General features: G+C 61.4%; 34 protein-coding genes and 3 pseudogenes. 8 read left to right on the top strand and 29 right to left on the bottom strand.

Translation table 11 applies throughout. The annotated features are described in order from the left end of the window. The 22 genes from VGH68_RS12055 to VGH68_RS11950 form a co-directional block, all read right to left on the bottom strand. The coding region (locus VGH68_RS12055) for a type VI secretion system Vgr family protein (RefSeq protein ID WP_331603849.1) at positions 1-2,339 on the bottom strand (2,339 nt) is incomplete at its 3' end. An 8-nt stretch (positions 2,340-2,347) separates the two neighbouring features. Further along, positions 2,348-6,505 (bottom strand): type VI secretion system membrane subunit TssM, encoded by a 4,158-nt coding sequence (tssM, locus tag VGH68_RS12050; RefSeq protein WP_331603848.1) that lies wholly within the window; start codon positions 6,503-6,505, stop codon positions 2,348-2,350. 13 nt (positions 6,506-6,518) lie between these two features. Continuing rightward, positions 6,519-7,874, bottom strand: a complete 1,356-nt coding sequence (gene tssL, locus VGH68_RS12045) for a type VI secretion system protein TssL, long form (RefSeq protein WP_331603847.1) — start codon at positions 7,872-7,874, stop codon at positions 6,519-6,521. Next, the gene (gene tssK, locus VGH68_RS12040; protein WP_331603846.1) at positions 7,871-9,220 is read right to left on the bottom strand and encodes a type VI secretion system baseplate subunit TssK; all 1,350 of its coding nucleotides are present in this window, start codon (positions 9,218-9,220) and stop codon (positions 7,871-7,873) included. The genes tssL and tssK overlap by 4 nt, the downstream gene beginning before the upstream one ends. After that, positions 9,217-9,771: a type VI secretion system lipoprotein TssJ gene (gene tssJ / locus VGH68_RS12035; protein WP_331603845.1), complete on the bottom strand. Its 555-nt coding sequence runs from the start codon at positions 9,769-9,771 to the stop codon at positions 9,217-9,219. The genes tssK and tssJ overlap by 4 nt, the downstream gene beginning before the upstream one ends. 138 nt (positions 9,772-9,909) lie before the next feature. Then, positions 9,910-10,392 carry a type VI secretion system tube protein Hcp gene (locus VGH68_RS12030; protein WP_331603844.1) on the bottom strand — a complete coding sequence of 161 codons (483 nt, stop codon included), beginning with the start codon at positions 10,390-10,392 and terminating at the stop codon, positions 9,910-9,912. A 127-nt stretch (positions 10,393-10,519) separates the two neighbouring features. Then, on the bottom strand, positions 10,520-12,022 hold the full coding sequence (tssC, locus tag VGH68_RS12025) for a type VI secretion system contractile sheath large subunit (protein WP_331603852.1): 1,503 nt from the start codon (positions 12,020-12,022) through the stop codon (positions 10,520-10,522). A 44-nt stretch (positions 12,023-12,066) separates the two neighbouring features. After that, complete coding sequence (gene tssB, locus VGH68_RS12020; protein WP_331603843.1) at positions 12,067-12,618, bottom strand: type VI secretion system contractile sheath small subunit; 552 nt, start codon at positions 12,616-12,618, stop codon at positions 12,067-12,069. 207 nt (positions 12,619-12,825) lie between these two features. Continuing rightward, on the bottom strand, positions 12,826-14,490 hold the full coding sequence (locus VGH68_RS12015; protein WP_331603842.1) for an OmpA family protein: 1,665 nt from the start codon (positions 14,488-14,490) through the stop codon (positions 12,826-12,828). Between the two features lie 72 nt (positions 14,491-14,562). Beyond that, complete coding sequence (locus VGH68_RS12010; protein WP_331603851.1) at positions 14,563-15,180, bottom strand: DotU family type IV/VI secretion system protein; 618 nt, start codon at positions 15,178-15,180, stop codon at positions 14,563-14,565. Positions 15,181-15,210: 30 nt separating this feature from the next. After that, the gene (locus tag VGH68_RS12005; RefSeq protein ID WP_331603841.1) at positions 15,211-15,771 is read right to left on the bottom strand and encodes a fimbrial protein; all 561 of its coding nucleotides are present in this window, start codon (positions 15,769-15,771) and stop codon (positions 15,211-15,213) included. A gap of 74 nt (positions 15,772-15,845) precedes the next feature. Beyond that, positions 15,846-18,698: a fimbria/pilus outer membrane usher protein gene (locus tag VGH68_RS12000; protein WP_414696932.1), complete on the bottom strand. Its 2,853-nt coding sequence runs from the start codon at positions 18,696-18,698 to the stop codon at positions 15,846-15,848. A gap of 12 nt (positions 18,699-18,710) precedes the next feature. Beyond that, positions 18,711-19,484 (bottom strand): fimbria/pilus periplasmic chaperone, encoded by a 774-nt coding sequence (locus VGH68_RS11995; RefSeq protein WP_331603839.1) that lies wholly within the window; start codon positions 19,482-19,484, stop codon positions 18,711-18,713. 88 nt (positions 19,485-19,572) lie between these two features. Then, the gene (locus VGH68_RS11990; protein ID WP_331603838.1) at positions 19,573-20,112 is read right to left on the bottom strand and encodes a fimbrial protein; all 540 of its coding nucleotides are present in this window, start codon (positions 20,110-20,112) and stop codon (positions 19,573-19,575) included. Positions 20,113-20,314: 202 nt separating this feature from the next. After that, on the bottom strand, positions 20,315-20,962 hold the full coding sequence (locus tag VGH68_RS11985) for a response regulator transcription factor (RefSeq protein WP_331603837.1): 648 nt from the start codon (positions 20,960-20,962) through the stop codon (positions 20,315-20,317). A gap of 736 nt (positions 20,963-21,698) precedes the next feature. Beyond that, the gene (locus tag VGH68_RS11980; RefSeq protein WP_331603836.1) at positions 21,699-21,920 is read right to left on the bottom strand and encodes a hypothetical protein; all 222 of its coding nucleotides are present in this window, start codon (positions 21,918-21,920) and stop codon (positions 21,699-21,701) included. 284 nt (positions 21,921-22,204) lie between these two features. Then, positions 22,205-22,651 (bottom strand): Fur family transcriptional regulator, encoded by a 447-nt coding sequence (locus VGH68_RS11975; RefSeq protein ID WP_331603835.1) that lies wholly within the window; start codon positions 22,649-22,651, stop codon positions 22,205-22,207. 341 nt (positions 22,652-22,992) lie between these two features. Further along, positions 22,993-24,429 (bottom strand): basic amino acid/polyamine antiporter, encoded by a 1,437-nt coding sequence (locus VGH68_RS11970; RefSeq protein WP_331603834.1) that lies wholly within the window; start codon positions 24,427-24,429, stop codon positions 22,993-22,995. Positions 24,430-24,447: 18 nt separating this feature from the next. Further along, positions 24,448-25,908, bottom strand: coding sequence for an efflux transporter outer membrane subunit (locus VGH68_RS11965; RefSeq protein ID WP_331603833.1), 1,461 nt, complete (start codon positions 25,906-25,908; stop codon positions 24,448-24,450). Further along, positions 25,905-28,088 (bottom strand): efflux RND transporter permease subunit, encoded by a 2,184-nt coding sequence (locus tag VGH68_RS11960; protein ID WP_331603850.1) that lies wholly within the window; start codon positions 28,086-28,088, stop codon positions 25,905-25,907. The genes VGH68_RS11965 and VGH68_RS11960 overlap by 4 nt, the downstream gene beginning before the upstream one ends. Further along, on the bottom strand, positions 28,048-28,965 hold the full coding sequence (locus tag VGH68_RS11955; protein ID WP_331603832.1) for an efflux RND transporter permease subunit: 918 nt from the start codon (positions 28,963-28,965) through the stop codon (positions 28,048-28,050). The genes VGH68_RS11960 and VGH68_RS11955 overlap by 41 nt, the downstream gene beginning before the upstream one ends. Then, positions 28,962-29,933: an efflux RND transporter periplasmic adaptor subunit gene (locus tag VGH68_RS11950; protein WP_331603831.1), complete on the bottom strand. Its 972-nt coding sequence runs from the start codon at positions 29,931-29,933 to the stop codon at positions 28,962-28,964. The genes VGH68_RS11955 and VGH68_RS11950 overlap by 4 nt, the downstream gene beginning before the upstream one ends. Before the next feature lie 388 nt (positions 29,934-30,321). On the opposite strand from VGH68_RS11950, the gene VGH68_RS11945 reads away from it, so the two are divergent. Then, positions 30,322-30,753 (top strand): hypothetical protein, encoded by a 432-nt coding sequence (locus VGH68_RS11945; protein WP_331603830.1) that lies wholly within the window; start codon positions 30,322-30,324, stop codon positions 30,751-30,753. A gap of 628 nt (positions 30,754-31,381) precedes the next feature. Here the strand turns inward: VGH68_RS11945 and VGH68_RS11940 are convergent. The 4 genes from VGH68_RS11940 to VGH68_RS11925 all read right to left on the bottom strand — a co-directional run bounded on the left by VGH68_RS11940 (position 31,382) and on the right by VGH68_RS11925 (position 36,497). After that, positions 31,382-31,552: a hypothetical protein gene (locus VGH68_RS11940; protein WP_331603829.1), complete on the bottom strand. Its 171-nt coding sequence runs from the start codon at positions 31,550-31,552 to the stop codon at positions 31,382-31,384. An 838-nt stretch (positions 31,553-32,390) separates the two neighbouring features. After that, positions 32,391-32,831, bottom strand: a complete 441-nt coding sequence (locus tag VGH68_RS11935) for a hypothetical protein (RefSeq protein ID WP_331603828.1) — start codon at positions 32,829-32,831, stop codon at positions 32,391-32,393. A gap of 1,483 nt (positions 32,832-34,314) precedes the next feature. Then, complete coding sequence (locus VGH68_RS11930; protein WP_331603827.1) at positions 34,315-35,289, bottom strand: ParB/RepB/Spo0J family partition protein; 975 nt, start codon at positions 35,287-35,289, stop codon at positions 34,315-34,317. Beyond that, entirely contained in the window at positions 35,286-36,497 is a 1,212-nt protein-coding gene (locus VGH68_RS11925) for a ParA family protein (protein ID WP_331603826.1), read from the bottom strand. Before VGH68_RS11925 ends, VGH68_RS11930 begins: the two co-directional genes overlap by 4 nt. Before the next feature lie 1,036 nt (positions 36,498-37,533). Between VGH68_RS11925 and VGH68_RS11920 the strand changes: the two genes are divergently transcribed. Beyond that, positions 37,534-38,937 carry a replication initiation protein gene (locus VGH68_RS11920; protein WP_331603825.1) on the top strand — a complete coding sequence of 468 codons (1,404 nt, stop codon included), beginning with the start codon at positions 37,534-37,536 and terminating at the stop codon, positions 38,935-38,937. Between the two features lie 125 nt (positions 38,938-39,062). Here the strand turns inward: VGH68_RS11920 and VGH68_RS11915 are convergent, their stop codons facing one another. Next, positions 39,063-40,550 carry a GntP family permease gene (locus VGH68_RS11915; protein ID WP_331603824.1) on the bottom strand — a complete coding sequence of 496 codons (1,488 nt, stop codon included), beginning with the start codon at positions 40,548-40,550 and terminating at the stop codon, positions 39,063-39,065. A gap of 2 nt (positions 40,551-40,552) precedes the next feature. Continuing rightward, on the bottom strand, positions 40,553-41,596 hold the full coding sequence (locus VGH68_RS11910) for a patatin-like phospholipase family protein (RefSeq protein WP_331603823.1): 1,044 nt from the start codon (positions 41,594-41,596) through the stop codon (positions 40,553-40,555). Positions 41,597-42,020: 424 nt separating this feature from the next. Between VGH68_RS11910 and VGH68_RS11905 the strand changes: the two genes are divergently transcribed. The 6 genes and pseudogenes from VGH68_RS11905 to VGH68_RS11880 all read left to right on the top strand — a co-directional run bounded on the left by VGH68_RS11905 (position 42,021) and on the right by VGH68_RS11880 (position 47,821). Continuing rightward, positions 42,021-42,392, top strand: coding sequence for a GFA family protein (locus VGH68_RS11905; RefSeq protein WP_331603822.1), 372 nt, complete (start codon positions 42,021-42,023; stop codon positions 42,390-42,392). Then, positions 42,389-42,511, top strand: a complete 123-nt coding sequence (locus tag VGH68_RS11900; RefSeq protein WP_331603821.1) for a hypothetical protein — start codon at positions 42,389-42,391, stop codon at positions 42,509-42,511. Before VGH68_RS11905 ends, VGH68_RS11900 begins: the two co-directional genes overlap by 4 nt. 7 nt (positions 42,512-42,518) lie before the next feature. Next, positions 42,519-43,259 (top strand): response regulator, encoded by a 741-nt coding sequence (locus tag VGH68_RS11895; RefSeq protein ID WP_331603820.1) that lies wholly within the window; start codon positions 42,519-42,521, stop codon positions 43,257-43,259. Continuing rightward, a complete protein-coding gene (locus VGH68_RS11890; protein ID WP_331603819.1) occupies positions 43,256-44,581 on the top strand; it encodes a HAMP domain-containing sensor histidine kinase in 1,326 nt (441 codons plus the stop codon). The genes VGH68_RS11895 and VGH68_RS11890 overlap by 4 nt, the downstream gene beginning before the upstream one ends. Positions 44,582-45,091: 510 nt before the next feature. Next, a pseudogene (locus tag VGH68_RS11885) lies at positions 45,092-46,513 on the top strand (basic amino acid/polyamine antiporter). Between the two features lie 118 nt (positions 46,514-46,631). Continuing rightward, positions 46,632-47,821 (top strand): annotated as a pseudogene (locus tag VGH68_RS11880) (arginine deiminase). A 149-nt stretch (positions 47,822-47,970) separates the two neighbouring features. Here the strand turns inward: VGH68_RS11880 and VGH68_RS11875 are convergent. Next, a pseudogene (locus VGH68_RS11875) lies at positions 47,971-48,307 on the bottom strand (MFS transporter); the annotation flags it as partial.

Genomic DNA, 48,307 nt, shown 5'->3' with positions numbered 1-48,307 from the left:
CATGGCGTCGGCCCGGTCCTGGGCGGCCGTGTCGGCGGCGTCGCGGTCGACCGTGTCCATGTGGGTGCCGGTCTCGGTGCCGGTGCCGGTGCCGGTGTCGGTGCCGGTCTCGGTGCCGGTGTCGGTGCCGGTGCCGGTGTCGGTGTCGGTGTCGGCGGGGTCGACGCATCCGGGCCGCCCGGCAACGGCAAACACGGTATGCCCGGTAGCCCCGGCAACTCTCCATCCGCCGCGCCGAGCACGACGACCGGAACCGGTACCGTCGTGCTATTCCCGGGTTCGAGATCTCCCGGATTAAGTTCCAGCGGCATGCCCTGCACGACGACGCGCTCGTCACCCTGGATGCGAATGCATTTGCCGATCAGCTTGATCTCGCCGTCCTTGTTCATCGTCAACGACGATTTGCCGCAAACGATGGACAGCACGCCCCCCGCGGACAGCGAATAAGCGCCCCCCACCGCGTGCGACGACGCGCCGCCGACCGTGACTGAACGGGCTCCGCCCACCGTCAACGCGGATGCACCGCCAACCGCCGTAGCCTCCGCTCCCCCGATAGAAAGCGTCTGCGCGAGGCCTACCGAATAAAACGCGGCCTTCTTCACATGCACGGAGTACTTGCCCCCTACCGCGACGCTGTGCGCCGCCGCCACGCCAACCGTATAGTCGGCGCCGACGACATGAGACTCATTGGATTTCGTCAGCCGGCTCATTTCCCGCTCCGCCTGAATCGAGAATTCCTCGGCACCCGTCTTGTCCTCGAAACGAATGCTGTTGAAATTCTGCAAGCCCCCTTCTATCGACCGGCTCATGAAGCCGCTTTGCGTCGCGTTGCCGGGCAATTCATACGGCGGACGCGTGAGTGTGTTGTACAGGCTGCCGGTAATCAGTGGACGATCCGGATCGCCATTCCAGAAATCAACGATCACCTCCTGTCCGATGCGCGGAATGTAGAGGCCGCCGAAGCCCGCCCCGGCCCATGCCTGGCTCACGCGGACCCAGCACGAATCCGTTTCGGCGTCGCGGCCGTAGCGGTCCCACGCAAAGCGGACCTTCACGCGGCCGAATTCATCGGTCCATAGTTCGTTGCCCGGCGGCCCCACGACGATCGCCGACTGTGGGCCACTCACTCGCGGCTTGCGCGTTTTCCGCGGCAGTCTGAACATTTCGCTCGTCGGCTGCACGTTGAATTTATTGGTGCAGGTGTATTCGTAATGGCTGCCCGATTCGTCGGGGTTGCCGGTCAGTTCAAGTTGCGTGTCGATGACCAGGTATTCACAATTCGCCGCCGTATGGTCGTAATGAGCCAGCTCGAACGTCTGGCCGCACGCGAGCCCGCGCACGTTGCCCGCGCCACTCGCACGCCTGCCGGGCGCGCGCAGCGCTTCCATACGGGTGCGAGCCAACAGGTCACCGTGGCTGCCGTCGGTGTAGTCGCCGGGCCACTCGTAGCGCTCGAGCGTATTCCAGTCGGTATCGCGCGGCTGCTGGTTGATCGCGCGCAGATCGGCGCGCGATCGCGTGAAGTCGAAGTCGCTCGCCACATAGTGGCCGGTGCACAGTGCTTCTGTCGTCGAGAACTCGCTGATGTACTCGGTATCGGTTTTGCCGCCCTGCGGCTGGAAAACCAGCGTCTGGTAAGACGGATTCGCCGACTTGCGGTGCGCACCGATGTGATCGCACAGCACAAGCCGGTGCTTGCCATCTGAATGCTCGAAGAACCAGTAGATGCCCCACTCTTCCATCAGACGCTGGATAAAATGGAAATCGGCTTCGCCGTACTGCACCTGGAACGCGCGCGGCTCGTTGCGCGGGCTTTCGCCGTTCAACTCATAGCGGCTAACGTCAAGCCGCTTTTCGACCGGGTACGGATAGTCCTTCAGCACCTCGTCGATGATTTCGATGACGGTCTTGTCCTGAAACGTCTTGAAGTCGGTCGTCAGTGTGGCGAGCCATAGCCACGGTTTCAGCACGACGCGATAGACGTTGTACCGGCCTTCGCGGCACACGTACGCCGCCTCGGCGACGATTCCGGTGATCTCACGCTGGGCCGCGTCCGCGTCGGCCGCCAGTTCACCAGGGCGATCGAGCTCCATCGTCACGGTCATTTCCTTGCCGAGCAGCGCCGCCAGGTCGATATTGGCGCTGACCGCAAGCGGCACCGTGTAATCGTCGGGCGTGCGCAACCGCAGTTCGTAGCTAAACAGCTCGCCCAGACACTCGTTGCCGTTCAACGACATGAACTCGAGCGCAGGCTGCCCGAGTAGCCGCGGCATGGCCGCACTGGACACCGTAACGGCCCGAGCCTGAACGGCGCTATTGCTTAACGTGCTATTTGACATTCACCCCTCTAGACTCTATTCATCGAAAGCGACCCGGCGCGGGATTGCGCACCGGTACGTCGAAACTGCAACCGGCCACCGCCGGCGGAGAAACCCGCCGATGCCGCAGTCTGGCCCGCGCTGTCTTTACTACTACCGCTGCCAGGGCAGCGAAAGCCGCTGAGCAGGCCCGTCAACTGTGCCCCCGACTGGCCGCCCGCTGTCAGTTCGAGCACGGCGCGGCGGCCGTCGAAATCGAACTCCACCGCGGTGCGGGTGGACGACGAAGTCGACGTCGCGCGGCCACGGTCGATCAGGCGGAACAATGCCCACGGTCCTTCGGCCATGATGGTCGACGTGTCCGGACGGATGCGGGGATTCGCGGTGATACCGACCATCGAACCGCCACGCGGGCCGGGCCAGCCGACCGGGAATGTCGTGACCGGGCCATGGGCATACCGGTGGCTCTGGCCGTCGATATCGATTACTAGATCGGTGATTTCCGGATCCAGCGACACAACCTTCACGCCCATCTTCCAGGCCATCCGGTTCGCGCCCGGATCGCGGAAAAACACCTCGCGAATCTCGGCCGCCCGCTCGAACGGCTCGAGGCCCGGGCCCCGCATTGGCGGCATACCGAGATTGACCGGCTTGTAGCGCCATGGCCGACTGCTGGTGTCGACGTGACTCGCGAGCGTCTTCTGGAAGAAGTCGTCGAGTAGCCCACCTGCCGCGAACACCCGGTTGAAGTCGTCGACGTCGACTTCCTGGACGCTGGCGGCAAACGGATACCTGCCCTCGATCGCGCGACGGCACTGCGCGCCGACGCTCGACTCGACCTGCAGCGCCAGCAACGATCCGACGCCGCGGTCCAGCTTGTTCATCGACTGCGAAGCGATACCGGTCAGGACCGCGCGAAATGGCGCGGGTAGCTTCTCTGCCTCCAGTTGCAGCGTGGAGCCGAGGTCGCCGACGGCCGGCATGCTGTTGGTCGCGAGCACGTTGCCGGCCATCACGAGGTGCGTGTACTGCTCGTTGATCAGGCCGATGATCGCGTCGAGCCGCAGCGCAGTGCCGCTATGCATCGGCATTTGCGCCGACGCTGGCGCCGACGCTCCCCCGTTGCCGGTGCCGGCGTGGCCGGTCACGACTTCGCGCAGCGCGGCGAAGCGGTTGTCGACCAACTCCCGTTCCATGCGCTGCCGCGCGATCTGACCCAGCGTCGCCGTCGCAGCCACAGCGCTTGCCGCGCGCGCTGCACGCGAGCGGCGCATGACGGCATTGGCCGCGCTATCGGCGAGCGACGGCTCGTCCGCGCTGTCGGTCACCGATAGCGACGTCTCGTGCACCGCCGTGCGCGCCAGCCGCGCGAGCGGCGAATCCGGCGCGGCGAGCGTCCGCAGCGTCTGCAGATCGAGCGCCAGCGTGCCGTCGCCGCCGGCAACCGGCCTGACGTCGTCGAGAAACTGCTGCCAGTAGTTGCCGTAATCGGTCAGATACTGGCGCCGGATTTCGTCGGCGACGCGGTCCTGGCGAGCACCTGACATGTCGGCGGCCGCGTCGCCAGTGCTATCACGCGCTGAATCGGCGCGCGCGCGTCCACCTGCCCACCGTCGCCACCGCGCCGATGCGTCGGCCATGCCCATCACCCACGCATCCTGTTTTTGCGCCTGCTCGAGAAACTCGGTCAGGCGCGGGTTAAAAACGGCGTGATAACCGTCATAGGTATAGAGACCCGGTATGCCGCGCTCGAGTGCCGACCCCTGTGCCAGCGAGAACACCGCACTCGCCTGCGGACCCGCTGCGCTGATCAACGTGACGCTCTCGGGAGCTTCAGGCGCCATCGCGTTCATCGCCCGCTCATAGAGCCGCCCGGATGCCGGGTTACGACCGAGAAAGTCGCGCGCACGTGTGACGAGTGGCGCGCTAAGCGGCTGCGCGGGGACCGCGGGCACGCCGTCGACGAACAACGCGTCGAGATGGCGCGCCATCACGCTGCGCTCGCCGATCGATGCGACGCTGTTCGCTCGCTCCCAGTCGCCGAGCACCCATGCCTTGATCGCCTTTGCGTCGTAATGCGCGCGGTCGAAGAGCATCAGATACACCGACAGTGTGCGATAAACAGCATCAGCGTCTTGCGCGCCGATCTGCGTGTCGAGCACCGTTTGGAGCCGGCCGGCGATTCGTGGCAGCAGCATCTGATGCAACAGATTACTGTGGGTCCCGCTGGCCGCCCCACGCACGGCGGTCACCGTATACAGCCCGTAGCGCCATGCGATACCGGGGCTGCCGAGGTCCAGGTCATGGAAGCTCGGCAACTCGTGCGACGCGGATAGAATCTGCCCGGTCGCGCCTTGCTGTGGCACCTTACGCTGCGCAGCCAAACGCGTGGCGAGCGTATCGGTCTTGTGATCGATCGCGGCGAGGTAGTTGCGGTTGTTGTCGAAGCTCACGACGAGCGCGCCGATAAGCCAGACCGCAACGACGACGGACAGCAAATGGCCGACGACGCGCAGCGCACGAAAGCGCATCTCCCAGTATCGGTTCGGCCGCACGAGATGCCCTTCGGCGAGAATCACGCGCTGAAACAGATTGCGCAGAAAATAGCCACGATAGGCGCTGGGCGGGGCCTCACCTGGCGAGGACATAGACGACGCCAGGGGCACCCACCCGGCCGCCCTGGCTCCGCCGCCGGCGATGCCCGCCAACCCGCGACTCAGCCGCTGCAGCAGTGTCGTGCTGTCGGCCGGCACAATTTCGTGAGTCTGCGCGGCGCTCGTGAAATACACGCCGCGCAACGTGCTATTGAGCTGCGTGTCGTCGTATTTCGAATCGAGAAACACGAGGGCGAGAAGTTCGGTCAGCTCCGCGCACAGCGAACGGAACTCGGACGGCAACGCATACAGTTTTCTGCGCCGGTCGACTTCATACACTTCCGAAAGACGTGTATTGATGCCGTCTTCCAGTCCCTGTTCCAGCTCGCGCAACTCGGCCGCACAGCTCAAACGCAGTGCGTCGCGATGCTGGTCGTCACCGTCGTGCCGATACGGCAGCGTGAAGCCGAAAATCTGCGCGCGGCTCTCCGCCGTGAGCGACTGGAAATACTCGGCGAAGCCTGGCAGCAAATCGAGCTTGGTGACGAGTACGTAGACCGGAAAGCGGATACCTAGCTGCTGACGCAATTCGCCGAGCCGCGCGCGCAACGATGCGGCAAGCGTGTTGCGCTCTGACGCCGAACATGTCAACAGTTCCCCGACGGAGACGGCCAGCAGTGCGCCATTGATCGGCGCACGCGGGCGCCGCTTGCGCAGCAGCGCGAGGAAGCCGTGCCATTCGGCTGCGTTCGCGGACTTCTGGTCGCGCGGTTCGGCGTCTTCCGCGTTGCTGCCGTCCGGCGCGACCGGCGAAGCCGCGTCGTGCACCGTATAGCGACCGGCGGTATCGATCAGGACCGCTTCGTTCGTGAACCACCAATCGCAGTTTGGCGTTTCGACGCGGGTTTTCAACGACGCCCCGGCCATCTGATCGGCGTCGGGGAAATCGAGCCCTGAATTGAGAATCAGCGTGGTTTTGCCGGCGCCGGACGAGCCGATCACCATGTACCACGGCAACTCGTACAGATAGCGCTGGTTTTCGAGCAGACGGCGCAGTCCGCTCGGACCGCCGCGCAGGCGCTTGAGCTTGTCGATCGCTTTCGTGACCACCGAGTTGAGCGCGCCGATCTCCTTGCGCGCGAGCGGAGCCGTGTCCGCTTTGCGTGCGAACGGATTCAGGATGCGCTGCAGGAGTGCCTTGTCGTCTTCGACCGCCTTCAACAGGCGGTAGATTGCATAAATCGTGTAGCACGCCAGCAGCACGGAGATCAGCAGCGCGCGGGACCACCGCGTATCGAGCGGATGCGTATCGCCGAATGCAAATCCCGGTCCGAAGTGCCAGATCCACAGCGCGACACAAAGCAGCCCTACGCCGATCACGCCGGCCGGCAATCGCAGCAGCCAGAACAGCAGCACCACCAGCAGCAGAATGATCGTCAGCGTGCGCGACAGCACCGTCTCGAGCGGCCGATAGTCGCCGAATGCGATAAAAGGACCGATAAACCAGACGACTGCGGCAATCACAAGGATCGCCGCGAAGATCAGCGTCTGGCGCGTAAAAAGATGCTTTCGAAAGCGGTTCAGATAGGACATTCAGGCTTTCCCGTTATGGCGCGACGAGGACTTCCACGCGTCGATTGCGGGAACGACCTTCCGCCGTGGTGTTGTCCGCGAGAGGTTGTGTATCGCCCTTGCCGATTGCAACGATGCGAGCGGCAGGCATGCCGTGCGCCTTGAGCACGTCGGCGACAAACGCCGCGCGCTTCTCTGACAACGCCTGGTTGTCCGGAAACTCGACGGTATGAATCGGCTGGTTGTCGGTGTGCCCGGTCACGGTGACATGGCCGCCGACACGCACGACCTCGCGCGCCACCCTTGCCAACACGGGGTCGAGTTGCGGTCGCATGCGGCTTTGTCCCGCAACGAACATATCGTCCCCGCGGAAAACGACTCGACTGCTGCGCTGATCTTCGTCGACTGTCAGCTGGCCGCGCGCAATCTCATTTTTGAGCAGCGCCGACAGACGCAGTCGCTCACGCGCGACGGGCACCTCCGCCCTGATCTCCACCGGATGCCCGATTGCGACAATCTTCGCCTCGAGCGCATGGCTTTCGGACAACAGCCGGTACTTGTACCAGGCAAAAATCGAGAACACGCACAGCAGGGCAACGCTTGCAGTCGCCCACACCGGCACGCTTTTCAGGAGCGGCATCTTGCCGGGCTCCTCACCGCGCCAGTGAGGCGACAGTTCAAGACGCATCGTGTCGCGCGCGCCGCTGATCAGCGTCAGCAAGCGCTGGCGGATCTGTTCGAGATGGCGCGAACCATCGACGACCACGCTATAGCGCCCCTCGAAACCAAGGCCGAGAACGCGGTATGTCACTTCGAGTACGTCGATGTATTCCTGAGGATCGGTCGCCATACGCCCAATCAGCAAGAAGAACTTCTCACCGCCGTCGACTTCGCCTTCGAACGTGATCAGCAGGCTGCGCGTGGCCCACGCGCCACCGCCGCCCCAGCGCGTGCGGTTCGCGGCTTCGTCGAGCGCGGTGCATAGCGCGTAGCGAACCGCCGCCACGTGCTTCCATGGCAGATGAGCCTTATCGCAGACTTTCTGGAACGCGGCGACTTCGCGTACGAGCAGCGAGCGCAGGGCCGCCATCGCGGCCGGCGAATCAAGCTCGGCCGGCATGTCCGCCAGCATCCGGAGCAGCGGCTGCGCAGCTTCGCGTAATGGGTTCTGCGCCGCCCGCGTACGTTCGACACGCGTTTGCAGATCTTCCGGCGGATCGAACGCGGCCGGATCAAACGCGGCCGGTTCGACGACCGGCTGCTGGCCGGCAGTGGCTGCCGCCGATGGGCCGACCGACGGCAAGGCCGATGGCAGATCCTTCCCCGAAGCGGCGTTGTCCGCGGTCGTCAGAAAGTCGAACGCGTCGTCTGCGTATGCGCCTGTACTCATTTGTGACGCACGCCCCACAGTTCAAGCTTGAGTTCCGGAAAATGGCCGCCAATATGCATCGCGAGACCACCATGACGCGCGATCTGCTCCCAGAAAGGCCCGGTGCGTGAAAGCTCGAAATAGATGAAACCGGAGTTGAATGGAATCTGGCGCGGCGGCACCGGCAGCGGCACGATCGTCAGCCCGGGCAATAACGAGCGAACCAGCTCCTGCAAACGCTGCGGATGGCTGATCTTCGTCTGCGCGAGGAACTGCTGCTGCAGCAACTCCGGCTGCATCTGCGCGCCCACCGCGAGCACGACACTCGAATAGCCGGCCAGCTCGGTCGGCAGGACCGCGGCGGTGCGAATACCGTGCGCCTGTTCCGTTAGCGCAATCGGCTGCGCGCCGCGAATCAGCACCTGGTTCAGCAGATGGTGAACCTCGTCGACGAGCGGTTTGATGCTGTGGTACAGCTGTGCGTGGTCATAACCGGGTGCGGGGGCCGGCCGCCGTGTTTGCGGACGTACGAACGTGGACAGCTCACCGGCAAAGAGGGCGAGCTCCCGATACAGATTAACGGGTGCCGTTTCCTCCAGCTGGCAGATGTGCTCAAGCAGTGGCTCATAGCGGTTGAGCACCTGGAGAAGCAGATAGTCGGCCACTTCCGCGGCCGCGCCCGCGCGGCCGTCGGCGCCGGAAAGACGGGCGGCCAGCGCGTCAGCGCGCAACCTGGCGAGACCGTGCAGCTGCATCGTCCATTCGCGCAGAAGCGGATTCGCACCGCAGCCGGTGACCGGAGGAATGTGCTCGGAATTGTGCAGCGACACGGCGCCATCGGCATGCAAAGTCTTCACGCGCGTCAGCGCAATGCCAATCCACGACTGCGTCAGCTCCTTCTCCGGCAATAGCCGCAGACGCAGGTTCGCCAGTTGCACCGGCTTCGGACCCTGGCCGATCGCGTTGCTGTCACGCAGCTCCATGTCGTACGCGAGGTAACGCGACAGCGATCCGCTCTGCTCGGTAAAGGCGGTTTCCTCGGTATTGGGCAGACGCAGCGGGACTGCCAGGTAAATTACCTGGTCCCGATGCTCCGCGCCGATCGTCAGCGGCGGCGGCGGCGGCGTCAGACCCGGCACGTCGAACGGCGTGCCGTCGGGAAACACGCCGAGCCCGCTCTTGAACACGAGCTTGCCGAACGCGAGCGATTCCTGGTCGATTTCATACCGGCCGAAGCCCCAAAAAAACGGGCTTAGCGGCGCACTGCGCCGGTGCGCGAGCGACTCGAGGTATCGCTCCTGCTGCTGAAACAGCTGTGGACGCAGGAACAGACCTTCGCTCCACACAACCTTGTTATACCAACTCATCGAAATTGATCTGTCTTTGAAACCGAAACAGCGCGCTGGTGAAGCTGGATCATCAGTTTCTGTTCCTTGTCTGGAATAGCCACCCGATACCACGCGGCGTCGGGTGCAACCGGCAACCGGTACACCGCACGCCACACGGATTTGGCAAGCTCCCGGTAGCCGGCGAGCACGCCAATCACAGTGGTAGCAGGGTTAGATTTGCGCATCAGGTCGCGCTGTTCACCGGGGCGCAGAATGAATTCGTCGACAACCAGCGCGTCGTCGCCAAGGACTTTCCTGTCCTCGCCGTGCAGCGTGAAGAAGTCGGCGCTCTCGAATGCCGTCGCGGACTTCAACTCATAGACCCGGACCTGGATCGGCGCTGCGTTGCCCCACTCGTTCGGATTGACGTTGTCGCTTGCGGCTATCCGCAACCGCAGGTTCGTCTGTTCCTTGAACACAGGAGCAGGAGTGCTGCTGCACGCTGTCAACCCTATGCTTACTCCGCTCAGTGCCAGCCAGCTCGTAATGCGCAGCCACGTTGTGAAGCGGGAAAATAAGTTTGGAACCATCTAGCGGAGTCGAGGTGATCTTACGCGTCGCTCTGAACGAATTAACCAGGGCGACGGCATACAGCCCGACGCCCTGGCGAACGCTGGTCTCCCCGCCAAGCGTTTCAGCGAGGATCCCAATTCAGCAACGCATATGAATTAGGCGCTGTTCTTCTTGATATCGAACGTTGCCGTGATCGCACCGCCGCTCCCGCCTTGTGCGTTCTGAACCACGTACTCCTGCTTCAGGCGGGCAAACGACAGACGCACCTTTTCGCTGGGACGCGACTCGCTATTGCTCACTCCCGACGGCTCCACCGCGGTGACCAGCACATCGTTCATCGTGAGCTTGATGTACTCGAGCGGATTACCCCCCGCCTTACGCACAACGAGCTTCGCTTCGTCGATATGCTTGCCGGTCAGGCAGTACTGCGTCAGGTTGGGGGTCGCACGATCGATGTAGTGTACGAACGAAAGGTCATCGACCGTTGCACGACCTGCACCACCGCCGGAGCCGACGTGCATGTTGGATTGCTGGGTCACGCTCCACGACCAGCTCAGGACGTCGATTTCGTCCTTATGGGTCGCGTCCGTCGACTCACCATCGATCCCGTTGATTTTGAGAAAGATGTCTTGCGCCATGAAACTACTCCTTGCGACTTGTAGCTATTAAAGATGTTCAATCAAGTCAGGCATATTTAATGAGCGCCTGCCTCTCGCTCAGTTACCGGCTGTCACCGGATATCACGGAATAAGCGGTAGGCTGCGCTCAAGCGGCCTCTTTCACGATCGGCAGCTTCGCGACAAGGCGCAGCGACACCGTCAGACCTTCGAGCTGGAAGTGCGGGCGCAGGAAGAATTTCGCCTGGTAGTAGCCGGGATTGCCTTCGACGTCTTCGACCACCACTTCCGCAGCGGCCAGTGGTCGACGTGCCTTGGTTTCCTGCGACGAATTCGCCGGATCGATATCGACATAGTTCATGACCCACTCGTTGAGCCACTGCTGCATCTCGTCGCGTTCCTTGAAGGAGCCGATCTTGTCGCGCACGATGCATTTCAGGTAGTGCGCAAAGCGCGAGCAGGCGAAAAGATACGGAAGGCGCGCGGACAGGTTCGCATTCGCGGTTGCATCCGGATCGTGATACTCGACCGGCTTCTGCAGCGACTGCGCGCCAATAAACGCCGCGTAATCGGTGTTCTTGCGATGGATCAGCGGCATGAAGCCGTTTTTCGACAGTTCCGCTTCGCGACGGTCGGAAATGGCAATTTCGGTTGGGCACTTCATGTCGACGCCACCGTCGTCGGTCGGGAAGGAGTGGCATGGCAGGTTTTCGACCACGCCACCGCTTTCGACGCCACGAATCAGCGTGCACCACCCGTACTTCCTGAACGAACGGTTGATGTTCACTGCCATCGCGTAGGCCGCGTTCGACCACACGTACTTTCGATGATCGGAACCGTCGGTTGCTTCCTCGAAATTGAATTCGTCGACTGGATTCGTCGTGACGCCGTACGGCAGACGCGACAGGAAACGCGGCATCGCGAGACCGATGTAGCGCGAGTCTTCCGAGTTGCGCAGCGAGTTCCACGGCGCGTACTCAAGGTTCTGCGTAAAGATCTTCGTCAGGTCACGCGGATTCGCGAGTTCCTGCCACGAGTCCATTTGCAACACCGACGGCGCCGCGCCACTAATGAACGGCGCATGCGATGCCGCCGCCACCTTTGCGATTGACGAGAGCAAATCCACATCGCGCGGCGTATGGTCGAAGTAGTAGTCGGCCACGAGACACCCGTAGGGCTCGCCGCCAAGCTGGCCGTATTCCTCTTCGTAAACCTGCTTGAAGAACGGGCTCTGGTCCCACGCGATGCCCTTGTAGCGCTTCATCGTACGACGCAGGTCTTCCTTCGAGACGTCCATGAAGCGGATCTTCAGCTGGTCGTCGGTTTCTGTGTTCGTAACGAGATGATGCAGGCCGCGCCATGCGCTTTCCAGTTGCTGGAATTCGTCGTGATGCAGGATAAGATTGATTTGCTCGGAAAGCTTACGATCGATCTCACCGATGATCGATTCGATGTTCTTGTATGCGTCGTCGGAGACGGTTGCAGCGGTGAGCAGCGCCTGCTGCGCGAGCGTTTGCACCGCGTTTTCAACTGCTTCGCGCGCGCGCTCTGTTTTCGGCTTGAATTCGCGTGACAGCAGCGCGTTGAAATCGGATTGACTGGTGACGCTCGAGGTTGCCTCGGCTTGAATCTTCGATTGGCGTTGGGCCATCATTTCCCCACTGGTTCAGGCTCTGCTTTCTGGGAAAGCACAAATCACTCGTTGACTGCCGGCTCGTCGGCGGATGCCGCTTGCGGGTTCTGCAACCTCGCCGGTTTCGGCGTCTTCGCAAGCGCCTCGAGCAGCGCCGGGTCCTTCAGAACCTTGCTGACGAGGTTCTCGGCGCCGCTTTTACCGTCCATGTAAGTTTGCAGATTAGCGAGCTGCGTGCGTGCCTCGAGCAACTGCGCGAGCGCATCGACTTTCTTCGCGACGGCGGCAGGCGAAAAGTCGTCCATGCTTTCGAACGTCATGTCGACCATTAACTCGCCTTCATTCGTCAGCGTGTTGGGAACCGCGAAAGCAACCCGCGGCTTCATGGCCTTCATTCGTTCGTCGAAGTTATCGATGTCGATACTGAAGAATTTTCGATCGCCAACGGCAGGCAGCGGCTCGAGCGGCTTGCCCGACAGGTCGGCCAACACGCCCATCACAAACGGCAGTTCGACCTTCTTTTCCGAACCGTAGATTTCGACGTCATATTCGATCTGAACCCGGGGCGCACGATTACGTGCGATGAACTTTTGAGAACTGTTGGAAACCGGCATATTGCTCTGACTTTATTCACTAAAGAAAAAGGACAAGCGGCGATTCAGCAAGCTTCGAAGAAGCACAACCGCAAAGCAAAGATATTAAGTAGAAGAGTCGCCGAAGGACATGGGCAGTTGCCCAAAAATGGATCGTCTCGTCCTTATTGATTGAATCGGCTGACGTGTGAGACGAGGAAAGTGCGGGCTAACTGGCGCCGAGCGGCTTCAATCCGCTCGCGAGTCGGGCACCAAGGTGATTTCAACACGACGGTTCGCTTCTCGGCCGATGCTATCTTGGTTACTGGCGACTGGGCGTGTATCGCCGTAACCCTGAATCGCGAAGCGTGTGACAGGCAACGAGGCAGTGTCGACAAACCAGTCTCTAATAGCGCGCGCTCGCGCCTCGGAAAGCGCCAGGTTCGCGGCGCTCGTGCCGACATCATCCGTATGGCCCGCGATCATAATTCGCTTGCCCGGGTTCGCGAGAATCAGATCGAGAGCGGCCTTGAGTTTCGGCTCGGCACCTGACTTCAGTGCGGTCTTGCCGCTATCGAACAGCGCCAGGTTGTCGATCGTCACGCCTCTCGGTGGGCCGGATTTCGAGCCGATATACTCTGGCGCGGCTTGCAATGCTTTTTCCTGATGCCGTGCCGCGTCGAGCCCGGTGGCCACGCCGGCGCTCGCGTGGCGGCGCAACTCGGCGTGCTGGCCAGGCAACACTTCCGGTTGCTCGCGCTGCCTATCCGCCTGCGCCGCGGGCGGGGGCAAGAAGGCATCGGCCTCGCCAGCGACGCCCACGGCCGGCCGGCTCTGCATCCAGACCGACGCGCCGATCCACGCCACCAGCAAAGCGGCCAGTGCAGCGGTTGCGGGCGACCCTAACCAACGCGGCCTATGCCGGCCGCTCATTGTGGCCCGACGCACACACGCTTGCGCCGTGATGCTGGGCAGCGGCAGCGGCAGCGGTTGTCTGTCCGGGGGTATCGGACACGGCTGCAGGCCGGTCTTGCTGGTCAGCCAACGCGTCCACGCGCCGGCATGCACTGGCGAATACCCGAGGTCGGACAGCAACAACCCGCGCAAGGACAATGGCGCGGTGTTCGCGAGCGATGAAAGAATCGACAACAGCGCGGCATCTTCGAGCCAGTCGAACACCGCGTGCCCGAGCGCGGCGTGTGTCGCCAGCGAAGGTCGTGCCATCGCAAGCCATGCCCGGTCCAGTTGGTGCCGGATCACGCTGACAGCGTGCCGCGCGTGTTGAATTGGCGCGCTGGTCGACGATATGTCCATGACGTCGCCGAACCATATGCGATGCGCTGCACCGTCATCCTTCGCTCCGAGACACCCGTAGATCGCGATATAGCAAGGCAACACGCGCGCGCGATCATGCGCGGTTTGTTCGAGTTCATACCGCCAACGGGAAAATTCCTGGCGAATCACCGCGTCGTCGCGGTCGCCGTCGGCAAGGACGGGCATCAGCACGGCAGTTGGCTGCCGCTGATGTGAATCCTTGATGGTGGCAATCGATGCCGCCAGTGCATCCGGCGTCTTGACAAGCATCCACAGCGCATCGCTCGTGCGGCGCAGCGTGGATGTCCGCGCACCGCCTTCAAACGCCGCCGCGGCATAAGGCCCAGCGACGAGAATCACAGGCAATTCGCGCGGTTCGTCCGGGCTCATTGGGTCAGCGTTGCGATCCACGGGCCGTCGCCTGCAGGCAAGGAGAGCGGCTGCACCCAACGCCGTCAGCAAAAACGACCTCAGCGATACGGGCGACACCGGGAGAGAATCGCTCGCCACCCACAGCGATATCAGGCCGATGACGAAAAGCGCAAACAGCGCCAGCGGCGAGCGGTAGCAGACTGCGAAAGTCACGATGAGCGCCAGCACCCGGAAAAGTCGTGCATCAAATACGCGCGGCAGACGTCCGATCGTGGCGTAATGGCTTGCATTGCACACGATCTATAGTGACGCGAGGATGGCGATGGCGGCGACGATCGAACCGATGACAATCAAGCGTGTGCGCGACACCCTCGGTATAAGCCGCGCATACGAGTTGTCCGGACGCTGCGGCGGTGAGACGATGGTCGCCGCCGCTACGGGCGCCGCGCCCCAACCAAACACCGGCCCGCTCACCGCCAATTTCACCCGGCGCCGACAGGCATCTGCATCAGTTCGACCTCCGCAAAAGCCTAGCGCAAGGAGAACGCCGTACAACTCGAGTGCCGCTCGATCATGACGGCCGTTATCAAGCAACGCGTCGATACACTGCCAGACCCGTGACGCGCCGTCGCTCAGTCCATGAAAGCGCATCTGCAAGGATTCGCGCGACCATTCGCCATGTTGTGAACGGGGTAACGCACGCAACGTCAGTTCGTCGAGCAATACGCTTTGAGCGAGGCTGACTTCGTCGATGCACGCTGCCGGACATTGCACGTCCTCCATGGCCTGCCGTAATGTCTCGACTAGCGCGCTACAGCGCGCACGCCAGACATGGAGTGCCGGAATCTCCGCGCCACCGAGCAGCAAAGCCGCGTGCAGCGCAGTAGGTCGCATCAGCGTAGCGATTGGGTTAGACATTATTGAAGAGGAGCGCATTCGTAGCCAGCCTCAAGGCACTTCCAGAACATAGGTCACGAAAGTGTTCACCCTGCCTGCAGTGGCATGCCCAGTTGAGTAGTAGCTTGCAAAGAACGTAGCCGGCGTTGGGTCTGTGGAGGTGATCGGAATGATCTTCATCGTCGACCGGTCGCCCACCCTGATCGGCGTACCATCCGAATTCGCGAGCCTGATCTGCACGTTCGAGGCTGACGTCACACCGCTAACGGTTTGCGGGTTCAAATGCCCGGTTACCGGGTCAGTAGCCGGCCCGCTTTCGAAATAAACGCGCGCGCCTGTCACGTTGCTCGGGCATTGCATTGTGATGGTGAAATCCTTCTCGCCAGCGACCGCCCCTGGTGTGGCAAGCGACTGCGTCGAAACGCGCGGCAAGGTTTCCGTCATGTCGGGCGAGCCGGACAATTGGCAGGTTGTTGCGACGTAGTTACCGGTGAAATCAAGCCTGACCGAAGGCGAAGACTGCGCGACAGTTTGCGCGGGCACAGCCAGAATGCCGGCCATCAGGCCAAGCATCAGGCCTGCAATCCGCAAGTATTTCTCAATGTGGTTCATTTCCCGACCTCCACTGTCGGCACAATCATTGGAACCATGACGCGCGACGACACGTGCGCATCGCGATTCGCAGATCACTGAAGAGAACTGGCAGGAGCCGCACCCACAGCGGCATTCACGGCGCGCTGCTCCGGCGGCGGGGACCAGATCAGAGCCGGATCGCAAGTCAACTTGATACGAGCGACGATCGCCGAATGCGGGTTGCTATCAGTCTTGTTGTCCGTCTTTTCGTCCGGGATCGTATAAGCCATCACGCACTGCTCGGCAGCGCCGGTACCCCAGCGCACGCGTAGCTTGCCGTGATCGTCGAGGCCGCGCAGGTAGGCCAGGCCGCCCTGACCGACGATGCCAACCGATTTTTCGGATTCGTCGAACAGCTCCGCGCCCATCGGCAAACTGTTGCCTTGCGGGTCCTCGACCTCCGCGAAAATGGGCGTGCCCTGTGTTGTCGCGATCTTCACTTTAACGAGCGAATTGGCGCGCGGCACCACTTCCTCGCTCGTATTGCCGAGTTCAACGTTGAGCGACACGTCGCTCGGGTCGAGTGCCACCGTATTGACGCGGTAAGGCATCAACGACGGCAACACCGCATAGCCGTTGTTGTCGATGCGCGCACCCTGGCCATTGATGATCCGTCCGCCCTCCGCCCCTTTCGCCTCGACCAGTGCAAACGCCTGGCCAAGCGGCGGACTCAATGTCACGCCGCCACTGTGCACGACCACCGCCCCGTCGGCATTGAAGGCGGCTTGACGGGCCTGGTTACTGATCGACGCGTTGCCGTTGTAGGTACCATACCGCCCGCGGTACATCGCATAGCCGCCTGCGGAAACGGTGCGGTTGTCAGCGGAGACGATCCGCGACGCATTGACACCGTAGTTGACCGGGGTCGCGCCACTTGTGCTGCCCGAAGCCGTGGCCTGAAGCGTACTGTCGCCGTCCGAGCTGCGCGACAGGTTCGTGCTGAGGTAGTCGAACATGTGCTTCGCATTCGAATCGACCCGTCCTAACGGGACGGTGAGATTTATGCCAACCTGCGTGCTCAGCCGTGAGTTCTGCAGACGCGAGCGCTGCGCATACAGCGAATAGGCGATGCGCTTATATGAGCTGTTCAAGCCGACCTGATACTGCAGGTCATACCCTTTGGCACTGCCCCAATAGTTTTGTGAACTACCGGCGATATAAAGCGAACTGGACTCGCCGATCGGCTGATTGATATTCAGCTGCAGGCGGCTGCGCGTACGATAGTCGTACACATTCGCGTTTGCCGCCGTATTGTTGCGCGCGTAGATGGCGTCGCGCAGGCTGTAGAAGCGCGCGGTGGAATAGCGGTACGCAGCAACGGAAAAATTCGTGTTTGTTCCGGGAACAAGCTTGCTGTAACTAATTCGCGCGCTATAACCTGGGCGACCGTTAGACACGCCCGATACCTGGGTGCCCGCCGCGGTAACATCCAACGCGACAGCGCCAAGTGGCGTATTGAGCGCGATACCGACAAGACCGGCCCAGTAGCCGTCGGAAAACTGAGCGCCGGTATAGCCAGTCAAAAGGTTCGTCATACCTCGCTGATAGATGCCCTGGGCGACCCAAGGATGGGCATCGAGCACGGTGTCGCGATAGGTACCCGTCGTTATGCTGAAGCGCGAGACGCCAGGTCTCAGCAACTGCGGCACAGAGGCAAACGGCACGAGAAAAGTTCGTTGACGACCGTCGGCTTCCGTTATCGTGACCTGCAGATCGCCACCGTAGCCTGTGGCCGGCAGGTCGCTCAGTTCGAACGGGCCCGGCGGCACGCTGGTCTCCGTCACGATGATGTTGTTCTGACGTACCGTAACGCGTGCGTTGGTCTCGGCGACACCCCGCACGACCGGCGCGTAAGACCTCACCGAATCCGGCAGCATGCGGTCGTCGGTGGAAATCTGCACGCCGCGCACGTTGAACGAATCGAATACGTCGCCGCTCGTCGAACTGTCACCAATCGTAAATTGGCTTTTGAGCAACGTAATGTCGTGCTGCGCAAACAACGCGACGTTTTGCCAATGCGCATCCGGCGAGCGGTTCTGCCAGTTCGCGGTGGACCACTGGCGAAGACGCCAGCCGTTGATATTGATCCCACTCTGCAGGCCGAGATACACGCTGTTCAGATCCGCACCGCGGTTCTGATGGCTAGCATAGCTCGCCAGGTTGTATTGCAGGAAACCGGCGTTGATGCCGTTATCCCACCGGGACGGATCGACGTATCCGGCGGCTTCTTTGCGCAACTCAATCTGAGGCACTGAGAGATCGAGTTGCAGATCAGCGGTGTTGAACGACGCGGCTGATCCCGGCACGGCTTGTGATAGCGGGATACACAACGACGAAGACTCCGCCGCGTCAAGCTGATTTTTCCCGGCTTCCCTAAGCCGGTCGGTTACGCGGCTGGTATCGACACCGATGCGGTCCAGCGCCGGCATCGTGAAGCACGGCGCGGCGATATCAGAGCCCGGCACCTCCCGAAACAGGACTTCCAGGCGCCCGCGCTTTTTACCATTGACGAACAGCTCAAGCGGATAAAGGCCAGGCGCGACGGGGTTGCCTCGCGTATAGCGCGACAGATCGGCTACATTGCCAGTAAAGAACGCAGGATTGAACTCGACTTCCTGAGGGGTTTCCACTGGAGCGGCGGCGGGAAGCAGCGTGTTGCGAACGACGCCGTCAAGCGGGGGCACCGGGCCAGTTTCCGCAGCCTGTGGTGGCAACTCGGGGGCCGCACAATCGCCGGCCATCTCTGCGCCTGAACCGTCAGTCGAACAGGAGGCAAACGCGGAATCCGCCGAGAATGCCCAACATCCTGACGCTACAATCGCCGCCCAAGCCAGCGGATGACACCGGAAAGGGAAGCTACCTAATACCGATCCTACTGCCGCTTTCTTATTCCGCACGCACGACATCCCGTAATCTGATTATTGGTCTTTCTGCACTGGTGTGTTCTGTGTTGGCAGAACCTCTGCCGAATCCTTGATCGGACTACCGAAATCGTTCAGGACGGTGTATGAGATCGTTGCAGGCGCTCTGATATCGAGCTTTCCTGCCTCCGGTACGAGATCGACATGGCCGAAAGGAGGTGCCATATCAGGCCGCAACGAAACCCTGCTATTTCCGGCGGCTACTTCCGCGCTACCGATGGAAATGTAGTAAGGCGACGGATTGTCCAACCGGATAACGCGTTCGCCTTTGTCGTCTGCCTCGACATGCCATTTGAGAAGCGCGCGCCCCGCTGTCGGGTCATCGAGCAACGAAGCGGGCCGATAAAACATCTTGATGCGAGTACGGAAAGCAAGCTGGATCATATTTCGCTCATCGGCATCCTTAGGCTTAGGCGGGATCTCCAGCACGTTCAACCAGTACACGGACTCACGGTCCTTCGGCATATCGCCGCCGGTGAACATGATTCGCAAAGCCTGGCCGCGCTGAGGCTCCACTCTGAATACTGAAGGCAGCAGCGTGAACGGCACCTTGATTTCATTCGGTGCGGCTGCAGCGTTGCCGTCGTCGAGCCAGGCCTGAACGAGCACGGGTCGACTATCGACGTTGTTGAGCCGAACATTGACCTCGCGGTTTCCAGCTGGATAGACGACTCGTGTGCCGGTAATCGTGATAGCGGCGTGTGCGGCGAAAGTCGCTGCACTGCAAACAACTGCGGCGGCCGCCAAAATACGGAGTTTCATTGAACGCATACGCCCCTCCAAGCGATCAAACAGCTGAAATGTCGAGTCAGGCTGCCCGCCAAATGGAAAGCAACCCGATGTCATTCGGCTTTGATGCTTACTGGTATGCCAGCGTATAGCGCACGATCGCCGTCACGTTACCGGCCGTGGTGGGTGCCGTTGCGTAGTACTGGCCGCCGTAGCTCATTTCGGCGGTGCCGGAGGCAGCATCAATCGGGACAAACGTACCGGTGCTGCCGAGTTTGATCGGCGTCGTACCGTCCCGGTCCAGCAGCTGGACTTCAACGTTCCCTGCGGGGGAAGCGCTAGCCTGGTTCACGGCATTACGAGTGTTCGGGCTCATATTCGTGGTCTCGAAATGAGCGGCAACGCTAGTCAGCGTCGCAGGGCATTGCGACACCGAAATCTCGAACATCCTGGAGCCAGCGACTTGCCCGGCAGCAGCGAGCGACTGAGTGGAAAGGGTAGGCAGCGTAACGGTCTTATCGTCGTCGCCGGCGTCGATTACACAGGTGTCATCGTACAGTTCGCCATTGAACGTTACCTGACCAGTGCCGGGCGCCATTTGTGCAAAAGCCATCGGTGCAACGGCCAAACCGAGCATTGCGAGCGTCAGGTGCTTGACTTGTTTTTTCATCGATTGATTCCTCATCCTGTTGCTATCTCAAACTACCAACCTTGGTAAAGCCGAGGTATTCAGCGATCTTCAAGGTAGAGGAATGATGTCATCGCGACGGACAGCTGTTAATGGGCGATTGCCCAAAATGTATATCCGTTCGCGCAAGCACGGAAAACTGCACAAGCTGTCGGAACAGGTCTGAGGAACACGGCGACGAAGGCTACGAGCAAAACTCCCGCATGATGGCAACGAGCTCGACGTCGTTTCTGACTCCGAGCTTCTTCATTCCCGCGTTCTTCTGATTGCTCACAGTCTTGGGACTGCGCTTGAGCCTCTCGGCGATTGCGCCAATTGACATGCCGTTACAGATCATTCTTACGACCGTCGCCTCTTTTTCAGATAAGGCGTTGCGGGATGCGTCAGTTTCGCCGGTACGGCGCACCGTGGACTGCATCTTTGTTGCCAGTGAATCGGGCAGGTATACGCTACCGGCCCTGACGGTACGAACGGCTGCGGCGAGATTGGCTAGCCCCTCGCGTCCCTTGCCGACGAACCCAGCCGCCCCCGCACTGAGCGCGGCCGAAACGATATATGTGGAGCTGTGCGCGCTCAGAAACAGAACTTGTGTGGCCGGAGAAATGCGCTGAATGCGGTCGAGAAGATTCAGGCCATCGGCATATGGGTCGCCCTCGAATTCGTAGTCGCACACGAGCACGTCCACGGGAATTTGAGCCAACAGTTCAAGCAGCTGGCCGATGCTTTCACTTTTGAAGTGGATCTCGATGTCCGGACATCGCGACATAATGTGCTCGACCCCGAGCAAAACAAACGGGTGATCGTCGGCAATACCTAGTCGTATCTTTCTCATTCGTGCTCCAAAACCAGGTTGATGAAAATTTCGGCAGGGTAAGCACACGCACGCATCGCTACTTAACTTCGACGTTCTTCCACATCGCCGAGTGAATAAGACTCGGCCTGGTTGCTTGCGACCGACTCATCCACGAACGCGGCAGTCGCTTCGCACCGGAAGATCGTTCAGGCGCGATAAGCTGCTACCCGCGACGATTGACGCGATTTCTCGAGTCGGGTTTAGCCGAGCTTGGCTACCGCGCAAAGAGCTGCCCTGAAGGATTCTGATGACGACCGCGACCGCGCGACAGGATTAGCTTTTGGTGATCTTCAATAGTGTCGCTAAAGGTAACGACCAGATGGCCGCGGATTGACGCAACGCAAATGAACCAGGCAAGCAGTTCGGACACGATTGCTCACGCGCGTTGCAAGGATTTAAACTAGCCTGTCAAATGCGTGGGGCATTATATGATCCGCCGTGGATGGACCAGCTAAGAAGATTCCTATATGTCCAAATGGAGACCAGCGCGTGACCGAGCTGACGTCAGAGCGGATGGTTGCGTGCACTCGCAGCCTGCACGCTCGATGTCTTGCGGTGTTCAAGCGACCGACGAGTGGCCAGTTGTAGCCGATGCTGGCATTGACGGTCGCGATGAATTCACAGGCGACTGCCATCTGTTTCGAAGAGAGGTTAAAGGAATGCGCCGAAACGGCCAGATTAACGCGCGCCAGACAGCAGTCATATAGCCTGGCCGCTACTCTGCTGCGTTTCCATGCGCAGAGGAAGCGGCGCGCATTTCTGTGCCTGTCGAAGCCTCCTCCCTGATCCGGTCGATGATTTCCCTTCGCCGTTTCGGAGACGCCTGAAGCAGCACGTTCATCGTCGAGATGAACTGCTGCTCCTCCTTCCTGGTGAGACTCGCAAACGCCAGTAGCGCCTGCGTTGTTGCAGACTTCTCTTTCCCGGACATTTTCATTCTTCTCGCCTCCTCACGATGTCGCAATTCGATCAATATCAAAAAGATCGACGATTAACGGAATGGGAAAGCGCGAGGCTTTCGATTTCATTCTCTCGGTCGAAAGCCAATCAATAAATTTGGCGTGTATGAAAGATCGGATTGTTGTGCATGTCCGTCTGGTTGCAGTCCCGCGGCTTGGCCGCAACAGGCAGACAAGTTGGAGAAGCAATCGCCGCGAACGTGTGACCTGCACCGCCCGCTCGCGCAGCGGTGCCGCACGCATGGCCTCGCGTTGCCGCTCGTTAGTTCGGGATGACCGTGCGCGCGCTGAGACTGGCTTTTCTGCATTCGGCGCACCGGCCGAACAGCACCAATTGCCGTCGCGATACGTCGAATTCGAATTCATTGGCCACCGCGCGCTGACGCGCTTCGATCTGCTCGTCGAAGAACTCGCGGATGCCGCCGCATGCGGTGCATACGAAGTGATCGTGCGGCTTGCCGTCGTTGAGTTCGTAGACCAGCCGGTCTTCGCCGAGCGCCAGGCTGCTCAGCAGTTTGCTATCGACGAGCAGGCCCAGCGCGCGATAAAGCGTGCCGAGACTCATATTGCGCGTCTCGCCGTTCAGGCTTTTGTAAACTTGCTCGGCGCTGAAATGCTCGTGCGCGCGCTGATGAAAAAACTCGAGCACCAGCAGGCGTGGAAGCGTGGGCCGCAGACCGGCTCGCTCCAGGATTCGGTGGATGTTCATGAAGTTAATGGCAACGCGAGCCATGCGGTCGAGCCGCGGGAACGTGCGCCGTGGCCGGCCGAGGCGAAGGAGTGGCCGACAAGCCATCACCTGCGTCGCGGGATCAGGAGCGCAACACCAAACTATGGAAGCCGCGTCCTTAAGACAGGCTTAAGCGGCGATTCCCGCGCTCAAAAGAGGCGCCGCCGCAAACAGCGAAGTGACGGTGTAAAAGACCACATCAGCGGCGAACGGTCTCCCGCAACCGTTCCGGCCCGCCGCTCAGCGCGCGAAACACGCGCAGTACGTCCCGCGCACAGCGGCGGTTCAACCGCCCTCGCGCGAGTACGACAATCGGCCGCTCAGATGACAATCGCGCCGGTTGCGAGACCCGCCAACGCGGCGATCGCGCCGCACAGCGCGACCGCGAAGATGATCCACTCCGCCCTGGAGAACACCCGCAGCCCGCGTTCCCGTTTGGCTAGCACGTACAGTACCGTGCCTGGTGTATAGAGCAGCGCCGATAGTGTCAGGAATTTGACACCGCCGGCGAATAGCAGAAAGGCCGTGTACAACGTCGCAAACCCCGCGACGAGGTACTCGGTGCGCAACGCGCCGGTCAACGCGCCTCCGCTTTGCGCGCTGTCATGGCGCGCGGCCTTGATCCCATAGGCGGCGACGAGCAAGTACGGAACCAGCACCATCGAGCTCGTCAGATTCAGCATCAGCGCAAACGCGTCGTTCGACCAGTACGTGCTGATCACGAACAACTGCACGACGGTACTGGTGAGCCAGATCGCCGCGACCGGCAGTTTGCGGTCGTTTTGCCGCGCGAAAATGCGCGGCATCGTCTCAAGTCGAGCGGCGGCGAACAGCACCTCGGCGCAGATCAGCGACCAAGCGAGGTAGGCACCGAGAATGGAAATGATCAGCCCCACGCTGACGAACACGACGCCGAATGGACCGAGTAAAGCGCCGAGCACCGCGGCCATCGATGGCTGGCGCATTACCGCAATATCGGCCCGCGGCAAAGTCGCAAAAGGCAGTAGCGTCACGAGCACCAACAGGCATAGGACGGCCACGAAGCCGGTGATCGTCGCCGTGCCAACGTCCGAGCGCTTCTTCGCGTAGCGCGAGTACACGCTTGCGCCTTCGATGCCGACAAACACGAACACGGTGACGAGCATCGTCGCCCGGACCTGCGAAAACAGACCCGCACCGATTTCGGCGCTGCATTCCCGGAGATTCGAATGGAACATCCCGGCGCGAAACAGCACGATCAGCATGATGATGAACAGCACGATCGGAATGATCTTCGCGACCGTAACCACCGTATTGATCATCGTCGCCTGCTGCACGCCTCGCAGCATCACCGCATGAAATAGCCAGATGCCTACTGACGACACGATGATCGCAATCGCCGTATTGCCGTTGCCGAATGCCGGAACGAACGCGCCAAGTGTCGACTTGATCAGCACCCAGTAGGACACGTTGCCGAAGCAGCCGGCCATCCAGTAGCCGAACGCGGACAGGAAGCCCGCATAGTCGCCAAAGCCCGCTCTCGCGTACGCGAACACGCCCGCATCGAGCTCGGGCCGCCGCTCGGCAAGCGCCTGAAAAACGCGTGCCAACGCATACATGCCGATGCCCGCCACACACCACGCGATCACCGCTCCGAACGGCCCGGTTGCGCGCGCGAAATTGCGCGGCAACGAGAAAATCCCCGCGCCCACCATCGACCCGACGACCATCGCGGTCAACGCGGGCAGCGACAGTTTCGTCTGGACCTGGCTTGTCATCGTCGACGATCCTCCGTATTACTGCGAGGCCGGCGCTGGCGCGTTCGCCACCGCCGGCGGATTGGCTAGCCAGCCACCGCCCATTGCCCTGAACAGTGCGAACTGCGCCTGCAGCTTGCCGGCCTCTTCCGTCACCTGCGACGACTGGCTTTCGAGTAATGCCACGCGAACCTGATCGATATCGACACGACCCGTATCGCCCACTTCATAGCGACGTTGCACCTGGCTCAACTGCGTAGTGCGCCGCGTCACTTCTTCGTTGCGCGCCCTGAACAGTTCGTCCTGCCGGTTCAAACGCGCCAGCGCGCGTTCGACGTCGTAAAGCGCGCCCAGCGCGGTCTTCTCATACGCGAACATCGCCTGCTGCGCCTGTGCGTCCGATGACTCCACCTGCGATCGCCGCGCGCCGAAATCGATCAGCGGCATCGCCATCGCCGCGCCGAACAGCCAGAACGTGCTCGGCCCGAGGCTTTGGCCGGCGATTTCCCAGCCGTTGCGCGCGAGCAGCCCGCTCAGCGACACGGTCGGCCAGTAATTGAGCCGCGCGACATCCGATTGCCTCACCGCTGCGTTCACACGCGCCTGTGCCGCAATCAGATCGGGGCGCCGCATCAGCAGGTCGACGGGCTGGCCCGGCTCGATCGCCGGCAGCGCCGTCATCAACGTGTCGCTTTCGTCCAGCATCCCGGCGAATTGCGCGGGCTGTACCCCGCACAGGTTCTGCAGATTGAGCCGCGCCTGGGCAATGCCGGTCTCCACTTCCTGCAAACGCGCATCGACTTGCGCGCGGCCGGCGCGCGCCGCTTCGATGTCGGTGCCGAGCACGAGGCCCGCGGTAAAGCTCTTTTGTGCGATCTGCACGAAGTCGTCCGCGATCACGCGGCTTTGCTGGAGGATCGTGCGCTGACGCAGCAGCCCGCGATACGTAACGTACAGATCCGCGACGCCCGAAACGACGCTTAGCCGCACCGCCTCGGCGTCGCCCGCTGCCGCGCGGGCCTGTTCGCGTGTCGCCGAGAGCCGCGCGCGGCCTTGCCCGAACAGGTCGATCTCCCATTGCGCCTGTAAGCCGACACGCCAGAACTGCGCATCGGTATTGTTGATGCCGAGCAGTTCCTCGAACTCCAGCTGCGTTTCACCGCCGTGGTACTTCGCGGCGCTCACGCCCACGCCAACCGATGGCAACAGCTGCGAGCGAGCCGCACGAATGCCCGCCTGCACCGGGTCGACGCGTGCATAAGCCGTCGCGATATCGAAGTTATGCGCGAGCGCGAGCTCGACAAGCCTGTTCAACGTTGGATCGTTGTACTGGGTCCACCACGTCGCAAGATCGTGCGCGGACATCGGCGTGGCCGCGGCCGGTTGTGCCTCCGCATATTGCCCGGGAAGCTCGGCGGGTCGATCGAGCTGCAACGACCCGCAGCCGGTTTCAAGCAGCAACGCCGCGATCGCAAGAAGATAAGGACACGCGCGGATCATTCTGCCTCCGGATGTCGACCCGGCTCCCATTCCGCCTGCTTGATCGAAAACAGCATCGCATACAGGGCGGGCACGGCGACCATCGTGAGTACCGTGGCAAAAGCCAGGCCGGACATGATGGTGATCGCCATGTCCTTGAAGAAAGGATCCCACAACAAAGGCGCCATCCCGAGCGCCGTCGTGCCCGCCGATAGGACCACGGGCCGCAGACGGCTCATCGAACCGTGCACGACCGCCTGCATGCGCGGCACACCGGCGGCGATCTGATCGTCGATCTCCTGAACCAGCACCACACCGTTCTTGATCAGCATGCCGATCAGGCTCAATAGGCCGAGCAGCGCCATGAAACCGAACGCGCCGCGGAATGTCAGCAGGCCGAGCGTCACGCCGCAGATCGACATCGGCACCACGAGCAGCACGACGAGCGCCGGCTTCAGCCGCCCGAACATCATCAGCACGAGCAGCGCCATGCCGATAAGGCCAAGCGGCAACTGACGGAACAGACTCTCCTGCGCGCGTGTCGACGATTCATGCTCGCCGCCCCATTCGAAGCGATAGCCGGGAGGCAGCTCGATGGCCTCGACTCTCCGGCGGATGCGGTTGAACGCGTCGACGCTGTTCTGCCCGTATATCGGATTGGCCGATACCGTGAGCGTGCGAATACGGTCCTCCCGTGCAATCTGGCCTTCCTCGGTACCGATCGTGAAGCCGTCGACCACATCGCCGAGCGGCACATAACGGCGCAGCCCCGCGCTGAACACCTGGAGGTCCGGCAGACCAGCCACACCACGGGTGTAATCGGGCGAACGCAGTACGATCGGCAGCAACTGATCGCCTTCGCGATAGATGCCCGCCCTCAGGCCTGCGGTCGCGTAGGCCATCGTGTCGGCGACCTGCCGGCGCGTGACACCGAGAGAACGCGCGCGCGATTCGTCGAATTGCGGGCGCACGATACTGATCGGGGTTTCCCAATCGTCGCGAATCGCGATGATCCGGCCGTCCGCTGTCAGCACGTCCTGCGCTTGCTGCGACAAATGGCGCAGCACCGCGGGATCGGGACCGGAGAAGCGCGCCTCGATCGCCGCCCCGCCGCCGGGTCCGAAGTTCGGTCGCGTGACAGTCCAATGCTGTTCGGGAAAGCGCTTCTTCAGATCCGCCTCGATGTCCGGAATCATGTCGTCGATGATTGCGGCGTCCCGCACGCCGACGATGAACTGCGCGTACGACGGGTCGCGCGTCTCAGGATCGTAGACAAGGAAGAAGCGCGTGGCGCCGGAGCCCACATAGGTCTGCACGTTGGTGACGCCCGCATGCTCGAGCAGCACCTGCTCCACCTGACGGCTCTTTTCGTCGACCGCGCGGATATCGGCGCCACGCGGCAAGCGCATGTCGACATAGAAGATCGGCGTGGTCGACGCCGGGAAGAAGCTTTGTTCGACGAAGCGAAACGCCCATCCCGCCAGCACGGTCAGCACCACCAGCGCGACCACCACGATCACGCGCTTGCCCGTCACCCAGTCGAGCAATGCGCCATAGCGCTGATAAAGCTTCGATCCGAACGGGTCCGCGTCGATGATGTCTTTCGGCCGGAACAGATAGGTGCCGAACAGCGGCGTGAGCCCAATCGCGACCACCCAGCTAAATAGCAGCGAAATCGCCGCGACGGCGAACAGCGACGCGCAAAATTCACCGACCGCGTCCGGCGACAGGCCGATTCCCGAGAACGCGAGAATCCCGACCACCGTCGATGCGAGCAGCACCCACTGGCTTTGCTTCAGAATTTCGGTCGCCGCCTGCAGATGCGACATGCGTCGCTGCACCTTCACGAGCATGCCCTCGACCACCACGATACTGTTATCGGTCAGCATGCCCATCACGATGATCAACGCACCGAGCGAAATACGCTGCAGCTCGATGCCCGCCGCGTACATCACCAGCAGCGTGCCGAGAATCGACAGGAACAGCTCGACGCCGAGTACCACCCCCGCGCGGCAGCCCAGCCCGATGCCCAGCGCCACGCCGACGATCGCAACCGACAACAGCACATCGAAGATAAAGCCTCGCACGCTTTCGTCGACCACCTGCGGCTGATCGTAGAGCGAATGCAGTTCCATGCCGATCGGGCGCTCGCGCGCCAGTTCAACGAGTCTCGCGTTGATTTCCTGACCGACCCTCACCACGTTGACCCGAGGCCGCGCGCTGATGCCGATCGTGACCGCGGGGGTGCCCGTCGTATCGGATGATCTGGTTCGGAATCGCCGCATAGCCGTGGCTCACCCGCGCGATGTCGCCAAGCAGAAGCGGCCCCGGTGTATTGCCGACCGGCAGCGAACGAACGGCCTGCAGCGAATCGAGCGATCCGCTCGGCGCAATCCGCAGTTGCAGATCGCCGACCCGTTCGCGGCCCGCCGCACGTACCTCGTTCTGAAGGAAGAGCGTTTGCGCGAGATCGTCGGTGGACAGGTTATTGGCGATCAGTTGTGACTGGTCGACGTCGACCGAAATCTGCTCCTGCTGGTTGCCGGCGATCACGATGTCGGACACGTCGTCGAGCGTCAGCAACTGCCGGCGCAGTTCGCGTGCGTAGTCATAGAGTTGCGCCTGCGTGTAGCCTTCGCCGGTCAGCGCGTAGAACATCCCGTAGACATCGCCGAAGCGGTCGGCAACGATCGTCGGGCCGGCGCCCGGAGGCAAACGCACCTGCGCGTCGGAAACCGCGTTGCGCAACTCGTCCCACACCTGCGGCAATTGCGCCGACGTGAACTGGTCGCGAATCTGTACGCGGATTTCCGAGTAGCCGGGCATCGAGCGTGAAGTCAGCTTCTCCATCTGCGGCATCTGCTGGATCGCGCTTTCGAGCCGGTCCGTCACCTCCTGCTCGACTTCGTGCGCGCTTGCACCGGGGTAAAGGGTGACGACGACCGCGGCCTTGATCGTGAAGTTGGGGTCTTCGAGCCTGCCGATGTTGTAGTACGCGAAGAGGCCACCCAACAATGAGATGAGTGTCAGCACCCACGCGATCAGCGGCTTTTCGATAAGGGGGCGCGCGAGGTTCATTGAGGTGCGTCCAATGGACGGACAGCCATCCCCTCTTTCATGAACTGGGAACCGCCTGCCACCACCCGATCGCCCTGCACTACCGCGCCCGCGACGACTGCATCGTCATTGCGGATTTCACTCACATTCACCGGCACCGCATGCACGCGGCCCGACGCGGCATCGTAGCGCCACAGACTGCGCTGACCGTCAGCGCCGATCGACACGGCGGCCATGGGAACGGCAAGATAGGCGCGATCGCGCTGCGCGACCTGGCGTGCGGTATCGGAAATCTGCACACGCAACGCCATGCCGGGAAACAGCATCGCGCTTTGCTGTCCCTCGATGGAGAAGACCAGCCGATAGCCGGAAGAAGCCGGGCTGGTTTGCGTCGTCCGCTCACGGAAGACCAGAGGAAAGCGGGTCTGCGGCCGCTCGGGCAGCCACGCTTCTGCCCGCAGCGTCGTGTCGACCCACAGCCGCTCAGCAATGCTCTGCGGAAGGTCGACGCCGATATCGACGCGGCCGAGGTTTTCGAAATTGAATGCCGGCGCGCCCGCCTGCACGGTCTGCTCGATCTCGATGTTGCGACGCGCGAGCCGGCCATCGAACGGCGCGACGAGCCGGGCATTGCGCAGATCGCGGTTAGCCAGGTCACGGGCTGCGCGCGCGGCGTCCGTCGACGCTGACAACTGCTCATACGCCGCCTGCGACAGGATGCCGTCCTTGCGCAGCACCGCCTGGCGCTTCAGGTTGTCGCTCAACTGCTGGTACTGTGCGTTGGCGCGTTCGAGCTGCAGCTTGTAGGGCTCGTCATCGATACGCGCGATCAGCTGTCCGCGTTTGACCGATGCCCCTTCGAGCACCGCGATCTGCACGACGCGGCCCGGTACCTGGAAGGCGAGCGGCGAGATACTGGTCTGCTCGACCCGTCCTGTGAAGATGCGAATGGCCGATGCATCGGCGGGTTCGAGCTTGGTAAGCTGCACGGCCGGCCTGGCATCGCCGCTGGCCGTTTCGGGCTGCCGTTGACACGCCGGCAGTGAAAGCGCAAGCACACAGCAGGTCAATGCAGCGCCGGCTAATCGGCAAACCCGCCGTGCATCGGGGAGTTCTGCGTTCATGACGTCCTCGGCTGACTACTGATGCAACCCATGCTGTACGCAGGAGGCAATGCATCTGACGGTCCGGCGAATGCGTGCTTTACAGGTTACTCAGGAACTCATTGGATCCGCAACAGCAGGTGGATCATCGTGCATCCGCCACAACATTCGAAGTCATGTCTGGCGCAGGTCACTGCACCCTTTCTGTTGTCATTGCCGCACTGTCGTTCGAGCAGTGCAATAGATAACCAATGTGTTCTTTGCGTTAAAGGCAATGACCGGAACTCCGCTGATCGCACGTCTGTTCTCGTTGTCGAATTGCTTCGTAGGACTGGCGAAGATCGACGGAATGGACAAATCGATCCTCGAAAAAACGTCGTCTATTCCTGCAGAACTGAAAACCGAGGCTGATTTTTGGTGCCCCGTTTGTGTCGCGTTTGTGTCCCGTTTTCGTCCCGTTTGTCACGCTGGAATTGGAATCCACAAATCGGGCCCGCCGTACGAGCATTTGAATTCCCAGACATTTCATTGCCAAGCGCAACGCGAGATGGAATGGTGGCGTGTCCTGCGAAGGTCATTGTCGGCTTTCCACCTCGTGACAGGCATCATGGCCGATCAGCGCTTGCGCCGTCAATCGCTCAACGTGCCTATCACGCTCATGGGATTTTCTTCCACCATTTTTTGCCTCGCACAGATCGTTACGTAGACGGTTATGCCAGCCCACCGGTACGGAGGATCGAACAGTGCAGGTGCTATCGATTTTCACGGCATCGCGTTTCGCCTGTGGTGAGCGGACGTCATGTTAAATCCGGTTTTTTTATTCCGAACTCCGGTATCGGTTGACTGGCGCTTGTTGCATAAGCCTATCGCCGCGCATACACTACGTTGCGAATGGATGGTGTCCTTCGGATGCTTTGATCCAATGCGCATGGCATCGGTCCGAGGCGGCGTTTCGCTATCGCAAAGCCGCGACGCGTCGCCGCCATAGTCGTTATGGATGCTGGTCTGCATCGCCGATGATCAGCGCCGGCGGATCGACGGTTCTTCCGGCAGCCGAGCCATGCCAACGGTCCACCGGACGACGACTGACCGCGTTACCGACCGCACGGCGCCGCAAAGGACGGTGCCATGTCTGGCCCGCCAGATAAGACTTCGTACTGTCGATGCCGCTTCGTTCGAAAAGGCGCACCGCCGCTTTCTCTTCGCCAGTCTGGCCGAACCGTCCTTGCAGATGGCCATCGACAACACCGCCGCCAATGCGACCGAATGGAGCAATGCGCAATCTGATTTGTGGCTCTGGGCTGTGCGATCCGCGTACGCGTTCCTGTCCTCGGTCAACGCAGTGCCACGAGCGGGCCTTCGAGGATCGTCAGACCTAGGTTCGCGACTACTACAACTAAGCGGTGCAGGACATTGCCCGAGCGCTGTTCGTGCACGGCGCGCTCGATAGCGATGTGTTCAACGGCGATCCGCATACCAAGGACATTGCCGGCTGGAGCGTTCATATCGATTTAAGCCGGTCCGGCTGCCCGAGGGCGTGCGCGAACCGCGCGAGGTGATCCCCGCGTCGCGGCTCTCGTTCGCGGGAATACGTGGCATCTACCGGCGCGATGGCCTCGGCGCCGTGATGAACGTGCCGCAGCCCGGCGCTGAAACGCATGGGCATGTCAATGCAGGCGCCGGTAAGCAGCGCGGCGACGATTCGAACGCGTACCCCAATGGCGGCGCACCGCCGCGCAATGCATTGCGTTCGGCGCCAGCGGCACGGCCGTTCAGCGACGAGTATCGATCCGCTGGCGAGGACCCTTCCATGTGCCAGACAGCCTCGAGCAGTTGCGTGAAACGAACCCGATGATTCGCGCGACCTCGCAACTGCCGACCAGCCGGCACGTGTGCTTTCATTCGATCATCGCAAGGCGCCGCGCGCGCGGGCCGCTCGACGACTCTGACGACGGCGTGGTCCCCTATCGTCGCGCTCATCTAGCTGCGGCGCTTTCGGAGAAGATGATCGTGGTTGCGCATAGCGTTCAGGAAACACGGCAGGGCATTCTAGAAGTCGGTCGATTTGCACGAAGGGCATCGATCGGATCGGTCAGCACCGGGAAATGTGCGGGACGGCGATCGCGGGGACGTGGCCGGAACGTACTTCGATTCAAGGACATGCTGCTACCGATGGCGCGCGGTATTTTCGATACATATTACGTATCAGTCACTACATGCGTGAGATCGAATCGCACGCGTTGCGCTTTCTTACGCGGTTGTCGGCGACCCTTGCCGAATTAGTGCACAAAGCGCGCGTTGGCCGTGAAACATTCCATCGTTTCGGCATAATTTCTTTTAAAATCAATAGCTTATCTCGTTGTGCCGATAGAAAATGAATGTTTCACGGCAAATATTCACCGAATTCTGCCATTTCCACCGCAACTCTGCGTCGACAGCGCGATGCGCGGTGAAATATGCGTGCGGTCGTCTGCTGGTTGCCGCATTCACTGTCAGTCTTGGTGTTCGTGCGAACAAGGGTGCACGCAAGCCTGTGGGATTGCGAATCGACGTGGCGTCGGCGAAGCCGATGTATCTCAATGGGCTATCGGAAACGGGGGCTTGCGTGGGCGCGGCCTGCCGGATCATTCGCCACCGAGCGCGGGCGGAGCGATGCGCAAGAACCGCTTCGAAGACCAGTTTTCCGGCGACGCGCCGGCTAGCCGTAACTGGCAGATCGCGCCGCGTGCAGATGCCTGGGATCGATGTGCCTTCGATGAAGATCGCCGCTTTAGCCAGTTTCAAGTCATTGCACGGCCAACGGATCGATGAACAGGAACGGCCTTCATTGGGAAACGCGGTCGATCAACTGGCGTTGTGGCGTTGGTGCCCGGTCCGCTCAATGGAGCCTCCGGTCGCACGCGGCCCCACAGATTTCGCCACGTGACCGCGTGGACTTCGCCAGCGGCCGCAGAGCAGGAGCAACGGCGACCTGTGCACCAACTGACCCCTCACGCTATCTGGCCGCGTCGGCCGCCGTCGCGCCGGATTGACTTGGACGAACGAGATCAAAATTATCGCTCGCTCGGATGCTCGTGGGCATGCGGGCCGGCGAGCGAGAATCAGCAGAGCACTTGTCGGCGGCGAGTCGTAGACACAATTTCGCCGTGTGGTCTCTTCGGCCGGGACTGGACAGCCCGCGTAACTAATGGGGCCATCGGTCACGTTTGCTTCCGGGTGCGAGGGCCTTTTGACGCCGGGTCGATTGGCCAAACTGTCCACTCCATTTTGACCAGCCCGTGCGGACGCTCCTTACGGAAACAGACACGGGTTCGCACCGCGAGGGCCGGAAAGTCGCATTTCGCGGCAGATCGATCAACGACGGCCTGCTACTTTTGGCCTCCCCGTGCGACATCAACTGCCAAAGTGCACGCGACAAAGAATGTCGCTCCCCACTTGGATGCCAGTTGGGCGCCGTGACCACATAACGAGGTTGGGCGCGGGATTCCTTGCGGCCGTGATCAGGTCGCGGCCATACGAGGACCGTCGACCGGGCTCGCTGTTTTGAATTAGCTGCGTTTGCTATCAGGCCGGTCCGAGGATACCGACTTGGACTTGGACTCGGCTCACTACCCTTCGTCTCCTTTTTTCACGGACACGCCGCGTCCTGAGAGCCAGGCTGCATCCTTATGGGCGGAGATAGTCGGGGCCGCGCGAGCACACATCCGCAATGCGATGGGCCGGCGCACGCGGTCTATGCGGAAAAGACCCGGTCCGATGTGTAAACCTCAGCGCCCAAAGCTGCCCGCACTCGGGCTTTTACAACCGATGCGTGTCGCGTCGGTACCTAAAACGCAGTCGCGGTCGGCGCTTCTGCTCCGCGCACAGAGCGGCGAGCGGCGAGCGGCGAGAATCCACGACCCGATCCTGCGCGTTCGCTTATTGCCGCCCCCATGACTCGCGACAGCGCGGCCTCCATCCGGTGTAGATTGATCTATCGGACCGACGCAAATCGTTGCCTCCGCGGTCAGCTTTCACGAGGGAGTGCGCAAGCAGGTGCGGTTCGTGGTGCGGGAAGGTATGGCCAATTCCGCCCCAATCGGAGATTCGGCGTGCGCTAGCCTCGTTTCAACATCCGTGGACAGCGAGCCGTTGTCGCGCCGTCCCCGGTGTCTAGACTCTAGACACTCGCTGTCGAGACTCTAGACACTTCCGCTTTGATCCGGCGCGATTGAATGGCAACAAAAAAGCCCGCACGCGGCGGGCTTCGTGTGCAGACCATGAATCCTCAGCTCGTCTTGGGCTGGGGCTCGAACATCTGTCCAATCAGTTGCCGAATCTGGATTTCCTGGGCTTCCGTGATCACGCCAGTCTTGATCTTTACAGTGAAATTGCTGATGTCCTTGGTGATACTGCCGGCGTGCTCACGCCCGGCAAAAAACTTCTCGATGCTACGACCACCGGTTCCGGCAGAAGTCGTCTGCCGGGTCGCTAGCGCAGTAATAGCCGCTGCGACCTTGCCCTGATCTATCTCGCCCTTTGCCAGAAGTGGCCAGATCTCGCGAGCGGCCTTGACGCCGTCATCACCGTGTTTCTTTATCGTCGCGGCAATTGCCTGCGCCGCGGTTCCGCCCAGGAGACGCGGCTGAATATCGAGATCCTGCTTGATGAAGTCCGGGAGGTTTTCGAATGCGAGAAACTGGTAGAGGCCCGCGCGCGACAGACCCATCGCTTCCGCCAGTCGCTTGCGATTCGGAAACTCCGCCTCCGATCTCCGAATCGACACGCCGATCTCATAATCGGTCAGATCGTCGCGACTGATGTTCTCAACCATCGCGAGGACCGCCATGTCGGAATCGGAGCAGTCCGCAACGACCGCCTTGATCGTGTCCAGATCGAGCATTTTGTGCGCGCGCCAACGGCGTTCGCCGGCGACAATCTGATAGTCGTCGGCGACACGACGCACCACGATCGGCTGCATGAGCCCGACTTCGCGAATCGATTCGGCGAGTTCTGCAAGCTTGGCTTCGTTGAACACGCGTCGCGGCTGCCAGGGGTTCGGCAAAATGCCCGCGACCGGCAACTGCGACGCGACGCCCGTCGACTCCAATTCCTGAACCCGAAGTTGCGCAACGGCCAGTGCGCCGGCAAGACCCGGCGCGGTCTGCGTGCGGTTGTTCCGCTTCACTTCGTCCTCGTTAATGGACGAAGTCTTGCGAATGCCGGATGTCTTGGCCAGCAACTGTTCTCGCATATTGCTCATTGCGCGTTCCTCCATTTTTCCGAATAGATTTCGTCGATCCAGCGACAGTAGTCGACGAGGGGCTGCCGGACGCGTTGCAGCGACTTGGCTGCGCTGTGATTGCTGCTGATGTCGAAAACCGTCGAAAAGGCCAACGCTCCGGTGCTCATCACCGAGCTGGCTGGTACCTCGATCGAATGCAGCCAGTTTTCGTACGCGCTTTGCGCCCAAGCCCGCACGATGGGCGCCGACGAATTTCGCCCGTAGTCGACCCGTGAAAGCACCAGCGACACGAAGTCGTATTTTTTGTCTTTCTCGTATTTGATAAAGCTCTTCGACACATCTGAAAAGAGTCGCCAGAACGACAGTGAGCTGATGAAGTCGAGATTTTCCGGGACCATCGGCATCACCATTGCATCGGCAGCCATCAGTGCGTTCAGATTGAGATACGACAGCGACGGCGACGTATCCATCAAAATGTAGTCGTACTTCTTCCGCAGCGGCTCGAGGCCCTGCCGCAACACGGTCCAGAAGCGGAAACCCGGCCTCACCTTTTGCATCGCCGGCAGATGAAATTCGGCGCCGATCAATTCGGTGTGTGCCGGAATCACATCGATGCCATCCCAGTACGTCGACTGTACCCGGCCTTCCAGCCCCCCTTCGACGTCCTGCTCATAAACGTACGGCAACACTGTATCTTCCGGCGTCACGTCTTTTTCGGCGTACAAACCGCACAGTTCGGAGAGGGACGCCTGCGGATCAAGGTCGACCACGAGTACCTTGCGGCCGCGCAACGACAGACCTTGGGCAAGGCACATCGTCGTGGTGGTCTTTGCCGACCCACCTTTAAGTTGAGCGGTAATGATGATTTTCCCGTCCGGCTCCTTAAGGCGGGTCACCAGCGGAGTCTGATAAATATCGGAGATTTTCTGCACCCAGATACGCGCTTCTTCCAGGGTGAATGTGCGAGTACGGCCCGTGCCAGCCGCCGTGCCCGACGGCAGTTCGCCGTCGCCTTTGGTCGCGAGGTATTGAACCTGGGAATGCGAGACGTTGCACATCTCGGCGATCTCTCCCGTCTTGAAGACAGGTGCCGTCTTTCGCGGACGGGGAGCCAGAATCGTGTCACGCAGTTCGTTAGTAAAAATCGTGACTTTTTCCGCAAACTGGCTGATCTGTTCAAAGTGAACGGTTCGGTCTACGGCAGGAAGTTGGCTCGTTCTGACCATTCTGAGGTTTTTCCGTAAAATTCTAGAAACCTCAGAATACAGGAAATGCTTGAGAATAGCTTTTTAAATTACTGTTTTCACGCCATTTTTGCAGATTTGTCAGTGCCGCACGCGTATTTCCGTCGTCACACCGACACCTGAAGCGCGACGATCCAAGCGCCGTCATCTTGGCCGGGCACAAATGACCTCACCATCCTGATGTGCGTGTCCGCCGGAACGCGGCTCTGTGCTCAAAAGAACGGCAGCTGGTGAGGTCGTTTGTGCATTTTCCTATTTCTCGGTCTCCAGAACATGAGGATGAACACAATCAACCTCACCTTGGCGTGGCCCACCGCGCGCCGCTGGCGCCTCCAACGGCTCCTGGAAGCTCACCAAAGCGGCAATGCACAACGAACCTCACCTAGAAGCCATCTATTCAACGCAGCAAACGCCTCGGGGATGGGGCCACGCACACGTTTCGCAGCAATCGAACCTCTGTCGAGCATAATCCGGCCTACCGTTTCGCCGTACCGGAAAACGACAGTTCCAAATGGGCACAATGAACCTCACCATGCCGCGGTGCATTCTCTCTTTTGCAAAACTTGGTTAGTTCGTTTTTTTAAAACGAGAACAAACCCACAAACCAACGGCAACTGCCGATCCTCAATAATTTCAACGGGTTGACGTCCCAAAGGTGAGGTGCTTTGTGCTGAAGGTGAGGTTAGGTGTGCAAGCAGGTGCGGTTCGTTGTGCAGGAAGGTGAGGCTAATTCCGCACCAACGTGAGATTGGGTGTGTAGACGGCGGTTCGGATCCGCGAAGGTGAGGTAGCTTGTGCGGCCAGCCAAAACCGCGCTCAGAGCGTTGTCGCGCAACGCTTCGCGTCGCGCGCACGCGTCGGCAGGTGAGGTTCATTGTGCCTTTGGTGAGGTTCTATGTGCACGACGGCCACGCCATTCCCCGGATCGCCGCTGCGACTCTCGATGGTGAGGTTATGTGTGTTGACAGCTCACCACCGCATGCTAGAGTCCCGGGAACGAAAAAAGTAGGCGGAGAACATGGCGACGGTCAATCCGGAAGAGGGCAAGTCAAAGGCGACGTCGCGCCAGATGGCACTCGCCTTGTTCGAGGACATGTTCGACCAGGGCTTGCGCATCAACGAAGCCAATCGCGAGATCGGCTATCAGCGTAACGACTTCTTCACCGAAATCGTCAACATGGGGCTGCCGGCCCGGCGCTTTCTCGACGCCGCCTATTTCATCGTCGCGCAGGAGCCGGAGCAGCGTGATCAGTACGACGTCGAGCTCAACTACTTCAAGTGGTTGATGCGCTACGACAGCCGCAATCTCAAGCATCTGCGCACGATTGCCGACGAAGCGCAAAACGCCAAGGTCCGCGTAACCAACACTCCGATGGACCGCGACCCGAACGAGAACGATCTGTGGGTACAGGTCCAGCTCATCGGCATGGTGGGCTTTCACCGCGGGAGGATGCGTTTCGATGTTCATCCGCGGCTCGTCCCGCACATTCGTGATCCGCAGAAATCGCACTGGCTGAGCCTGCGCATTTCCACCGCGTTCACGCGAAGCCTCGCGCGCGCGATCTACGACAAGGTTCTGCCGCATGTGCCGGCGGGGCGCACGGACTGGATCCAGCTCGACGAAATGCGCAACTGGCCCGGCAAAATGGGCGCGAATGCCGCGATCTTCAAATACTTCAAGCGCGACTGGCTCGAGCCGGCGGTTCGCGAGATCAACGAGGTATCGGACGTCGAGCTGTCATACGAGACGCGCACCGCGTCGACGACGTCAAAGAAAATCGACCGCATCCGCTTTCTGCTCAAGCGCAAGGACACGGCCGACGCCGTGCTCGCGAGCCTCGCGGACGCGAGCCATCTCTACAAGATCCTCACTGACGAATTCGGGCTGTCGACCAGACAGTTCACCGAAATATCCGAGAGTCGCGACGTATGGACGGACGAGCGCATCCAGCAGGCAATCGAATACACGCGTTTCAGGATCCGGCGCGGCCAGGTAAAAAAGAGTCCCGCCGGCTATCTGATGCGCGCGCTGCGCGATAACTGGAAAATGTCCGACGCCGAACGAACGATGGTCGACGTGCAGGCCAGGCTGCTGGCCGACGAGGCAGAGGAACAGGCGGTCAAAACCGAAACCAGGACGACCGTGGCGCGCACGATCGCCACGCGCGAAGAAGAAGTGCGCGCGCGCATGAACGAGGATTCGCGCAGGGGACGCGATCACTTCAATGCGGCCGATGCGAAGACGCGCCGTGAACTGATGCACGCATGGACGACATCGCGCGAGGGCAAATTGATGCTGCGCCGTATGAAGCTCGAGCCGTCGACGGTGACGGAAGAGGCGATCCTGGCGAATACCGAACTGGTCTGGTATCTGGGGCAGTTCGTTTTCGGCCGCATGAATGCGGCTCGCGTGTCGGCCTGAAAATCCGCCCGCAAAAAAGGGGAGAGGACAAGAAGGGTCTGCGCGGACGAAACGGCCGCGGCGCAGGCCTAAGCATTTCGCGGCCTGACGCTCTGAAGCAGCGTTCAAGCACCGTTCAAGCAGCCTTAGAACGACCCCACGATAGATCCCAGCACGATCACGACCACCAGCGCGAGCAGCGCGCCGAGAATCCCGACGATCACGATGTCGCGATAGCTCTCGCGGTGCGTCGAGCCGCACACCGCCAGCAGCGTTACCACCGCGCCGTTGTGCGGCAGGCTGTCGAGCGTGCCCGACGAGATCACGGCAACCCGGTGCAGCAACGCGGGGTCGATGCCGTATTGGCCGGCCAGTTGCAGATAAGTGTTGCCGAGCGCATCGAGTGCGATGGTCAGGCCGCCGGAGGCCGAGCCGGTCAGTGCGGCCAGCAGGTTCGTTGCAACCGCCAGCGACACCAGCGGGCCGCCGCCGATGCCGAGCACCCATTCACGCACGATCGCGAATGCGGGCAGCGCGGCGATCACCGCGCCATAGCCGACCAGGCTGCCAACGCTCAGCACCGGCAATACCGATGCATTGGCGCCCGCATCGATCGTCTCGCGCAGCGCCGGCAAGCGACGGCGGTTGAGCAGCACGAGCGCGACGATCGCCACCGTCAGCGCGACGCACACGCCCCACACACCACCGACGGCCGCGAGCGATGTCTCCCCCCAGCGGATGTCGGCGAGATACTCCGCGTCGATGCGCGGCAGCACGATCACGTTCATCACGAAGTTCGTCAGCACGACCAGCACGAGCGGTGTCATCGCAATACCGAACGACGGCAGATCCTCGCTGATATGGCCGCGCTGGATTTCCTCCGGGTCGAAGCTTTGCGATACCGTCGCGCGTTCGCGCACGAGGTTCGCGCTGGCCGCGGGTTTGCCTGCCGCGTCGAAGCCGTCGAAGCCTTCGTTAGCCGCCTTTGCGCGCGACTGCTGCAACGACAACCACCAGAGCCCAAACGCGACCATCACGACGCTTGCGATGAGACCGAGCCCCGGCGCGGCAAAAGGCGTGGTGCCGAAGAACGGCATCGGGATCGCATTCTGGATCGCCGGCGTGCCCGGCAACGCGGACATCGTGAACGTCGACGTGCCGAGCGCGATCGCGGCCGGCATCAAACGGCGCGGAATATTGGCCGCCTGAAACAGCGCGGTCGCCATCGGCGCGATCACGAAGAAGGCGACGAACAGACTGACGCCACCATAGGTGACGAGCGCGCCACCGATCACCACCGCGAGAATCGCCCGATGCGCGCCAAGCTTGTCCGTCATATAGGCGGCGATCGCCTTCACCGAGCCGCTGTCTTCCATCAGCTTGCCGAACAGCGCGCCAAGCAGAAACAGCGGGAAGAACTGCGCGAGAAAGCGTGCGGCGCTGAGCATGAAAGTCTGGGTCCAATGCGCCAGAACAGGTTCGCCGGATATGGCGGCAGCCAGCATCGCCGCAATCGGCGCGAGCAGCAGCACGGTCCAGCCGCGATACGCGAAGCCGATCAGCAACGCCAGGCTTGCGAGCATACCGAACAGCCCGAGGCCCACCGCGAGCGGTGACAGGATAGTGACGTCCATGGTCAGACTCCGTCGAGCAACGTGTCGAGATCGAGCGAAGAGCGCACGCCGATCAAATCGCCGTGTTCGATGAGAAAAGTCTCTGCGGCGCGCCGGCCTTCGTCGCGCAGCATCGTCAGAAAGCTCCACTCCGCGTTGAGTTTTGACGAGTAGCCGAGCTCCGTCATCACGTCGCTGGCGATCCGGTGAATGCGCATCTCCGCCCAATGGCGCCCCTCGTCGCTGCCGGCGTCCGCCGCGCGGCGCAACAGCGCGATCATGCGCAGTTCTTTCATCAGCGGCGCGTTGAACGCGACCTCGTTGAGGCGGCTGATGATGTCGCGTGCGGTGCGCGGCGTTCCATTGCGCTCGATCGGATTGACCTGGACCAGCAGCGTGTCGCTCGACGTGCATTCGCGCACCAGCGGCGTGATCGTCGGATTGCCGGCGTAGCCGCCGTCCCAATAGTCGTCGCCGTCGATCTGCACCGCCTGGAACATCGTCGGCAGACAGCCCGACGCGAGCAGCACGTTCGCCGACAGGTCGGCATTGCGGAACACACGCGCCTGGCCGGTGCGCACGCGCGTCGCGGTGATGAAGAGCTTGATCGGCGCGTCGCGCAGATGGGCGAAATCGATCGATTCGTCGAGAATTTTTTGCAGTGGATGAACGCCACGCGGATTGAGATCATACGGAGAGAACATACGCGCGGTGAGATCCATCGCGATGAACATCGGCGAATAGTCGAGCGTCCAGCGGCCCATCAGCACATCGAACGCACTGCGGCGAAACGGACTGAAGACCGCGGCTTCCGATACGCGTCGCCAGAACGCTTCGAGGGCGGCTCGCGCGCCGGCCGCGCCGCCGATCTGATAACCACTCACCAGCACGGCCGCATTCATCGCACCTGCCGAGGTCCCCGAAATCCCTTCGATTTGTAGCCACGACTCTTCCAGCACACGGTCGAGGACGCCCCACGTGAACGCGCCGTGCGAGCCGCCGCCCTGTAACGCGAGGTCGATGCGGGCAGCCGCGCGCTGGCCCGCCTGATTTTTGGTTGCAGTCAAGACAACTCCGTCAGTGGAGTGCTCCGATCGCGAGCTGGCGCCGAATGAACGGCGGACGAATGAACCGTCGAGTAGATGCGCTGTGAACGTTTGAATGTGCGTGGCAATTAGCGCGCTTCGAATGGGAAACGCCGCACCGCACCATTCCTATTGGAGGTGGGCGGTCTATAAAAGTCAAGCTTATTCCTCCGCGCTCGCCACGCTTGCGGACCTTGGGTGCATTCGACAATTGTTCACTTGCCCGCGCATTGCGATTGTGTTGGGCGATGCGGCGCAACATCGGCAAAATGCGGCAGCGCAGACGGTGCAAAGGCAGGATGATTGCAATGTTATGTATCGTCCGGGCTTCCGGATACATTACGACATAGTGTCGCCGGTGAACCAGGCTATAAAGCAGACATTGTTAACTCAGGGAGAGAGCACGATGACCACCGAGCTGCTGCAGGGATCGTGTCACTGCGGGTCAGTCAAATTCCAGGTGCGCACCGGCATCGTTCCCGCCGGCCGCTGCAATTGCAGCCTGTGCCGCCGCAAGGGCGCGCTGATGACACCGCCGTTTCCCGCCAGCGAACTGAAGATTCTGAGCGGCGAAGACTCGCTCACGCTTTACCAGTTCAATACGAAGGTCGCGAAGCACTACTTCTGCAAACACTGCGGCATTTATCCGTTTCACCAGACCCGCAGGGACGCGCAGCTGTGGCGCGTCAATATCGGCTGCCTCGCCGGTGTCGACCCGTATGCACTCGAAGCCACGGTGGCCGACGGTGCGAGCCTGTCGTTGCTGGAGGACGCATGACGCGCATCCTTGCCATCGCGGCGTTGCTCGTCGGCGGCCTCGCGGCGGAACTTGCGCATCCGCTGCAGTGCCCGCTGATCCAGCGGAGCGGTGTGCAGCTCAAACGCCGCAACAGATAATTCGTCGATGGAAAATCCCGACCACGTACTGATCGTCGACGACGATCGCGGCATTCGCGAGCTGCTTGCCGGCTACCTCGAGAAGAACGGCATGCGTGTGTCGCTGGCGGCCAACGGCCGGCAGATGCGCGCCGCGCTCGACAGCGGCGCGCCGGATCTGATCGTGCTCGACCTAATGATGCCCGGCGAAGACGGGCTGGAGTTGTGCCGCGAGCTGCGTGCCGGCAAGTTCCGCACGGTGCCGGTTCTGATGCTGACCGCGCGCAACGAGGAAGCCGACCGCATTCTGGGCCTCGAAATGGGCGCCGACGACTACCTGTCCAAACCGTTCGCTGCGCGCGAACTGCTTGCGCGAATCCGCTCCGTGCTGCGTCGCGCGCGCATGCTGCCGCCCGGCATGCAGGTGAGCGAATCGGCGCAGATGCTGTGCTTCGGCGAATGGCGGCTCGACACCACCGCGCGTCATCTGCTCGACGCGGACGGAACAATGGTTGCTTTGAGCGGCGCCGAGTACCGTCTGCTGCGCGTGTTTCTCGATCATCCGCAGCGGGTGCTCACGCGCGATCAACTGCTCAACCTGACGCAGGGGCGTCAGGCCGATCCGTTCGATCGCTCGATCGATCTGATGGTGAGCCGGCTGCGTCAACGCTTGCGGGACGGCGCGCGCGAGCCGCGTTACATCAAGACGCTGCGCAGCGAAGGCTATGTGTTCTCCGCGACGGTGACGGCCATCGGGGACCCGCAATGAACCGCTCGTCGTGGCTGCACTGGCCGCGCACGCTATTCACCCGGCTCGCGGTCATTCTGTTCGTCGGCCTGGCGCTCGCGCAGACGCTGTCGGTCTGGCTGACGATGAAGGAGCGCGACCAGACGATGACCAACGTGATGATGGGCTACATCGGGCGTGACGTCGTCAGTTCGGTCGCGCTGCTCGACCATCTGCCGCCCGATGAGCGCGCGCAGTGGTTGCCGCGTCTCGCGCGGCGCTCTTACGAGTTCGTGCTGGGCCCCGGTGTGCCGGGCCTGCCGGTCGACGCGGATCTGTCCGCGCGCGTCGCGCAATCGGTGACCGACGGCATCGGCAAGCACTACCCGTTGACCGTCAATGCGGTTCCGAGCGGCAGCGAGCGCCTGCAGATCCATCTGAAACTGAGCGACGGCATGCCGTTGACCATCGACATGCGCCCCATGTCTGGTGTACCGCTGTCGCGCTGGCTGCCGCTGGTATTGACGCTGCAACTGATCGTGCTCGCCGCGTGCTGCTGGTTCGCGGTGCGGCTCGCGACCCGACCGCTGAAACAGCTCGCGCTGGCGGCCGATACATTGGGCCCCGATCTGAAGGCGGAGCGTCTGCCCGAAACCGGACCGTCCGAAGTCGCGCGCGCCGCGCGCGCATTCAATGCGATGCAGGACCGGATCGCTACCTACATGACCGAACGCATGCAGATCCTCGCGGCCATCTCGCACGATCTGCAAACGCCGATCACGCGCATGCGCCTGCGCGTCGACACGATGGACAACGAAGCGGAAGCCGCGAAGCTGCGCCAGGACCTGCAGGAGATGGAAGCGCTGGTGAAAGAGGGCGTGACCTATGCGCGCACGATGCATGGCACGACCGAGGTGCCGCGCCGCATCGATCCCGATGCGCTATTCGACAGCCTGGTGTGCGATTACGTCGACGCCGGCCAGGATGTCGCATTGAACGGTCGCTTCGACCACTCGCTGATGCTGCGTCCGCAGGCGTTGCGCCGCATCATCGGTAATCTGGTCGACAACGCGTTGAAGTTCGGTGGCGCCGCGCAGATCGACATCACGGCATCGCCCGATGGCGAGGCGACCGTGTCGGTGCTCGACCGCGGTCCTGGCATTCCGGCCGAAGCGCTGGAAACGGTGTTCGAGCCGTTCTACCGGCTCGAAGGCTCGCGCAACCGTCAAACCGGCGGCACCGGCCTTGGGCTCGCCATTGCCCGCCAACTCGCGCTGGCGATGGACGCGACGCTGACGCTGCACAACCGCGCGGGCGGCGGTCTCGAAGCGCGGCTAACGCTGAGAAAACTGCGCGAGTCATAGCGGCCGTTGCAGTTACCGGCTCGCGTGATTGCGAGCGCAATCCACGCCGCAACCTCGTGAGCATCGTCATCACGATCTCCTGTGTTTGGCATCCGCGCCGTCTCGCCGGTTAAAAATGCAGCGCGCGTATCGCAAAAGCCAAAAACAACATTTGGCTTTTTCAGGTTTATCGCATATGGGAGCGTCCTATTGAACAGGCACAATATGCGGATTAATCAGAACGCATCGCCAACGCATTCTCACGCATTCAATCCGGATGGCTAATCGAGAATTGAGATCCAATGGTGAAAAGCGCATTGTCAAGCGCCCAACGTATCAATTAACGACGAGCCACCGCTTGAGCACGCTGTATTTGTTCTTCCCGTCAATTGACAAACGCCAACCGACGGCCCATTCTTTTCAGGTGGTAGTTGCAGAGTAAGTGGCCAGTCAGATCATGATTGGCTGCGAGACACGTTTCGTTCGATCTTATTTAGCCTCGTTAAAGACGCAACTAAAAAAGGAATCCGAATGGCGTCTGCTCCACAGAAAATGTCAAAAATGCAGCTTACCGGTATGGTGGTGGGCGGCATGGTCGGCGCAGGGATTTTTTCGTTGCCGCGGACTTTTGCCAGCGCCACCGGTCCTTTGGGCGCCATTATTGCGTGGCTGATCGCGGGCACCGGCATGTATATGCTGGCGCGCGTATTCCAGGCGCTGACGGAGCGAAAGCCCGAACTGGACGCCGGCGTGTTCGCGTACGCAAAAGCGGGCTTTGGTGATTACCCCGGCTTTCTCTCCGCATTTGGCTACTGGATCGGCAGCTGTATCGGCAATGTCTCTTACTGGGTGCTGATCAAGTCCACACTCGGCGCATTTTTCCCGATATTTGGCGAGGGCAATACGGCGGTGGCCATCATCGTCGCGTCGTGCGGCATCTGATTGTTCCATTTCATGATCTTGAGGGGCGTGCAGCAGGCGGCGTTCATCAATAGCCTCGTGACGGTCGCGAAGGTCATTCCGATTCTCGTGTTTATCGTGATCCTGATCTTCGGCTTCAGGATGGACCTGTTCCGGGCCAACCTGTATGGCGGCGGGCTCGAAGGCAATCTCTTCGAGCAGGTGCGCGCAACGATGCTGGTCACGGTGTTCGTGTTCATCGGCATCGAAGGGGCGAGCGTTTATTCGCGTTATGCAAAAGAACGCGCGCACGTCGGTCAGGCCACGATCCTCGGCTTTGTCGTCGTGACCGCGCTGATGGTGCTGGTGTCGATGCTGCCGTATGCGGTGCTCCCGCGCGCGGATGTCGCGGGCATGCGCCAGCCTTCGATGGCGGCGGTGCTGGAGTCGGTGGTCGGTCACTGGGGCGCGATCTTTGTCAGCGTGGGTCTGCTCATCTCGGTGCTCGGCGCTTATCTCGCGTGGTCGCTGATCTGCGCGGAAGTGTTGTTCACGGCGGCGAGAACCAAAGACATGCCGTCCGTGTTCGCGCGGGAGAATGCCAACAAGGTGCCGGCGAACGCGCTGTGGCTGACCAACATCGTGGTGCAGCTGCTCGTTATCAGCACCTACTTCTCCCGCGACGCGTTCGCGCTGATGCTCAACCTCACCAGTGCGATGTCGCTGATTCCGTATCTGTTCGTCGCCGCGTACGGATTCATGATTTCCAATCGCGGCGAGAGTTACGACGTGCGCCCGGGAGAGCGTCGGCGCGACCTCATCATGGCGACCATTGCCGTGATCTACACGGTCTTCATGATCTGGGCCGGCGGCCTCAAATTCATCCTGCTTTCGGCGGTGCTGTACGCGCCCGGAACCGCGCTGTACGTGTGGGCGCGGCGCGAGCAGAACAAGGGCGTGTTCGTTACATCCGACTGGATCATCTTTATCGTTGCTGCCATTGGCGCGATCGTGGGTTTGTATGGTCTTGCGACCGGCATGATCACGCTCTGATGACATTGGACTGAACACAACCGGTCAACACTGGTATTAGGAGGGCATCGTGGCGAATACAGACGGGAAATCGGGTGGTTTGGGTGTCTATTCCGAAGTCGGCCAATTGCGCAAAGTGATGGTGTGCGCGCCGGGGCTCGCGCATCAGCGCCTCACCCCGAGCAATTGCGATGAATTGCTGTTCGACGACGTGCTATGGGTCGAAAACGCGAAACGCGATCACTTCGACTTCGTCACCAAGATGCGCGACCGCGGCGTCGAGGTGGTGGAGATGCACAATCTGCTCGCCGAAACGGTGGCAGTGCCCGAAGGTAAGAAGTGGATTCTCGACAACCAGGTGGTGCCGAATCAGGTCGGCCTCGGTTTTATCGATGAATTGAGAAGCTATCTGGAAGGGCTCGAGAACCGCAAGCTCGCCGAAACGCTGATTGGCGGACTGTCGACCCACGACTTTCCGGAGGCGCACGGCGGCAAGGCGCTGGAAGTCGCGAAGCAGGCCGCGGGCGGCACCGAATATCTACTGCCGCCGTTGCCGAATACGCTGTATACGCGCGACACGACCTGCTGGATCTACGGCGGCGTCACGCTCAATGCGCTGTACTGGCCAGCGCGGCATGAAGAGACGGTTCTCACCACCGCGATCTACAAGTTCCACCCGGACTTCGCGGGTAAGGTCACCGTGTGGTGGGGCGACCCAAGCCAAGACCACGGTCTCGCGACGCTCGAAGGCGGCGACGTGATGCCGATCGGCAAGGGCGTCGTGCTGATCGGCATGAGCGAGCGCACGTCGCGTCAGGCCATCAGCCAACTCGCGGCCACGCTATTCCAGAAGGGCGCGGCCGAGCGCGTGATCGTCGCCGCGATGCCGAAGATTCGCGCGGCGATGCACCTCGACACCGTGTTTACGTTCGCCGACCGCGACTGCGTGCTGGTCGCGCCGGACTTCATGGCGAAGACGCGCACGTTCTCGTATCGGCCGAGCAGCCATCCGAGCGGCGTGGAACTGCATGCGGAAAACAAACCGTTCACCGACGTCGTGGCCGAAGCGCTGGGCCTGAAGACACTCCGCGTGGTGGAGGCGGGCGGCACCGACTATCAGCGCGAGCGCACCCAGTGGGATAGCGGTGCCAACCTGATATGCGCGTCGCCGGGCGTGGTCTATGCCTACGACCGCAACACGTACACGAACACATTGCTGCGCAAGCAGGCATCGAGGTAATCACGATCGTCGGCGCCGAACTGGGCCGTGGGCGTGGCGGCGGTCACTGCATGACCTGCCCGATCATTCGCGATCCGGTCGACTATTGACTGATCCCGCGTATGACCGCGAAGGCGCCGCCCGCTCGCAGATGAGGCGAGCGGGCGGTGGCGCGTTCATGCACTGACCGGAGGATGGCGGACGGTAGCGACGAGACGAGGTTGGTAGCGGGCGGCCAGCCTGTGCTTGCTTAGCGCGCCTAACGCTGCGTGTCGTACAGCCGGTCCGGAACGAACAGCGCGGTAATGCCGCTCAGGAAGAACACCGCGCCAACCACGAGAAAGCCGAAGCCGATCGAGAACTGGGTGGCGATGAAGCCGATGACGATCGGCGCCGCGCCCGAACAGAAACGGCCGAGGTTGTAGGAGCCGCCCACCGCGGTGCCGCGCACGGACGTCGGGAAGCTCTCCGACATGAAGGTGCCGATCGTCCCGAGCGGCACGCCATACAGAAAGCCGAACACCAGCATCAGCGTGGAAATGTTCTCGCGCGTGTGAAAGAAGATGATCACCGGCAGAAACAGCGACGCGCCGATG

This window comes from Paraburkholderia sp., assembly GCF_036488505.1.
Taxonomy (GTDB): Bacteria; Pseudomonadota; Gammaproteobacteria; order Burkholderiales; family Burkholderiaceae; genus Paraburkholderia.
The sequence above is the reverse complement of the archived record's forward strand: the minus strand, read 5'-3'. Positions and strand labels throughout refer to the sequence as shown.

What these genes read in the sequence shown, in the direction of transcription:
- tssM (WP_331603848.1), bottom strand. Translation starts at nt 6,505, where the DNA reads ATGTCCTATCTGAACCGCTTTCGAAAGCATCTTTTTACGCGCCAGACG.
- tssL (WP_331603847.1), bottom strand. Translation starts at nt 7,874, where the DNA reads ATGAGTACAGGCGCATACGCAGACGACGCGTTCGACTTTCTGACGACC.
- tssK (WP_331603846.1), bottom strand. Translation starts at nt 9,220, where the DNA reads ATGAGTTGGTATAACAAGGTTGTGTGGAGCGAAGGTCTGTTCCTGCGT.
- tssJ (WP_331603845.1), bottom strand. Translation starts at nt 9,771, where the DNA reads ATGGTTCCAAACTTATTTTCCCGCTTCACAACGTGGCTGCGCATTACG.
- VGH68_RS12030 (WP_331603844.1), bottom strand. Translation starts at nt 10,392, where the DNA reads ATGGCGCAAGACATCTTTCTCAAAATCAACGGGATCGATGGTGAGTCG.
- tssC (WP_331603852.1), bottom strand. Translation starts at nt 12,022, where the DNA reads ATGGCCCAACGCCAATCGAAGATTCAAGCCGAGGCAACCTCGAGCGTC.
- tssB (WP_331603843.1), bottom strand. Translation starts at nt 12,618, where the DNA reads ATGCCGGTTTCCAACAGTTCTCAAAAGTTCATCGCACGTAATCGTGCG.
- VGH68_RS12010 (WP_331603851.1), bottom strand. Translation starts at nt 15,180, where the DNA reads ATGTCTAACCCAATCGCTACGCTGATGCGACCTACTGCGCTGCACGCG.
- VGH68_RS12005 (WP_331603841.1), bottom strand. Translation starts at nt 15,771, where the DNA reads ATGAACCACATTGAGAAATACTTGCGGATTGCAGGCCTGATGCTTGGC.
- VGH68_RS12000 (WP_414696932.1), bottom strand. Translation starts at nt 18,698, where the DNA reads ATGTCGTGCGTGCGGAATAAGAAAGCGGCAGTAGGATCGGTATTAGGT.
- VGH68_RS11995 (WP_331603839.1), bottom strand. Translation starts at nt 19,484, where the DNA reads ATGCGTTCAATGAAACTCCGTATTTTGGCGGCCGCCGCAGTTGTTTGC.
- VGH68_RS11990 (WP_331603838.1), bottom strand. Translation starts at nt 20,112, where the DNA reads ATGAAAAAACAAGTCAAGCACCTGACGCTCGCAATGCTCGGTTTGGCC.
- VGH68_RS11985 (WP_331603837.1), bottom strand. Translation starts at nt 20,962, where the DNA reads ATGAGAAAGATACGACTAGGTATTGCCGACGATCACCCGTTTGTTTTG.
- VGH68_RS11980 (WP_331603836.1), bottom strand. Translation starts at nt 21,920, where the DNA reads ATGAAAATGTCCGGGAAAGAGAAGTCTGCAACAACGCAGGCGCTACTG.
- VGH68_RS11975 (WP_331603835.1), bottom strand. Translation starts at nt 22,651, where the DNA reads ATGAACATCCACCGAATCCTGGAGCGAGCCGGTCTGCGGCCCACGCTT.
- VGH68_RS11970 (WP_331603834.1), bottom strand. Translation starts at nt 24,429, where the DNA reads ATGACAAGCCAGGTCCAGACGAAACTGTCGCTGCCCGCGTTGACCGCG.
- VGH68_RS11965 (WP_331603833.1), bottom strand. Translation starts at nt 25,908, where the DNA reads ATGATCCGCGCGTGTCCTTATCTTCTTGCGATCGCGGCGTTGCTGCTT.
- VGH68_RS11955 (WP_331603832.1), bottom strand. Translation starts at nt 28,965, where the DNA reads ATGAACCTCGCGCGCCCCCTTATCGAAAAGCCGCTGATCGCGTGGGTG.
- VGH68_RS11945 (WP_331603830.1), top strand. Translation starts at nt 30,322, where the DNA reads ATGACCGGAACTCCGCTGATCGCACGTCTGTTCTCGTTGTCGAATTGC.
- VGH68_RS11940 (WP_331603829.1), bottom strand. Translation starts at nt 31,552, where the DNA reads ATGAACGCTCCAGCCGGCAATGTCCTTGGTATGCGGATCGCCGTTGAA.
- VGH68_RS11930 (WP_331603827.1), bottom strand. Translation starts at nt 35,289, where the DNA reads ATGAGCAATATGCGAGAACAGTTGCTGGCCAAGACATCCGGCATTCGC.
- VGH68_RS11925 (WP_331603826.1), bottom strand. Translation starts at nt 36,497, where the DNA reads ATGGTCAGAACGAGCCAACTTCCTGCCGTAGACCGAACCGTTCACTTT.
- VGH68_RS11920 (WP_331603825.1), top strand. Translation starts at nt 37,534, where the DNA reads ATGGCGACGGTCAATCCGGAAGAGGGCAAGTCAAAGGCGACGTCGCGC.
- VGH68_RS11915 (WP_331603824.1), bottom strand. Translation starts at nt 40,550, where the DNA reads ATGGACGTCACTATCCTGTCACCGCTCGCGGTGGGCCTCGGGCTGTTC.
- VGH68_RS11905 (WP_331603822.1), top strand. Translation starts at nt 42,021, where the DNA reads ATGACCACCGAGCTGCTGCAGGGATCGTGTCACTGCGGGTCAGTCAAA.
- VGH68_RS11900 (WP_331603821.1), top strand. Translation starts at nt 42,389, where the DNA reads ATGACGCGCATCCTTGCCATCGCGGCGTTGCTCGTCGGCGGCCTCGCG.
- VGH68_RS11895 (WP_331603820.1), top strand. Translation starts at nt 42,519, where the DNA reads ATGGAAAATCCCGACCACGTACTGATCGTCGACGACGATCGCGGCATT.
- VGH68_RS11890 (WP_331603819.1), top strand. Translation starts at nt 43,256, where the DNA reads ATGAACCGCTCGTCGTGGCTGCACTGGCCGCGCACGCTATTCACCCGG.